Source organism: Amycolatopsis sp. NPDC049252 (assembly GCF_043197175.1).
In the GTDB taxonomy this organism is placed as follows: Bacteria; Actinomycetota; Actinomycetes; order Mycobacteriales; family Pseudonocardiaceae; genus Amycolatopsis.
Window position 1 is genome coordinate 206,135 of sequence record NZ_JBICSQ010000002.1, and the last position, 55,769, is coordinate 261,903.

Annotated in this window: 60 protein-coding genes and 1 pseudogene (2 of these 61 running past the window's edge); 46 read left to right on the top strand and 15 right to left on the bottom strand. The window is 71.5% G+C overall.

Features of this window, described 5'->3' with window-relative positions; all coding sequences use genetic code 11:
* Together ACGFMK_RS03865 and ACGFMK_RS03870 are read right to left on the bottom strand one after the other, a co-directional pair.
* Positions 1–748, bottom strand: the 5' portion of a protein-coding gene (locus ACGFMK_RS03865; protein ID WP_392758180.1) for a class I SAM-dependent methyltransferase. 41 nt of this gene lie to the left of the window's left edge; 748 of the gene's 789 nt are visible here — the first part of the coding sequence; its start codon is at positions 746–748; its stop codon lies off the left edge, out of view.
* Positions 749–777: 29 nt separating this feature from the next.
* Entirely contained in the window at positions 778–1,275 is a 498-nt protein-coding gene (locus ACGFMK_RS03870) for a MarR family winged helix-turn-helix transcriptional regulator (RefSeq protein WP_392758182.1), read from the bottom strand.
* Between the two features lie 65 nt (positions 1,276–1,340).
* Between ACGFMK_RS03870 and ACGFMK_RS03875 the strand changes: the two genes are divergently transcribed.
* The 5 genes and pseudogenes from ACGFMK_RS03875 (at position 1,341) to ACGFMK_RS03895 (ending at position 4,796) form a co-directional block, all read left to right on the top strand.
* Positions 1,341–1,790, top strand: coding sequence for an SDR family oxidoreductase (locus ACGFMK_RS03875; protein WP_392758183.1), 450 nt, complete (start codon positions 1,341–1,343; stop codon positions 1,788–1,790).
* Positions 1,711–2,196, top strand: coding sequence for a hypothetical protein (locus ACGFMK_RS03880; protein ID WP_392758185.1), 486 nt, complete (start codon positions 1,711–1,713; stop codon positions 2,194–2,196). The genes ACGFMK_RS03875 and ACGFMK_RS03880 overlap by 80 nt, the downstream gene beginning before the upstream one ends.
* Positions 2,197–2,783: 587 nt before the next feature.
* Positions 2,784–3,125: pseudogene (locus ACGFMK_RS03885) on the top strand (NAD(P)H-binding protein); the annotation flags it as partial.
* 121 nt (positions 3,126–3,246) lie between these two features.
* Positions 3,247–3,681 (top strand): SRPBCC family protein, encoded by a 435-nt coding sequence (locus ACGFMK_RS03890; protein ID WP_392758187.1) that lies wholly within the window; start codon positions 3,247–3,249, stop codon positions 3,679–3,681.
* A 98-nt stretch (positions 3,682–3,779) separates the two neighbouring features.
* On the top strand, positions 3,780–4,796 hold the full coding sequence (locus ACGFMK_RS03895; RefSeq protein ID WP_392758188.1) for an NADP-dependent oxidoreductase: 1,017 nt from the start codon (positions 3,780–3,782) through the stop codon (positions 4,794–4,796).
* A 13-nt stretch (positions 4,797–4,809) separates the two neighbouring features.
* Here the strand turns inward: ACGFMK_RS03895 and ACGFMK_RS03900 are convergent, their stop codons facing one another.
* Both ACGFMK_RS03900 and ACGFMK_RS03905 read right to left on the bottom strand, forming a co-directional pair.
* Positions 4,810–5,451, bottom strand: coding sequence for a haloacid dehalogenase type II (locus tag ACGFMK_RS03900; RefSeq protein ID WP_392758190.1), 642 nt, complete (start codon positions 5,449–5,451; stop codon positions 4,810–4,812).
* Between the two features lie 137 nt (positions 5,452–5,588).
* The gene (locus ACGFMK_RS03905; RefSeq protein ID WP_392758191.1) at positions 5,589–6,191 is read right to left on the bottom strand and encodes a TetR/AcrR family transcriptional regulator; all 603 of its coding nucleotides are present in this window, start codon (positions 6,189–6,191) and stop codon (positions 5,589–5,591) included.
* 91 nt (positions 6,192–6,282) lie between these two features.
* On the opposite strand from ACGFMK_RS03905, the gene ACGFMK_RS03910 reads away from it, so the two are divergent.
* Complete coding sequence (locus ACGFMK_RS03910; protein ID WP_392758192.1) at positions 6,283–7,332, top strand: NAD(P)-dependent alcohol dehydrogenase; 1,050 nt, start codon at positions 6,283–6,285, stop codon at positions 7,330–7,332.
* Between the two features lie 20 nt (positions 7,333–7,352).
* On the opposite strand, the gene purU is transcribed toward ACGFMK_RS03910, so the two are convergent.
* From purU to ACGFMK_RS03935, 5 genes are all read right to left on the bottom strand, one after another.
* Positions 7,353–8,219 (bottom strand): formyltetrahydrofolate deformylase, encoded by an 867-nt coding sequence (gene purU / locus ACGFMK_RS03915; protein WP_392758194.1) that lies wholly within the window; start codon positions 8,217–8,219, stop codon positions 7,353–7,355.
* 25 nt (positions 8,220–8,244) lie between these two features.
* Positions 8,245–8,862 (bottom strand): maleylpyruvate isomerase family mycothiol-dependent enzyme, encoded by a 618-nt coding sequence (locus ACGFMK_RS03920; RefSeq protein WP_392758195.1) that lies wholly within the window; start codon positions 8,860–8,862, stop codon positions 8,245–8,247.
* The gene (locus tag ACGFMK_RS03925) at positions 8,759–9,460 is read right to left on the bottom strand and encodes a DedA family protein (RefSeq protein ID WP_392758197.1); all 702 of its coding nucleotides are present in this window, start codon (positions 9,458–9,460) and stop codon (positions 8,759–8,761) included. Before ACGFMK_RS03925 ends, ACGFMK_RS03920 begins: the two co-directional genes overlap by 104 nt.
* A gap of 69 nt (positions 9,461–9,529) precedes the next feature.
* Positions 9,530–10,336: a class I SAM-dependent methyltransferase gene (locus ACGFMK_RS03930; protein WP_392758199.1), complete on the bottom strand. Its 807-nt coding sequence runs from the start codon at positions 10,334–10,336 to the stop codon at positions 9,530–9,532.
* Positions 10,315–10,815 carry a DUF2505 domain-containing protein gene (locus ACGFMK_RS03935; RefSeq protein WP_392758201.1) on the bottom strand — a complete coding sequence of 167 codons (501 nt, stop codon included), beginning with the start codon at positions 10,813–10,815 and terminating at the stop codon, positions 10,315–10,317. Before ACGFMK_RS03935 ends, ACGFMK_RS03930 begins: the two co-directional genes overlap by 22 nt.
* Positions 10,816–10,839: 24 nt before the next feature.
* On the opposite strand from ACGFMK_RS03935, the gene ACGFMK_RS03940 reads away from it, so the two are divergent.
* The 8 genes from ACGFMK_RS03940 (at position 10,840) to ACGFMK_RS03975 (ending at position 18,688) form a co-directional block, all read left to right on the top strand.
* Positions 10,840–11,895, top strand: a complete 1,056-nt coding sequence (locus ACGFMK_RS03940; RefSeq protein WP_392758202.1) for a UDP-N-acetylmuramate dehydrogenase — start codon at positions 10,840–10,842, stop codon at positions 11,893–11,895.
* A 161-nt stretch (positions 11,896–12,056) separates the two neighbouring features.
* Positions 12,057–13,238, top strand: coding sequence for an Ig-like domain-containing protein (locus ACGFMK_RS03945; RefSeq protein ID WP_392758203.1), 1,182 nt, complete (start codon positions 12,057–12,059; stop codon positions 13,236–13,238).
* Between the two features lie 3 nt (positions 13,239–13,241).
* Positions 13,242–14,057, top strand: a complete 816-nt coding sequence (locus ACGFMK_RS03950; RefSeq protein ID WP_392758205.1) for an alpha/beta fold hydrolase — start codon at positions 13,242–13,244, stop codon at positions 14,055–14,057.
* 21 nt (positions 14,058–14,078) lie between these two features.
* Entirely contained in the window at positions 14,079–15,383 is a 1,305-nt protein-coding gene (mshA, locus tag ACGFMK_RS03955; protein WP_392758206.1) for a D-inositol-3-phosphate glycosyltransferase, read from the top strand.
* Positions 15,380–15,892 carry a YbjN domain-containing protein gene (locus ACGFMK_RS03960; RefSeq protein ID WP_392758208.1) on the top strand — a complete coding sequence of 171 codons (513 nt, stop codon included), beginning with the start codon at positions 15,380–15,382 and terminating at the stop codon, positions 15,890–15,892. Before mshA ends, ACGFMK_RS03960 begins: the two co-directional genes overlap by 4 nt.
* Before the next feature lie 69 nt (positions 15,893–15,961).
* Positions 15,962–16,852 carry a DUF4349 domain-containing protein gene (locus ACGFMK_RS03965; protein ID WP_392758209.1) on the top strand — a complete coding sequence of 297 codons (891 nt, stop codon included), beginning with the start codon at positions 15,962–15,964 and terminating at the stop codon, positions 16,850–16,852.
* Between the two features lie 422 nt (positions 16,853–17,274).
* The gene (locus ACGFMK_RS03970) at positions 17,275–18,024 is read left to right on the top strand and encodes a phosphoglyceromutase (protein ID WP_392758210.1); all 750 of its coding nucleotides are present in this window, start codon (positions 17,275–17,277) and stop codon (positions 18,022–18,024) included.
* A 271-nt stretch (positions 18,025–18,295) separates the two neighbouring features.
* Positions 18,296–18,688 (top strand): hypothetical protein, encoded by a 393-nt coding sequence (locus ACGFMK_RS03975; RefSeq protein WP_392758212.1) that lies wholly within the window; start codon positions 18,296–18,298, stop codon positions 18,686–18,688.
* Between the two features lie 163 nt (positions 18,689–18,851).
* Here ACGFMK_RS03975 and ACGFMK_RS03980 read toward each other — a convergent pair whose 3' ends face one another.
* Positions 18,852–19,490: a DNA-binding response regulator gene (locus tag ACGFMK_RS03980; RefSeq protein ID WP_392758214.1), complete on the bottom strand. Its 639-nt coding sequence runs from the start codon at positions 19,488–19,490 to the stop codon at positions 18,852–18,854.
* A 66-nt stretch (positions 19,491–19,556) separates the two neighbouring features.
* Here ACGFMK_RS03980 and ACGFMK_RS03985 point away from each other — a divergent pair, with 66 nt between their 5' ends.
* From ACGFMK_RS03985 to ACGFMK_RS04040, 12 genes are all read left to right on the top strand, one after another.
* Positions 19,557–20,426 carry an oxidoreductase gene (locus ACGFMK_RS03985; RefSeq protein WP_392758216.1) on the top strand — a complete coding sequence of 290 codons (870 nt, stop codon included), beginning with the start codon at positions 19,557–19,559 and terminating at the stop codon, positions 20,424–20,426.
* A 145-nt stretch (positions 20,427–20,571) separates the two neighbouring features.
* Positions 20,572–21,813, top strand: coding sequence for a sensor histidine kinase (locus tag ACGFMK_RS03990; protein ID WP_392758218.1), 1,242 nt, complete (start codon positions 20,572–20,574; stop codon positions 21,811–21,813).
* Complete coding sequence (locus ACGFMK_RS03995; protein ID WP_285482158.1) at positions 21,810–22,499, top strand: response regulator transcription factor; 690 nt, start codon at positions 21,810–21,812, stop codon at positions 22,497–22,499. Before ACGFMK_RS03990 ends, ACGFMK_RS03995 begins: the two co-directional genes overlap by 4 nt.
* Positions 22,500–22,614: 115 nt before the next feature.
* Positions 22,615–23,598, top strand: coding sequence for a Ppx/GppA phosphatase family protein (locus ACGFMK_RS04000; protein WP_392758220.1), 984 nt, complete (start codon positions 22,615–22,617; stop codon positions 23,596–23,598).
* 178 nt (positions 23,599–23,776) lie between these two features.
* On the top strand, positions 23,777–25,435 hold the full coding sequence (locus ACGFMK_RS04005; protein WP_392758222.1) for a hypothetical protein: 1,659 nt from the start codon (positions 23,777–23,779) through the stop codon (positions 25,433–25,435).
* A 73-nt stretch (positions 25,436–25,508) separates the two neighbouring features.
* Positions 25,509–26,321, top strand: coding sequence for a sugar phosphate isomerase/epimerase family protein (locus ACGFMK_RS04010; RefSeq protein ID WP_392758223.1), 813 nt, complete (start codon positions 25,509–25,511; stop codon positions 26,319–26,321).
* A gap of 210 nt (positions 26,322–26,531) precedes the next feature.
* The gene (locus ACGFMK_RS04015; protein WP_392758618.1) at positions 26,532–27,302 is read left to right on the top strand and encodes a thioesterase family protein; all 771 of its coding nucleotides are present in this window, start codon (positions 26,532–26,534) and stop codon (positions 27,300–27,302) included.
* A 312-nt stretch (positions 27,303–27,614) separates the two neighbouring features.
* Entirely contained in the window at positions 27,615–28,424 is an 810-nt protein-coding gene (gene proC, locus ACGFMK_RS04020) for a pyrroline-5-carboxylate reductase (protein WP_392758225.1), read from the top strand.
* 240 nt (positions 28,425–28,664) lie between these two features.
* Complete coding sequence (locus tag ACGFMK_RS04025) at positions 28,665–28,880, top strand: helix-turn-helix domain-containing protein (RefSeq protein ID WP_013222402.1); 216 nt, start codon at positions 28,665–28,667, stop codon at positions 28,878–28,880.
* 166 nt (positions 28,881–29,046) lie between these two features.
* Positions 29,047–29,148, top strand: a complete 102-nt coding sequence (locus ACGFMK_RS04030; protein WP_007030867.1) for a 30S ribosomal protein bS22 — start codon at positions 29,047–29,049, stop codon at positions 29,146–29,148.
* 263 nt (positions 29,149–29,411) lie between these two features.
* A complete protein-coding gene (locus tag ACGFMK_RS04035; protein ID WP_392758227.1) occupies positions 29,412–30,455 on the top strand; it encodes an NAD-dependent epimerase/dehydratase family protein in 1,044 nt (347 codons plus the stop codon).
* Positions 30,452–31,507: a lysophospholipid acyltransferase family protein gene (locus tag ACGFMK_RS04040; RefSeq protein ID WP_392758229.1), complete on the top strand. Its 1,056-nt coding sequence runs from the start codon at positions 30,452–30,454 to the stop codon at positions 31,505–31,507. Before ACGFMK_RS04035 ends, ACGFMK_RS04040 begins: the two co-directional genes overlap by 4 nt.
* 414 nt (positions 31,508–31,921) lie before the next feature.
* On the opposite strand, the gene ACGFMK_RS04045 is transcribed toward ACGFMK_RS04040, so the two are convergent.
* The 3 genes from ACGFMK_RS04045 to ACGFMK_RS04055 form a co-directional block, all read right to left on the bottom strand.
* Entirely contained in the window at positions 31,922–32,824 is a 903-nt protein-coding gene (locus tag ACGFMK_RS04045; RefSeq protein WP_323329360.1) for an HAD-IB family hydrolase, read from the bottom strand.
* A 96-nt stretch (positions 32,825–32,920) separates the two neighbouring features.
* Positions 32,921–33,994: a DUF5667 domain-containing protein gene (locus ACGFMK_RS04050; protein WP_392758230.1), complete on the bottom strand. Its 1,074-nt coding sequence runs from the start codon at positions 33,992–33,994 to the stop codon at positions 32,921–32,923.
* Between the two features lie 114 nt (positions 33,995–34,108).
* Positions 34,109–34,825 (bottom strand): sigma-70 family RNA polymerase sigma factor, encoded by a 717-nt coding sequence (locus ACGFMK_RS04055; protein WP_392758232.1) that lies wholly within the window; start codon positions 34,823–34,825, stop codon positions 34,109–34,111.
* Between the two features lie 266 nt (positions 34,826–35,091).
* On the opposite strand from ACGFMK_RS04055, the gene ACGFMK_RS04060 reads away from it, so the two are divergent.
* The 15 genes from ACGFMK_RS04060 (at position 35,092) to ACGFMK_RS04130 (ending at position 49,922) form a co-directional block, all read left to right on the top strand.
* Positions 35,092–36,651, top strand: coding sequence for an AMP-binding protein (locus tag ACGFMK_RS04060; RefSeq protein ID WP_392758234.1), 1,560 nt, complete (start codon positions 35,092–35,094; stop codon positions 36,649–36,651).
* 10 nt (positions 36,652–36,661) lie between these two features.
* Entirely contained in the window at positions 36,662–36,901 is a 240-nt protein-coding gene (locus ACGFMK_RS04065; protein ID WP_247060279.1) for a glutaredoxin family protein, read from the top strand.
* Between the two features lie 82 nt (positions 36,902–36,983).
* Positions 36,984–38,549, top strand: a complete 1,566-nt coding sequence (locus tag ACGFMK_RS04070) for a molybdopterin-dependent oxidoreductase (protein ID WP_392758235.1) — start codon at positions 36,984–36,986, stop codon at positions 38,547–38,549.
* A gap of 240 nt (positions 38,550–38,789) precedes the next feature.
* Positions 38,790–39,707, top strand: coding sequence for a redox-sensing transcriptional repressor Rex (locus ACGFMK_RS04075; protein WP_392758236.1), 918 nt, complete (start codon positions 38,790–38,792; stop codon positions 39,705–39,707).
* Positions 39,704–41,011, top strand: a complete 1,308-nt coding sequence (locus ACGFMK_RS04080; RefSeq protein WP_392758238.1) for a glutamyl-tRNA reductase — start codon at positions 39,704–39,706, stop codon at positions 41,009–41,011. Before ACGFMK_RS04075 ends, ACGFMK_RS04080 begins: the two co-directional genes overlap by 4 nt.
* 20 nt (positions 41,012–41,031) lie before the next feature.
* On the top strand, positions 41,032–41,961 hold the full coding sequence (gene hemC, locus ACGFMK_RS04085; RefSeq protein ID WP_392758240.1) for a hydroxymethylbilane synthase: 930 nt from the start codon (positions 41,032–41,034) through the stop codon (positions 41,959–41,961).
* 83 nt (positions 41,962–42,044) lie between these two features.
* The gene (locus tag ACGFMK_RS04090) at positions 42,045–43,577 is read left to right on the top strand and encodes a uroporphyrinogen-III synthase (protein ID WP_392758242.1); all 1,533 of its coding nucleotides are present in this window, start codon (positions 42,045–42,047) and stop codon (positions 43,575–43,577) included.
* Between the two features lie 131 nt (positions 43,578–43,708).
* Complete coding sequence (gene hemB, locus ACGFMK_RS04095; protein WP_392758244.1) at positions 43,709–44,680, top strand: porphobilinogen synthase; 972 nt, start codon at positions 43,709–43,711, stop codon at positions 44,678–44,680.
* Between the two features lie 17 nt (positions 44,681–44,697).
* A complete protein-coding gene (locus ACGFMK_RS04100) occupies positions 44,698–45,240 on the top strand; it encodes a hypothetical protein (RefSeq protein WP_392758245.1) in 543 nt (180 codons plus the stop codon).
* A complete protein-coding gene (locus ACGFMK_RS04105; RefSeq protein WP_392758247.1) occupies positions 45,237–45,683 on the top strand; it encodes a hypothetical protein in 447 nt (148 codons plus the stop codon). Before ACGFMK_RS04100 ends, ACGFMK_RS04105 begins: the two co-directional genes overlap by 4 nt.
* A 13-nt stretch (positions 45,684–45,696) precedes the next feature.
* Positions 45,697–46,035 carry a hypothetical protein gene (locus tag ACGFMK_RS04110; RefSeq protein ID WP_392758249.1) on the top strand — a complete coding sequence of 113 codons (339 nt, stop codon included), beginning with the start codon at positions 45,697–45,699 and terminating at the stop codon, positions 46,033–46,035.
* 62 nt (positions 46,036–46,097) lie between these two features.
* Positions 46,098–47,408, top strand: coding sequence for an efflux RND transporter periplasmic adaptor subunit (locus ACGFMK_RS04115; protein WP_392758250.1), 1,311 nt, complete (start codon positions 46,098–46,100; stop codon positions 47,406–47,408).
* Positions 47,405–48,118: an ABC transporter ATP-binding protein gene (locus ACGFMK_RS04120; RefSeq protein WP_392758252.1), complete on the top strand. Its 714-nt coding sequence runs from the start codon at positions 47,405–47,407 to the stop codon at positions 48,116–48,118. Before ACGFMK_RS04115 ends, ACGFMK_RS04120 begins: the two co-directional genes overlap by 4 nt.
* Complete coding sequence (locus ACGFMK_RS04125; protein WP_392758254.1) at positions 48,115–49,320, top strand: ABC transporter permease; 1,206 nt, start codon at positions 48,115–48,117, stop codon at positions 49,318–49,320. Before ACGFMK_RS04120 ends, ACGFMK_RS04125 begins: the two co-directional genes overlap by 4 nt.
* A gap of 11 nt (positions 49,321–49,331) precedes the next feature.
* Complete coding sequence (locus ACGFMK_RS04130) at positions 49,332–49,922, top strand: hypothetical protein (protein ID WP_392758256.1); 591 nt, start codon at positions 49,332–49,334, stop codon at positions 49,920–49,922.
* On the opposite strand, the gene ACGFMK_RS04135 is transcribed toward ACGFMK_RS04130, so the two are convergent.
* Entirely contained in the window at positions 49,919–50,395 is a 477-nt protein-coding gene (locus tag ACGFMK_RS04135) for a TspO/MBR family protein (protein ID WP_392758257.1), read from the bottom strand. The genes ACGFMK_RS04130 and ACGFMK_RS04135 overlap by 4 nt on opposite strands.
* 117 nt (positions 50,396–50,512) lie before the next feature.
* Between ACGFMK_RS04135 and hemL the strand changes: the two genes are divergently transcribed.
* Genes hemL through ACGFMK_RS04150 form a run of 3 tightly spaced genes read left to right on the top strand, consistent with a single transcriptional unit; the run spans position 50,513 to position 53,006 of the window.
* Positions 50,513–51,814, top strand: a complete 1,302-nt coding sequence (gene hemL, locus ACGFMK_RS04140) for a glutamate-1-semialdehyde 2,1-aminomutase (RefSeq protein WP_392758260.1) — start codon at positions 50,513–50,515, stop codon at positions 51,812–51,814.
* Positions 51,811–52,437 (top strand): histidine phosphatase family protein, encoded by a 627-nt coding sequence (locus ACGFMK_RS04145; RefSeq protein WP_392758262.1) that lies wholly within the window; start codon positions 51,811–51,813, stop codon positions 52,435–52,437. The genes hemL and ACGFMK_RS04145 overlap by 4 nt, the downstream gene beginning before the upstream one ends.
* Positions 52,434–53,006, top strand: a complete 573-nt coding sequence (locus tag ACGFMK_RS04150; RefSeq protein ID WP_392758263.1) for a TlpA family protein disulfide reductase — start codon at positions 52,434–52,436, stop codon at positions 53,004–53,006. The genes ACGFMK_RS04145 and ACGFMK_RS04150 overlap by 4 nt, the downstream gene beginning before the upstream one ends.
* On the opposite strand, the gene ACGFMK_RS04155 is transcribed toward ACGFMK_RS04150, so the two are convergent.
* Positions 52,975–53,529 carry a TetR/AcrR family transcriptional regulator C-terminal domain-containing protein gene (locus ACGFMK_RS04155; protein WP_392758264.1) on the bottom strand — a complete coding sequence of 185 codons (555 nt, stop codon included), beginning with the start codon at positions 53,527–53,529 and terminating at the stop codon, positions 52,975–52,977. The genes ACGFMK_RS04150 and ACGFMK_RS04155 overlap by 32 nt on opposite strands.
* 162 nt (positions 53,530–53,691) lie before the next feature.
* On the opposite strand from ACGFMK_RS04155, the gene ACGFMK_RS04160 reads away from it, so the two are divergent.
* Together ACGFMK_RS04160 and ACGFMK_RS04165 are read left to right on the top strand one after the other, a co-directional pair.
* The gene (locus tag ACGFMK_RS04160; RefSeq protein WP_392758265.1) at positions 53,692–54,465 is read left to right on the top strand and encodes a cytochrome c biogenesis CcdA family protein; all 774 of its coding nucleotides are present in this window, start codon (positions 53,692–53,694) and stop codon (positions 54,463–54,465) included.
* Positions 54,462–55,769 carry the 5' portion of a cytochrome c biogenesis protein ResB gene (locus ACGFMK_RS04165; protein ID WP_392758267.1) on the top strand. The gene runs 288 nt beyond the window's last position, so 1,308 of the gene's 1,596 nt are visible here — the first part of the coding sequence; it begins with the start codon at positions 54,462–54,464; its stop codon lies beyond the right edge, outside the window. The genes ACGFMK_RS04160 and ACGFMK_RS04165 overlap by 4 nt, the downstream gene beginning before the upstream one ends.

Sequence of the window (55,769 nt, forward strand, 5' to 3'; positions counted from 1 at the left end):
ACAGCGGGATCGAGCCGTCCGGGCTGGTCGGCAGCCGGCTGCGCAGCAGCTCGCGTAGCTGCGAGCGGCGTGCTTCGGGGAGCGTCATGAGGTACGCCGGTGCCGGACCCTGGCCGCCGAGGAACGGCGTCCAGTAGTCGTCGAAGCCGGTGAACACCGTCGGGACCTTGATCTCCCTGACGGACACCCCTTCGAAGCCCGCCTGGGTCCACAGGCGGCCTAGCGGCTCCGGCCGGCACAGCGGGAACAGGCGGCCTTCGTCGGGCACCGCCGGGTCGAGCTCGCGGGCGGCGTCCCAGAAGTGCCGGATCAGCTGCATGCCTTCGGCGAGGTCCCAGACGTACGCGGCGGCCAGGCCGCCCGGGGCGGTCACTCGGGCGATCTCAGCGGCGGCTGATGCCGGGTCGGGGACGAAGTTGAGGACCAGGCCGGTCACGACGACGTCGAAGCGGTCGCCTTCGAACGGCAGCGAGCGCGCGTCCGCGACCTGGAACGTCACCCGCGGGTCGGCGACGCCGGCGCGGGCGGTCTTCAGGAACTGCTCGGACGGGTCCACGCCGACCACTTCCGCGGGATCGCCTGCGGCCAGCACCGCCGACGTCAGCGCGCCGGTGCCGCAGCCGACGTCCAGCCAGCGGCGGCTCGCCGGGGCGCCGAGCTGCCTGACGAACGTCTCCGCGACGCGCCGGCTCCACCGCCCGATGTAGGCCTCGTACGCGTCCCCGGCCACCCACATGTCTCCCGCCACGCTGCGAGTAGAACACACAAAAGCCCAGGTCAGCTGTTGGCCAGATCACCCGTCGCCACGTCGCCCGCCGTCCTCGCGCGGCGGAGGAAGTCGGCGATCAGGTCCAGTTCGGCTTCGCTGTACTCGTCGCAGATCTCGTCCAGCGCGGCGTTCATGCCCGAATACAGCCGGAACAGCTCGGCGTTGCGGCCACGGACCGCGCGCACGGCGATCGCGCGCCGGTCGGACGCCTCCGGGTCGCGCTCCCGGACGATCCAGCCGCCCTTCTGCAGCCGGTCGAGGATCCCGGTCATCGTCGCCGGGTGCAGACCCGCGCCGCGGGCGACCGCGCTCGGGCTCATCGGGCCGTACCGGGCGATCAGCTCGAGGCAGTCCAGGTCGACGTCCTTGAGCTTCAGGTGGGAGCTGACCTGGTGGTTCAGCAGCGAAAGCTGGTTCCGCAGTTCACGCAGCGACTCCTTGACGGTCACGGTCGCCCGCCGATGACGGCGCGCGGCATCCGCCCCGTCCTCTGCTACGGAACTCATATGATATGCTCCTCGTATCATCTGAACTTCAGGCACAAGCGTAACCCAGGGGAAGGGGTTCCCTCATGATCGCGCTCACCGGGGCGACCGGCTTGGTCGGTCGTCTGCTTGTCGCCGAACTGAAGGGTCGCGAAGTCCGCGTCGTCACGCGCTCGCCCGAGGACGCGGGCTTCCCGGCGGACGTCGAGGTCGTCGAAGGTGACCCGCAACGGCCGGAAACCCTCGAGAACGCGCTTCGCGGCGCGGACGCGCTGTTCCTTCACTCGCGCCGTCGGCGACGCCGCGTACGACGTCGTCGCGCTGGCGCGGGACCTCGGTGTCCGCCGGGTGGTCGCGCTCGCCGCGGCCAATGTGGACGACCGGCTCGACGCACAGCCGTCGCGGTTCCGCGGCGACCGCAACAAGGAGGCCGACGACGCGGCCGCCACGAGCGGCTTGGAGTGGGTCAGCCTGCGGCCCAGCTCGTTCGCACTGAACGCCCTCACCGCGTGGGGTGGGCAGATCCTGGCCGGTGACGAGGTGCGGTACGTGTACGCGGACTTCGAGGAGTCGCCGCTCCACGAACGTGACCTGGCCGAGGTGCTGGTCAAAGCGCTCCTCGACGGCGACCTGCTCGGCCGGCGCCTCGATCTCACCGGTCCGGAGTCGTTGTCCCACCGGGAAATGGTGCAGCAGATCGGCACCGCGCTCGGGAGGCCCCTGCGGTTCCACGAGATCCCGGCGCCGATCGCGGCGAAGGGCATGCTGGCCGGCGGACTCCCGGAACCGTTCGTCACCGCGATGATGGCCCGCTACGCCGCGCACCTCGCGCGGCCACAGTTCCCGCCGACAGCCGAGGTGGAGAAGATCCTCGGCCGCCCGGCGCGCACCTTCGCCGAGTGGGCCGCCGACCACGCCGCCGACTTCGGCGGGGCGCGGTGACCGGCTGGCTGCCAAGTACATCGCCGATTTCGGTGGGGCAGGATGACCGGATGGCTGCTGAGCACGTCGCCGGTTTCGGTGGGGCGTGGTGACCGGCTGGCTGCCGGCCACGCCGCCGATTTCAGTGCGCGTCCACCGAGTGGGTGGCCGAGCGCGCTGCGCGCTCGGGTGGTCGCGGTGAATGGGTGGGTCGCCGGCCAGGCCGCCTGGTTCGGGGTGTGGCAGTGAGCGAGCGGCGGTCGACGACGTTGCGGGTTTCGACGGGTGTGGTTAACGAAGGGGTGTCGAGCACGCCGCGGACTTTGGGGCGTGGTGGTTGATGGACGGCCGTCGACGACGTTGCGGGCTTCGGTGGGGCGTGTGAACGAAGGGGGTGTCGAGCACGCCGCGGACTTTGGGGCGTGGTGGTTGATGGACGGCCGTCGACGGCGCTGCGGGCTTCGGTATGTCGTGGTGAACGGGGGTGGGTCGCCGACCAAGCGGCTCGCTTCGGTGTGCGGCGGTGAACGAACAGCCGACCACTTCGGTGCGCGGCGGTGACCGAGCGGGCCGCCGCTCGCGGTGGCGCGTCGCCGTGACCGGGTGGGCTGCCGACCACGCCACTCACCTCGGGGTGCGGCGGTGAAACTGACCCTTTCGCCGCGACCGGGCGGACCGGTGCCCATGTGCTCGACCAGGCTCTCGCCGCTGGGCACGAAGTTACCGTCGTGGTGCGGAATCCGGACGCTGTCACGGTGCCGGTTGGCGTCGTGCGTGCGGACCTGACCGCGGCCGATCCGGCGGTGCTCAAGTCTGCAGTGGACGGTTGCGACGCCGTGATTTCCGCACTGGGGCCGCCGGTCGCGCACTACCGGATCGCGTACGAGCAGAGCGTCCGCGGTGGCTTTCGGATCGTGCGGGCGGGTACCGCTCGTGCTGTCCTCCGAGCGGTCGGCACGTCCGAAACCGGGATGGCCGCCGCCGGGGTGTCGGAGTGGCTGACCTTTCCGCCGCCCGGGGGCTCGCGGTCTAGGGTCGACGCTGATCGGGTACCTCGGGAGAAGGAGTGCAATGGGAAAGGTCACGGCCACCGCGGAGCGGACGATCGACGCCCCGGCCGACAAGGTTCGCGCGCTGGTCGCGGACTACGCCGAAACGCGCCCGAAGCTGCTCACCGAGCACTATCGCGACTACGAGGTGACCGAGGGCGGCGTCGGCGCCGGGACCAAGGCCGGCTGGAAGCTGCAGGCGACCTCGAAGCGCGTCCGCGACGTCAAGGCCACCGTCAGCGAGCCGAAGCCCGGCACCCTGGTCGAGACCGATGCGAACTCCAGCATGGTCACCACCTGGACCGTCGACGAGGCCGGCGAGAAGAGCCTGGTCCGGATCGAGACGACCTGGGACGGTGCCGGCGGCATCGGTGGCTTCTTCGAGAAGACCTTCGCGCCCGGCGGGCTCAAGAAGATCTACGACGGCGTTCTGGGAAAACTTGCGGAGATCGTGTAGCCCGTCACAATCGGAATGCGCGCCCCGGTTACCCGGTTGTACCGGGAGAAATCCGGGGCGCCTGCCCCGCTTGACGTCTCGACCTTAGGAGTTCGACGGTGAACGCACCCGCCCAGGCGACCGAGATCCGGCTCGCTTCCCGTCCGCACGGTGTCCCCACGGACGAGAACTTCGCCATCGTGGACACCGAGATCCCCAGCCCGGGCGAGGGCCAGATCCTGGTGCGCAACCTGATCATGAGCGTCGACCCCGCGATGCGCGGGCGCATGCGCGACGTGAAGTCGTACGCGCCGCCCTTCGAGGTCGGCGAAGTGATGTCCGGCGGCGCGGTCGGTGAGGTCGTCGAGTCGAACGTCGACGACGTGAAGCCCGGTGACCACGTGCTGCACCAGGCCGGCTGGCGGACCCACGCCGTGCTCGACGCCAAGCGCTTCGTGAAGGTGGACGCCTCCGCCGCGCCGCTGTCGACCTACCTCGGTGTGCTCGGCATGCCGGGCCTGACCGCGTACGCGGGGCTGCTGGAGTCCGCCGAGTTCAAGCCGGGTGACACGGTGTTCGTCTCCGGTGCGGCCGGCGCGGTCGGCTCGCTGGTCGGGCAGCTCGCGAAGCTCAAGGGCGCCAAGCGCGTCATCGGCTCGGCGGGGTCGGCGGAGAAGGTCCGGCACCTGGTCGAGGACCTCGGCTTCGACGCCGCGTTCAACTACAAGGACGGGCCGGTCGCCGAGCAGCTGCACGAGGCGGCGCCGGAGGGCATCGACGTCTACTTCGACAACGTCGGCGGTGAGCACCTCGAAGCCGCGATCGACGCGATCACCCTGCACGGCCGGATTGCGGTGTGCGGGATGATCTCCCAGTACAACGCCACCGAGCCGACGCCGGCCCCGCGCAACCTTTCGCAGATCATCGCCAAGCGGCTCACCATCCGCGGCCTGCTCGTGCTCGACCACTGGGGCCTGCAGCAGCAGTTCGTCAGCGAGATCGCGCCGCTGGTCAACTCCGGCGAGATCAAGTACTCGGAGACCTTCGTCGACGGGATCCGCAACGCGCCGGAGGCCTTCCTGGGCCTGCTGTCCGGGGCGAACACCGGCAAGATGCTGGTCCGGATCGCCGAGTAAACCAGCCGGGTAACTAACCCAGCAGGTCGGCCAGCTCCGGCAGGGTCGACGCGGTGTAGGTGGGCGCGGGCGAGCCGGGCAGCGGGCGGACGCCGGGGCGGGTCAGCAACGCCGTCCGCAGGCCCGCTGCCTGCGCGCCCGCGATGTCCCAGTCGTGCGCGGCGACCATCACCGCGTCGCCCGGCTGGAGTGCGTACGCGTCGAGGACCTGCCGGTACGGCTCCGGCGCGGGCTTGAGCCGGCCGGCCTGCTCGGCCGAGAAGATCCGGTCGAGCAGCGGGGCCAGCCCGGAGTTCTGCAGCTGCGCCTCGGCCGTGGCGAGCGGCGAGTTCGTCAGGGCGACGACGTCGTGGCCGGCTTCGCGCAGCTTCGTCAGGCCCGCCACGACGTCCGGGTGGGCCGGGAGCGAGCGCAGGCCGTCGCCGATCGCGGTGAGCTCGTCCGGGGTCAGCTCCCGGCCGTGGCGGGCGGCGACCTCGACGGCGGCCTGGCCGGCGATGCCCGCGAAGTCGCGGTAGCCACCGGACGCCGTCACGGTCAGGACCGTGTGGATGGCCAGCCCGAACCACTCGCGCCGCAGCGCGGGGCTGCCGATGGTCTCGTCGAGCGCGGCGAGGTCGAGCAGGGTCTCGTTGACGTCGAAGACGCACAGCATGGGTTCAGTATTGCTTGGTCCCGGGATCCCTCGTTGAGCCGCGCGTCCTGACGGCAGCGTCGAGCGGCTGGCTCCCATAGCGAAGACCGCAGGAACGCCTTTTGTTGCCCGGCCGATCCGCGAGCACCAGCACCGAGCTAGCCCAGAGCCCGGCCCGCGATCGCGATTCGCGCGGCCTCCGTGGACTTCGCCACGACCTGGTCCACCGAATAGCCCTGCTTCGAGAAGATGCCGTCGAGCTGGAACGTGCCGTACCCGTGCGCCTGGGTGAACAGCTGCTCCATCAGCTCCAGCCCGGTCGGCGGGTCGGGCGCGACGGTCAGGCACAGCACCAGGAACTGGTCGGTCAGCCGGCGCGTCTGCTCGTGCAGCTCCGCGTGGTCCGGACCCTGGAGGCCGTCGGCGTAGATGACGTTCATCCCGGCGCGCCGCTCGATCAGGTACCGCGTGTAGGCGCCGGCCGCCGCGGCCAGGGCGTCGGCGGGGTCGTCGTGGGCGGTGGTCGCTTCCGAGACGCGGTCGGCGAGCTGGCAGGCGACGTGGCACGCGACCTCGGCGAGCAGGCTCTCCCGCGTCGCGAAGTGGCGGTACGGCGCGCCCGGGCTGACCTGCGCCCGCTTCGCCACCTGCGCCACGGAGAACCCGGCGAGCCCCTGCTCGGCGATCAGGTCGAGGGAGACGCGCACGAGCTCGGCCCGGAGATCACCGTGGTGGTACTTGCCGCCCATGACCTGGATCACATCTCTCGCTCGAAATATGTAAGACCCCTCTTACGTAGACCATGTAAGAGACCTCTTACGAGGACAACGGTACTTGAACTTGGAGGGTTCCATGAGCACGACCACGCACGCCATCGCCGCACCGGCGCCGGGTGCGCCGCTCGCGCCGACCACGATCGAGCGCCGTGACCTGCGCGCCAACGACGTACTGATCGACATCGCCTTCGCCGGCATCTGCCACAGCGACATCCACCAGGCCAAGGAGGACTGGGGCCAGGCCATCTTCCCGATGGTCCCCGGTCACGAGATCGCCGGCGTGGTCGCCGCGGTCGGCTCGGACGTCACGAAGTACCAGGTCGGCGACCGCGTCGGTGTCGGCTGCATGGTCGACTCCTGCGGTGAGTGCGAGTACTGCCAGGCCGGCACCGAGCAGTTCTGCGTCAAGGGCAACGTCCAGACGTACAACGGCGTCGGCTTCGACGGCGAGAACACCTACGGCGGCTACAGCAACCAGATCGTCGTGAAGGACGCCTTCGTCTGCGGCATCCCGGAAGGCATCGACCTCGACGTGGCCGCGCCGCTGCTGTGCGCGGGCATCACCACCTACTCGCCCCTGCACCACTGGGGTGCCGGCCCCGGCAAGAAGGTCGCCGTGATCGGCCTCGGCGGGCTCGGGCACATGGGTGTCAAGATCGCCGCCGCGATGGGCGCCGAGGTGACGGTGCTGAGCCAGAGCCTCAAGAAGCAGGAGGACGGCCTCAAGCTCGGCGCGACCGACTACTACGCGACCAGTGACGAGTCGACGTTCGACGTCCTCAAGGGCAAGTTCGACGTCATCCTCAACACCGTGTCGGCCAAGCTGCCGATCGACGCCTACCTCGGCCTGCTGAAGGTCGGCGGCGCGATGGTGAACGTCGGCGCGCCCGGCGAGCCGCTGAACTACAACGCCTTCTCGCTGCTGGGCGGCAACAAGGTGCTGGCCGGGTCGATGATCGGCGGCATCGCCGAGACCCAGGAGATGCTCGAGTTCTGCGCCGAGCACGGCATCGGCGCCGAGATCGAGACCATCTCGGCCGACAAGGTCAACGAGGCCTACGAGCGCGTCGAGAACTCCGACGTGCGCTACCGGTTCGTCATCGACGCCTCGACCATCGGGGCGTGACGGCCGAGCACGGCAACCGGTCAGAACACCACGGTCCGGTTGCCGTGCACCAGCACCCGGTTCTCCAGGTGCCACCGCAGGCCGCGCGCGAGGGTGACCTTCTCGATGTCGCGGCCCTTGCGGACCATGTCCTCGACCGAGTCGCCGTGGTCCACGCGGATCACGTCCTGGTCGATGATCGGCCCCGCGTCCAGGTCCGCGGTGACGTAGTGGCAGGTCGCGCCGACCAGCTTCACACCGCGGGTGTGCGCCTGGTGGTACGGCTTCGCGCCGACGAACGACGGCAGGAAGCTGTGGTGGATGTTGATCGCCCGGCCGGCCCAGTCGCGGCACAGTTCGGCGGGCAGGATCTGCATGAACCGGGCGAGGACGACCGCGTGCGGGTCGTGCTCGTCGACCAGCTTGCGCACCTGCTCGAACGCCGTGGCCTTGTCGCCGGCCGGGAACGGCACGTGGTGGAACGGGATGCCGTGCGCGCGGGTGATGTCGGCGAGCGACTCGTGGTTGCCGATCACCGCCGCGATGTCGACGTCGAGCTCGCCGGACGCGACCCGGCCGAGCAGGTCGTACAGGCAGTGCCCGGCCTTCGAGACCAGCACGACCGCGCGGCGCCGCTCACCGGTGTCGCTGACCTGCCAGCTCGAGTCCGCGGACAGGTCCGCGGCCACCTCGGCGAACCGGGCGCGCAGCCCGGCGGCGTCGAACGGCAGCGAGTCCGCGCGGACGACCTGGCGGGTGAAGAACCAGCCGGTGTCCGGGTCGGTGTGGTAGGCCGCCTCGACGATCCAGCCGCCGTGCTCGGCGAGGAACCCGGAGATCCGGGCGATGATGCCGGTGCGGTCGGGGCAGCCGAAGGTGATGACGAAGCGGCGTTCGGGAGCGGTCACGCCGGATATTGTCCCCCGCCGTTCTTCAGGGTGCCGCCAGTGGTTCGAGGTCACCGGTGACGGACGCCTGGTGCGGACGGCCCCACAGCGCCCGGTAGACGTCGTCGGCGGCGCCGGAGACCTCGGCGTTCGGCTCGCCGAACGCCCACGTGCGCTCCGGCGTGGTGACGCGCACGTCGGCCGTGATGCCCCGGCGCGGGGTGAGGAACGTCAGGAACTCGTCGATACCGTCGTTCGCGAACTCCGGCGAGAACCGCGTCGGCGGGACGTCGTCCAGCGCGGATTCGGCGTCGAGGCGGTGGATCGCCGTCTCGTGGGCCATCCGCCGCGTCCAGTCGCCGACCGTCACCTCGAAGCCCGGGTACGGCGAGAACGCCGGGGTTTCCGGGGCCTGGCCGAAGGCTTCGCGCATGGCCAGGCGCTGGCCGTCCCACCAACCCAGCAGATCGGCCCAGTCGTCGGGCGGCACCGGCTTCACCGGCCGGTTCACGGCCAGGCTGACCGCGAGGCCGTGCACGAACCCGATGTGCGCGACCAGGTCACTTACTGTCCACTTCGGACAGTTCCGGACCGGCGCCGTCGGCCCGGCTTTCAGCGCCGCCCGTTTCAGCGCGTCCGCGTGGATGTCGATCGCTTCCCGCATGGGCCGACCGTAGCCGCCGCCCGGCCTCGATCGCGACCACCAGTCCGAGGCCGAGGGTGAACGACAGCAACAGGCCCTTCACCGGGTCGTCGGCGAACGTGACGCCGCCGGCGAGGCCGATCAGCACGCTGTAGACCGCCCAGATCGACGCGCCCGCGGCGTCCAGCAGCACGAACCGCAGCGGCGGGTAACCGAGGCTGCCGTTGGCGAGGGCGCTGGCGACACGTCCGCCGGGCAGGTAGCGGGCGGCGATGATCAGCAGGCCGCCGTTGCGCCGCACCTGCTCGCGCGCCCACTCGTACCGGCGCCGCCCGTTCTCCCCGCGCTGCAGCCGCTCGACGGCCCGCGGCCCGGCGGTGCGCCCGACGGCGTACCCGAGGCAGTCGCCGGCCCACGCCCCGCCGGCCGCGACGGCGGCGAGCAGCCCCAGCTGCGCCGGATCCGGCCCGAGCAGCACGGCGACGGTGACCACGGTCGTCTCGCTCGGCATGAACGGCAGCAGCGCGTCCAACCCGGACACGGCGAAGACGAGCACCCACAGCCACGGCGAGCCCAGCGCGCCGCGCAGCAGCTCGGTGACGTGCCCCAGGAGTTCCACGGCTCAATGGTGATCACCGCAGGTCACCTACGGGTGACGCAGCGGGGTGCGGCCGGTGAACAAGCAGTTCTAGGGGGCGATCGGGGCGACGGCGGCCCACGGCACGCTCAGCTCGCCGAGCCGGACACGCCCGGGCGGGCCCAGCACCGGCCAGCCGCGGGAACCCAGCAGCCGCACCGTCTCCAGCCAGCGGGAGCGGGCGCCGAACGCCTGGTGCGGGGCCGCGGCCGCCCAGCAGGCGTCCAGCGTGGACAGCAGCTCGTGGACGCGCTCACCCGGGACGTTCCGGTGGATCAGCGCCTTCGGCAGCCGCTCGGCCACCGTCGACGGCCGGTCCAGACCGGCGAGCCGCACCGACAGGGTCAGCGAGACCGGGCCGTCGCGGGACACCAGGACCCACGTCGACAGGCGGCCGATCTCGTCGCACGTGCCCTCGACCAAGAGCCCTTCAGGGGGCATCGACTCCAGCATCAGCTGCCACGCGCCCGCGACCTCGTGCTCCGCGTACTGGCGCAGCACGTTGAACGCCCGGACGAGCACCGGGCGCGTGCCGGCCAGCTCGAAGCCGCCGCGGCGGAAGTCCAGGAGCGGCGGCGACGCGGCGGGCTGCGCGGCGGCGACCCGCGCAGCGTCCAGCTCCAGGCCCAGCACCCGGACGTCGGGGCGGACCCGGCGCAGCCAGCGGGCCAGCTCCACCGTGGTCACCGGGGACGCGCCGTAACCGAGGTCGACGACCAGGGGATCCGCGGCCGCGCGCAGCAAGCGGGTCGTCGGGGGCGCGGTGGCGATCCACCGGTCGACCCGGCGCAGGCGGTTGGGGTTGGTCGTTCCTCTGGTCGGCGCGCCGACCGGGCTCAGGCGGCGTCGGCCAGCCACTTCGCGGAGAATTCGGCTTCGCGGTCCAGCAGTTTGGTGACTTGTTCGGCGATCACGCTCTCCAGCTTCGCGCCGAACAACGGGATCCGCACGACCACCTCGCCGCTCGTCCGCAGCACCGTCTTGCCGCCGTCGGCCAGCAGGGCCGTCCGCGCGGTGATCTCACCCGGGACGCCGCCGACCTCGACCGACGCCTTGCCCTGGTACTCCGCGCCGGAGGGCTGCCAGATCTGCGTGCGGGTCACCATCAGGTCGCCCTTGTGCAGCGTCCGGACCGCCTGCGGCAGCTTGTCGGCGCTGATGCCCTGCCGCAGCTGGTAGCGCAGGCCCTTCTCGGAGACCTCGTACGCGAGCAGCGCCGCGCCGTGGCCGCCGAGCTCGTCCAGGCGTGCCCGCAGTGCTTCTTCACCGGCCACCGCGGGGTACACGGCGGCGACATCGGCGGCGAAGTCAGCACGGTGCTCGATCCGGGATCCCATGAGCCGGACAGTACCGTCAGACGCGTGAACTCCGCCCGTACTCCCGCACTCCCGAAGCTCTCGGCGTACACCACGCTGCGCCTCGGCGGCCCGGCTCGCCGGTTCGTCAGCGCCGTGACCAGCGAAGACCTCGTCGCGGCAGTCCGCGAGGCCGACGCGGCGGGCGAGCCGGTGCTGCTGCTCGGCGGCGGCTCCAACCTGGTGGTCGGCGACGCGGGCTTCGACGGCACGCTGGTCGAGGTGGCGAACACCGGCTGGCGGCGTGACGGGAACGTCGTGGAGGTCGAGGCCGGCCAGAACTGGGACGCCTTCGTCGCCGGTCTGGTCGACGCCGGCCTGGGCGGGCTCGAATGCCTCTCCGGCATCCCGGGCAGCGTCGGCGCGACGCCGATCCAGAACGTCGGCGCGTACGGCTGCGAGGTCGCCGAGTCGATCGTCTCCCTGGAGCTGTACGACCGCGTGACGCGCGAAGTGCGCACGCTCAAGGCCGACGACCTCGGCTTCGCCTACCGCACCAGCATCCTCAAGGGCACCGACACCGGCGTGGTGCTCTCGGTCCGCTTCGAGATCCGCGAAGACGGCCTCTCCGCGCCGATCCGCTACGCCGAACTCGCGCGCACGCTCGGTGTCGAGATCGGCGAGCGCGTCCCGGCGGCCGACGCGCGCGACGCCGTGCTCGGGCTGCGTCGCGGCAAGGGCATGGTGCTCGACCCCGACGACCACGACACGTGGAGCGCGGGCTCGTTCTTCACCAACCCGATCGTCCCGGCCGCCGACGCCGAAGCGGTCCTGAAGCGGATCACGGACCGCGTCGAGGGGACCGTCCCGCAGTACCCGGCCGACGGCGGCGTCAAGCTGTCCGCGGCCTGGCTGATCGAGCGCGCCGGCTTCGCCAAGGGTTACCCCGGGCCGGGGAACCGCGTCTCGCTGTCGACGAAGCACACGCTCGCGCTGACCAACCGCGGCGAGGCGACGACGGCGGACCTGCTCGCGCTGGCCCGCGAGGTCCGCGACGGCGTGTACGAGCGGTTCGGCGTCCGGCTGCACCCCGAGCCGCTCCTGATCAACTGCGTCATTTGAGCCGAAACGGGCAACCTGGACGTGTCACGGACGTCTTTGTCGACAACGGTGATATCCACCTGATCGGATGGTCTTTACCTTTCGACAGGTAACGTCGGGCCCGTAACCAGCGCTAAGGGTGCGTTGAGCCGCTGGTCAGTGGGGGAACTCGGGAGGAATACGTGATCGAACGGCGCTTGGTCTTCAAGGCGGCTCTCGCGGCCGGGGCCGCGGTGGTCGTCGCGGCGTGTTCGGGCACGAACGACGGCACCGCGCTGCCCACCGGCGCCGCGAACGCCGACGGCGAGGGTGGCGGCGCGCAGCCGGTGGCGAAGATCACGGCCGAGCCGGCCGTCGACGCCAAGGACGCCTCCGTGCTCAAGCCGGTCGTGATCAAGGTCGCGGACGGCAAGCTCACCGAGTGCAAGGTCACCGCCGACGGCGGCAAGGACGTCAAGGGCGACACCGCGCCCGACGGCCTCAGCTGGACCAGTTCCGAGCCGCTCGGTTACGGCAAGAAGTACACCTATGCGGCCAAGGCCACCGGCAGCGACGGCAAGCCGGTCGAGTTCACCGGCACGTTCAGCACGGTCAGCCCGGCCAAGCAGGTCCGCGCCACGCTGAACCCGGCCGACAACCAGCAGGTCGGCGTGGCCATGCCGATCAGCGTCAAGTTCGCTTCGCCGGTCAAGGACCGCGCGGCCGTCGAGAAGGCCCTGTCCGTGAAGACGGACAAGAACGTCGAAGGCGCCTGGGGCTGGCTGTCCGACAGCCAGGTCGACTACCGGCCGAAGGAGTACTGGCCGCAGAACATCACGGTGAGCGTCGAGGCGAAGCTGTACGGCGTCGAGCTGGGCGGCGGCGCGTACGGCAAGGCCGACGTCACCACGAAGTTCAAGATCGGCCGCAATCAGGTGGTCAAGGTCAACACCCCGGACCACCAGATGCGCGTCTACCGCGGCGGTTCCCAGGTCAAGAGCTACCCGTGCGCGAACGGGCTGGACGCCGAGGTCGACCGCAACACCCCGAACGGCACCTACATCGTGATGAGCAAGGAGCCGACGGCGGTCTTCGACAACGCCCGCTACGGCTACACGAACGTCAACAAGAAGTGGGCCTGCCGGTTCTCCAACCACGGCGAGTACATCCACGAGAACCAGGACAACGCGGCCAACATCGGGAAGACCAACAACTCCCACGGCTGTGTCAACCTGCTCGAGGCCGACGCCAAGGACTACTTCGACTCGGCGCTGGTCGGCGACCCGGTCGAGATCACCGGCTCCAAGCTGGGCGCGCCGATGGCCTCGGACGTCAAGGACTGGAACTACTCCTGGTCGGCGTGGCAGGCGCTGGGCGCGAAGTAGCCGATGCGGACCGAAGTCGTCGGGCACGGCGGGACGCGGCTCGGCCTGCGGGTCGAGGGTGCCGGGAACAGCAGGCCGATCGTGTTCGTGCACGGCTGGGCGCAGTCGTCCGGCTGCTGGGCGGCGCAGCTGGCCGACCCGGCGCTGACCGAACGGTTCCGCCTGGTCGCGATGGACCTGCGCGGGCACGGCGCGTCCGACGTCCCCGCTGCCGGGTACGACGACCCGCTGGTCTGGGCCGACGACCTCGCCGCGGTGCTCGACTTCGCCGGCCCCGGCGCGATCGTCGTCGCCTGGTCGTACGGCGGCCTGGTGCTGGCCGACCACATCCGGATGCACGGCACCGCACGGCTGCGCGGCATCGTGCTCGTGGGCGCGATCACCGAGATCGGCCGCGACCGGCCGGGCGGGCGCGTCGGCCCGCTGATGCGCGAGCACATGCGGGCGATGCTTTCGGACGATCCGGACATCGCGGTCCCGGCCCTCACCGCTTTCAGCCGCGACATGGCTGGCGGCCCGGTGCCCGGAGCGCAGGTCCAGGCCCTGCTCGGGGCTTCTCTGAGCGTGCCCCCTTCGGTCCGCGCGGCCCTGTTCCGCCGGGACATCGGCGGTGACGAAGTGCTGGCCGCGATCGACAAACCCACCCTCGTCGTGCACGGTTCCCAGGACCGCGTGATCGACCCTTCGACGGCGGAGCACACGATCGGGAAGATTCCGGGTGCCACCGGGCGTTGGTTCCTTGACGGGGGGCATGCGCCCTTCGCCGAGACCGCGGACGAGTTCGACGCGGTGCTCCGCCAGTTCGCCGAGGAATGCTGACGTAACGCAGGAGACGACCAGGTGACCAGCTCCATCCGGGGGTTCCGTGCTGCGCCGCGCCGGGTAGCAGTGCTGTCCGTGCACACTTCGCCGCTCGAGCAGCCGGGGACCGGCGACGCGGGCGGGATGAACGTCTACGTCAGCCAGACGGCGGTCGAGATGGCCCGCCGCGGCGTCGAGGTCGAGGTGTTCACCCGCGCGACGGCGTCGGACCAGCCGCCGAAGGCCGAGCTGGCGCCGGGCGTGACCGTCCGGCACGTGCAGGCGGGCCCGTTCGAGCCGCTGAGCCGAGACGAGCTGCCCGCGCAGCTGTGCGCGTTCACCTCCGGCGTGCTGCGCATCGAGGCCTTCCACGAGCCCGGGTACTACGACCTCATCCACTCGCACTACTGGCTCTCGGGCCAGGTCGGCTGGCTCGCCCGCGACCGCTGGTCCGTGCCGCTGGTGCACACCGCGCACACCCTGGCCAAGGTGAAGAACGCCGCGCTCGCCGAGGGGGACAAGCCCGAGCCGCGTGTCCGCGTGATCGGCGAGGAGCAGGTGGTCGCGGAGGCGGACAGGCTGGTCGCCAACACCGCGGTCGAAGCGCGGCAGCTCATCGACCTCTACGGCGCCGCGCCGCACGCGGTGCACGCCGTGCCGCCGGGGGTCGACCTCGAACGCTTCACGCCGGGCTCGAAGGACGTCGCGCGCGCCGAGCTTGGCCTGCCCGGCGACGCCGTCGTGCTGGCCTTCGCCGGCCGGATCCAGCCGCTGAAGGCGCCGGACGTGCTGCTGTACGCGGCCGAGGCGCTGCTGCGACGGCGTCCCGAACTCGCGTCGAAGCTGGTCGTGCTGATCGTCGGCGGGCCGTCCGGCAGCGGCCTGGAGCAGCCGCAGGCGCTGCGCGAACTGGCCGTGTCGCTCGGCATCGAGGCGCAGGTGCGGTTCCTGCCGCCGCAGCCGGGACCGGCGCTGGCCCGGGTGTTCCGCGCGGCCGACGTCGTCGCGGTGCCCAGCTACAACGAGTCGTTCGGGCTGGTCGCGCTGGAGGCGCAGGCCTGCGGCACGCCGGTGGTCGCCGCCGAGGTCGGCGGACTGCCGGTCGCGGTGCCGCACGGCGTCTCCGGCCTCCTGGTGCCGGGGCACGGTGCCGAGGAGTGGGCGGACGCGCTCGCCGCGGTCGCGCTGCGCCCGGACCGGCTCGCGGAGCTCGGGGCCAACGCCGTCCTGCACGCGCGGCACTTCTCCTGGCGTCGTACGACGGACGCGCTGCTCGACATCTATGCTCAGGCCACCAGCGCGTTCCGGCACGCCCTGGATCTGCGCGAGGAGGTGGCGGTGTGAGTCTCGACGAGCTGATCAAGTCCACTTTGGACGACGCGGAGCTGAGCTACGACCGGCGTGGCCCGGGAAAGTACTTCGTCACCTTGCCCGGCACCAAGAAGCTGCAGACCAACGCGTGGCTCGTCGACGGCGACCACGCGTTCTCCGTCGAGGCGTTCGTCTGCCGGCGCCCCGACGAGTCCCATGAGGACGTTTACCGATTCCTGTTGCGGCGCAACGCGAAGCTCTACGGCGTGCACTACACAGTGGACAGTCTCGGGGACATCTACCTGGTCGGCCGGTTCGGCAAGGAAACGCTGAGCGCCGAGGAGCTCGACAAGGTGCTCGGCCAGGTCCTCGAGGCCGCCGACGGCGACTTCAACACGCTGCTGGAGATCGGCTTCGCGACGTCGATCAAGCGCGAGTGGGACTGGCGCGTCTCCCGCGGCGAGTCCCTGGCCAACCTCCAGGCGTTCAAGCACCTCGTCGAACCCTCGAAGCCGCACGAACCGGGCTTGACCGAGTCGTGACCCGGCCCGTGCAACGGGGCTGAACCGGACATCCGTCTCACCGCCAGTCGAACTGGAGGGAGACGCAGGATGCGGACTCGATGGAGAACCCTGCTCGCGGTCGCGGGGGTGGCGTTCGTGCTGGCCGGCTGCTCGGCGGAGAGCTCGTCGGCACCGTCCTCGGCGGACAGGGCCGGTGTCGGCCCCGCGCCGGCCGTTCCGCAGCAGGGCACCGGCGGCAACGGCAAGGTCGAGCAGAACAAGGGGCAGGTCCCCGCGCCGCAGGCCGGGGCGAGCGACCGCAAGCTGTCCCGCAGCGCGCGGCTCGACCTGACCGCCACGAAGGTCACCGACGTCGTCGCCCAGGCCCGCGGGATCGCGCAGGGCGCCGGCGGGTACACCGGGCAGGAGAGCACCGGCGAGGACTCCGCGACGCTCAGCCTGGCCGTGCCCGCCGACAAGCTGGACGGGGTGCTCGACCAGCTCTCGCACCTGGGTACCAGCCTGGTGAAGCGCGAGATGAACACCCAGGACGTCACCGAGCAGGTCGTCGACGTCGAAGCGCGGCTGGCGACCCAGCGGGCGTCCGTGGAGCGGATCCGCGCGCTGCTCGCGAAGGCGACTTCGGTGTCGGAGATCGCTTCGGTGGAAAGCGAGCTGACGAGTCGCGAAGCGACCCTCGAATCCCTCGAACAGCAACGGAATTCGCTCGCGGGCAGTGTCGCCATGTCGACCGTCTCGATGAGCATCCGGAGCGTGGCCGCGCCGCCGCCGGCCGCGGAAGACCACAGTGGATTCCTGGGTGGGCTGGCCGGCGGCTGGGACGCGTTCCTCGTCTTCGGCGGCGGCCTGCTGACCGTGCTGGGCGCGATCGCGCCGTTCCTGCTCGTCGTCGGCCCGCTCGCGTGGCTGGGCTGGTGGCTGAACCGGCGTCGCCGCGGTGCGCGTCCGGAGCCGGCGCCGGTGACGCCCGAGGCGTGAAGCGGGCAGGCGGGACGGCTCGAGGGAGGGGGGAGTCGCGATCTCGAGCCGCCCCGCTGAAGTTCCCGCCGATCAGGACCCGGTGACGAGGGGGGTGCCAACGGGGCCGGCGGGCCGCGGCTCGGCAGGGGGGAGACGAGCCGCGGTCAAAGCCCGAAACCGGCCGGGGAGTGCGTGGAATCCGGCCGCTCGGGACGTAGTCAACCTGTCAGAACTCGACCTGTAATCACAAGACTACACACTAGTCCGTTCGGGTGAAGTTTGCGCGGACCGATAACGCAGTGCAGCAAGTTGCACTGTTTTCACGCCTTGTTGGCACGCTGTCTCGTCATGGAGTGAAGGTGTTACTCGCAGGTAACACACTCTCTGTAGGGCGGCGGGTCACCAGTCGGCCCGCTGGTCCGTTCTGGCAGGCTAACGGCATGGCGGAACTTGGGACGTTGGTGCTGCTGCGTCACGGGCAGAGCACGTGGAACGCGGAAAACCTGTTCACCGGCTGGGTCGACGTACCGCTTTCGGAGCAGGGTGAAGGTGAAGCCCGCAGGGGCGGCCGGCTCCTGTCCGAGGCCGCGCTGCTGCCCGACGTGGTGCACACCTCGCTGCTGCGGCGCGCGATCTCGACCGCGAACATCGCGCTGGACGCCGCGGACCGGCACTGGATCCCGGTCAAGCGCGACTGGCGGCTCAACGAGCGCCACTACGGCGCGCTGCAGGGCAAGAACAAGAAGCAGACGCTGGACGAGTTCGGCGAGGAGCAGTTCATGCTCTGGCGCCGCTCGTACGACACCCCGCCGCCGGCGATCGACCCGAAGGACGAGTGGAGCCAGGCGGGCGACCCGCGGTACGCGAACCTCGGCGACAACGCGCCGCTGACCGAGTGCCTCAAGGACGTCGTCGCGCGGCTGCTGCCGTACTGGGAGTCCGAGATCGTGCCGGACCTGCGCGCGGGCAAGACCGTGCTGGTCGCCGCGCACGGCAACTCGCTGCGCGCGCTCGTCAAGCACCTCGACGGCATCTCGGACGCGGACATCGCCGGCCTGAACATCCCGACCGGCATCCCGCTGCGCTACGACCTCACCGACGACCTGAAGCCGGTGAAGGCGGGCGGCGAGTACCTCGACCCCGACGCCGCCAAGGAAGCCGCGGCCGCGGTCGCCAACCAGGGGCGCTGACCCACACTTCCGAAAAGCCGTGAAGGGCCGGTCGGCCGGCTTGCCGTCCGCGCCGGTCACCTTGAGCGTCGTGAAGAACAGCACGCCGGCCGTGCCACCGGTCAGAGCGGTGACCCCGGCCACCGGGTCCGGCCCGAGCGCGACCTTCGTGCCGCTCTTGCGGATCGCGTCGACGTAGGCCGCCTTCTTCGCGCGGTAGTCGCTCAGCAGCGGCCCGGCCGCGACCGCTTCGGCCCGGGCGTACGAGCCGTCCGGGTCGCCGCTGTCGGTCGTGAACAGCGCGCCCGTGACCGTGCGCGCCCCGGCCAGCGCCGCATCCCGCACGCCGGCGGGGCTGCCGTCGTCCGGGTGCGGGACCGGCGGCGGCTTCGCCGGGTTCACGGCCAGGTCGGAGAGCAGCCAGCGATGGTCGGTCTTCACCGCGGTGAGGGCGGCCGTGGCCAGGCCCTTCGAGGTCCCGTTGACCTGCTCCAGCACGGCCAGTTCCCGGATCCGGTCGCCGGTCAGCTCGATCGCCGCGTTCCGCACGACGCGCGTGGTCAGGTGGACCGGCTGCGGGCTCTTCCTGACCGCGTCGAACAGCGTCGCGAGCTGCTGCTTCGCGGCTCCGGCCACGTTCGCCGCGACGGACTGGTCGAACGCGGCCGGGTTCGCCGAGTCGTAGCTGAAGACCGCCTCGGCCGCCGTCTTCACCGCGTCGAGCGCGGCGGCCGTCCCGGGTCCGTCGACGACCGCGAGGTTGCCGTCGAGCGGCTTGGCCGTGCCGGAAACCGCCGTGGAGCACGCCGACGTGAGCAGGACCAGTACCAGCGCCGGCAGCGCTCGCCTCACAGAAGCCCGGCTTCGCGGGCCCGCGCTCCGGCCTGGAACCGCGACGACGCGCCGAGGAGCTCCATCAGCTCCGCCACCCGCCGCCGGTAGGTCCGCACGCCCACGCCGAGGGCCCGCGCCGCCGTCTCGTCCTTGCAGCCGGACGCCAGCTGCACGAGGATCTCGCGCGCGCCCAGCTCGGCGAACCGGGCCTGGTAGGACTCGAGGTCGGTGCCGCCGGCCCAGGCCGCCTCGAACAACGACTGGATGCCCTGGACCAGCTCCGGGCTGCTGACGACGGTGTAGCTGCGGACGCCGCCGACGTTGTCGCCGGCCACGATCGCGATCCGGCGGTCCAGCAGGATCGTCTCGTTGACCTCGCGCTCGGTGATCCGGATGCGGGCGCCCTGCGTGGCCATGAACCGCAGGTGCTCGGCCAGCTTCGGGTCGAACAGCACGCCGGGCAGGTACATCTTGCGGACGTTCATGTCACGCACCGCCCGCTCCCGCTCGGGCATGCTCGGGTGCGCCACCGACCAGGTGTGCAGGTCGCGGGCCGCGCACGAAACCTCCGTCGCGGCCGCGAACAGGTGGGCCGTCCGCTCGAACAGCTCGGCCTCACCGCGCACCACGACGACGTCACTGACTCTCTCCACGCATTCCAGTCTGGCAGCAAATTGCCAAAACCGGTGGTGGCGAGTCCGCCCGGCGAAGCTGGAGCCATGACCACGAACACCCTTCCCGCCGCCGCGGCGGGCACCTGGAAGCTCGGCTCCTTCGAAGTCAACCGGCTCGGCTACGGCGCGATGCGCCTGATGTCCACTTCGGACGGCGGCGTCCGCGACCGCGAGACGTCCATCGCGGTCCTCCGCCGCGCCGTCGAGCTCGGCGTCAACCACATCGACACCGCGGTGTTCTACTTCGCCGGCCCGCGTTCGGCGAACGAGCTCATCAACAGCGCCCTGTGGCCGTACGACGACCTGACGATCACCACCAAGGTCGGCCCGGGCCGCGATTTCACCGGCGCGTTCTACACCGCGCGTCCGGAGCAGCTGCGGGCCCAGGTCGAGGAGAACCTCCGCGAGCTGGGTCTGGACCACCTCGACGTCGCGAACTACCGGATCGGCCAAGGCCTCGACCGCGGCGACGGCTCCCTCGCCGACGGGTTCGGCGCGCTCGCCGAACTGCGCGAGGAGGGGTTGATCCGCGAACTCGGCATCTCCAACGTCGGCCCGGAACACCTCGCCGAAGCACTGGCGATCGCGCCGGTCGTCTGCGTCCAGAACCAGTACGGCCTCACCGCGCGCCGGGAGGACGACGAGATCGTCCGGATGTGCGGCGAGCGCGGCATCGCCTTCGTGCCGTTCTTCGCCGTCGCCAGCGGAACGGGTGAGGACGCGCGGGTCGCGGAGGTCGCGAAGCGCCACGACGCCACCCCGGCGCAGATCCGGCTCGCGTGGACGCTGCACCAGGGCCCGCACGTGCTCGCCATCCCGGGCACGGGTGATCTCGCGCACCTCGAGCAGAACGTCGCCGCGGCGGCGCTGGTGCTCACGGAAGACGATCTGGCGACACTCGAACGAGAGCACTGATTCACCCGGAATGTCTCGCTCGGGAATCGGCCGGGTGAACGCGGGCTGACACCGCGGCGAACAAGTCGTCGCCAGGTGTCGCGGTGCTCACGACAAGGCGGACAACGCTAGGCCGAAGGGCCACATCACAGCTTACGATCGGCCTGTGACCACGCCTGTTTCACTCGCACTGGCCATCGGAACCCTGGTGGCCGGTGTGGTGGTCGGCTACTTCGTCGCGCGGGCGCGGATCCGCCGCGAGGAGACCCGGCCGCCGGGCCCGACCGTCGCGGAGCTGCTGGAGCGATTGGTCCGGTCCTCGCACAACGGCGTCGTCGTGCTCAACAAGTTCGGCGACATGGTGCTGCACAACCCGCGCGCCTACGAGCTCGGCCTCGTCCGGGTGAACCAGGCCGACCCGCGGGCCCGCAAGGCCGCCGAACAGGTCGTCGAAACCGACGAGCCGATGGAGATCGACCTCTCGCCGCTGGAAGCGCGCGGCCGCCAGCCGGAGGCGGTGCTCGGCCAGGTCCGGCCCCTCGGCGACGGCTTCACCGTCGTCGAGGCGGTCGACCACTCCGAGGCCATCCGGCTGGAGGCCGTGCGGCGCGACTTCGTCGCCAACGTCAGCCACGAGCTCAAGACCCCGGTCGGCGCGATCGCGCTGCTCACCGAGGCCGTGCTCGACGCCGCCGAGGACGTCGAGGAGGTCCGCCGCTTCGGCGGCAAGATCCTGCGCGAGTCCACCCGGCTCGGCCAGCTCGTCACCGAGCTGATCGCGCTGTCCCGGCTGCAGGGGGCCGAGCGGCTGCCCGACCTCAACGTCGTCGAGGTCGACGCGGTCGTGCGCGAAGCACTCGGCCGCACGACGCTCTCGGCGGAGTCCGCCGACATCAGCATCACCACCGACCCGGCCAGCGGCCTGCTCATCGAGGGCGACCGGACGCTGCTGGTCACCGCGCTGTCGAACCTGCTGGAGAACGCCGTCGCGTACTCGCCGGCCGGCAGCCCGGTGTCGATCAGCCGGCGGCTCGCCGACGGGATGGTCGAGATCGCCGTCACCGACCGCGGCATCGGCATCGCCGAGGACGAGCAGCAGCGCGTGTTCGAGCGCTTCTACCGCGCCGACAAGGCCCGGTCGCGGGCCACCGGCGGTACCGGCCTCGGCCTGGCCATCGTCAAGCACGTCGCGGCCAACCACGGTGGCTCGGTCGGGCTGTGGAGCCGTCCCGGCACCGGCTCGACGTTCACCCTCCGCATCCCCGCGCACGTCCGGCCCGAACCGGCGATCGAGCCGGCGCGGGCCGCCAAGACCTCGCCGGCACCACGGCAGGAGAAGACCCCCGAGCGCACCCAGAGGCTCGTGGTTACCGGGCAGGAAAGCCCAGATCATGGAGGAAACCTGTGACCAGGGTTCTCATCGTCGAAGACGAGGAGTCGTTCGCCGACCCGCTCGCCTTCCTGCTGCGGAAGGAAGGGTTCACCGCGGCGGTGGCCGGCACCGGCCAGGCGGCGCTCGAGGAGTTCGACCGCAACGGGGCCGACATCGTCCTGCTCGACCTGATGCTGCCGGGCATGAGCGGCACCGACGTCTGCAAGCAGCTGCGCCAGCGCTCCGCCGTGCCGGTGATCATGGTGACCGCGCGGGACAGCGAGATCGACAAGGTCGTCGGCCTGGAACTGGGCGCGGACGACTACGTCACCAAGCCGTACTCGGCGCGTGAGCTGATCGCCCGGGTCCGCGCGGTGCTGCGCCGCGGCGGGGAGCCCGGCTCCGAAGGCGAGTTGGCCCCGCTGGTGCTCTCGGCGGGTCCGGTGCGGATGGACGTCGAACGGCACGTCGTGACCGTCGACGGCGGGGAGGTGTCGCTCCCGCTCAAGGAGTTCGACCTGCTCGAGTACCTGCTCCGCAACGTCGGCCGGGTGCTGACCCGCGGCCAGCTCATCGACCGGGTGTGGGGTGCGGACTACGTCGGCGACACCAAGACCCTCGACGTCCACGTGAAGCGCCTGCGCTCCAAGATCGAGCCGGACCCGGGTTCGCCGCGTCACCTCGTGACGGTGCGCGGCCTGGGCTACAAGTTCGAGACGTAGAAGTCCACTTTGGGCGGTATCGCCCCGGTGTGGAGGCGCGCCGGGGCGGTACCGCACCGAGTGTTGTTGGTTACATGTTCGAGACCTGACGCTCGGGCCGGTACGCTGGACCCCCGTGCGCCTAGGGGTACTCGACGTCGGTTCCAACACCGTCCACCTTCTCGTGGTCGACGCCCACCGTGGCGCCCACCCGACGCCGATGCATTCCGAGAAGTCCGTGCTCCGGCTGGCCGAGCGGATCACCCGCACCGGAGACCTCAGCAGGACCGGTGCGGACGAGCTCGTGACCGCCGTCGAATCCGCCAAGGCCGCCGCCGTCCGGCTCGGCTGCGAAGAGGTCATGGCGTTCGCCACGTCCGCGGTCCGCGAGGCGAAGAACTCGGCGAAGGTGCTGGCCCGCGTGGCCGACGAAACCGGCGTCGAGCTGCGGGTCCTCTCCGGCATCGACGAAGCCCGCCTGACCTTCCTCGCCGTCCGCCGGTGGTACGGCTGGTCGGCGGGCCAGCTGCTGGTGCTCGACATCGGCGGCGGCTCGCTGGAGGTCGCGATGGGCCGCGACGAAGAGCCCGTGCTGGCCGAATCCCTGCCGCTGGGCGCCGGCCGCACCACCCGCACCCGGTTCCGGCACGACCCGCCGACGCGCTCGGAGCTCGTCGCCACCTCGGCGTGGCTCGACGACCAGCTCACCGAACTGGCGCGGAAAGTCACCAAATGGGGTGAACCCGACCGCGTCGTCGCGACGTCGAAGACGTTCCGGTCACTCGCCCGGTTGACCGGTGCCGCCCCCTCGGCGGCGGGCCCACGAGTGCGACGTACGCTCTCCGACACCGCATTGCGCCAGCTCCTGGCCTTCATCTCGCGGATGCCCTCGGCCGATCTGGCCCAGCTCGAGGGGGTCAGTTCGAGTCGATCGCACCAGCTGGTGGCGGGCGCGCTCGTCGCGCAGGCCACGATGCGGGCGCTCGGATTGCCGGAACTCGAGATCTGCCCGTGGGCTCTGCGAGAAGGTGTCATCCTGCGGCGGCTGGACCATTCCACCGGCGCGGATGAAACTGGAGCCGCCCTCGCGGCGCGTTTCGGCGCACAGGAGGACCGGTGAAAGCAGACGACTGGACTTCACCCAAGACAGTGTTTTGCTGGAAGCACGGGCACGATGGAGAGGTGACGGACATGCAGAGGACGACGTACAGCGCGCGCTGCGCCGCCGGCGTGCCGTCGGGAACCTCTTCCCGAGGTGCCGGCCGTGACAACTCGGGGCGCGCGGGGGATTACCAGGTATGACGGACCAGACCGGAGGCGACCAGCCGCAGAAGACCGTGGCTGAGCTGCTCGCCCAGCACGGTGCGCAGGTCGACGGCGGACGCCGTCGCCGTCGGCGCGCGGCCGATGACGACGACGAGCCCGGCACCCCCGAGGCGCCGCCCGCACCCCCGACGACCGGGTCGCACCGGCGTCCGGGCGTGAGCGACACCGGCCCGCAGGCCATCATCGACCGGGTCGCCAACGAGGGCGGGGGCCCGCCGCCGCCCGCACCGCCCGCCCGGCCCACCGGACGGCGCCGCTCCGAGCCGCCGGCCCCGCCGCCGGCCCCGCCGCCGTCCGCGCCTCGCGCCGTCCCGCAGGACTCGCAGCAGATGCCGCGTCCGCCGCAGCCCCCGGCCCGGCCCGCCCCCGGCGGCGCCGAGTCCGGTCAGTACGCGCGTCCGGTCCCGCCGGACTCGGGCCAGTACGCCCGGCCGCCGCAGGAGTCCGGGCAGTTCACCCGCCCGGCGCCCCAGGAACCGCCGCCGCCGGCCCCGCCGCGGCCGCAGGAGTCGGCCCAGCTGCCGGTGCCTCCTCGCGCCGCACCGCGCCGTCAGCCGCCTCCCCCACAGCCGTCCCAGCAGCTGCCGACACCGCCGCCCCCGGCGGCCGAGGAGACCCGCGCCGCCGTGCCGCCGGTCCGGCGTCGCCCGCCGCCACCGCAGCCCTCGCAGCAGCTGCCGACCCCGCCGCCCGGCGGCCCGCTGTCGGCCCGTCTCGACGGGCTGAACGGCACCCCGGACGCCGACATCGACGGGCCGCCCCCGCCGCCGATGCCCAGTGGCACGTTCGCGCCGCCGCCGCCGCCCGGCCCGCCGCGCCGGGGTCCGGCCCGCCGTCCGCAGCCGAAGCAGGAGGCGTACACCGAGCAGTTCTCGGCCGTCCCCGACGAGGAGCCGCCGCCCCCGCCGCGGAAGGGGAAGCCGGCCGAGATCCCGGACATCTCCACGCCCGCGGGTCTCGCCAACTGGCGCAAGCGCCGCCAGAAGGAGCAGATGGAGGACACCGAGATCGGCGTCATGCCGGTGGTGCCCACCGACACCCCGGACGACGGTTACCCCGACGACGACTTCGAGCCCGACGACGGCTTCGCCCCGGAAGGCAGCGGCTACCAGGCCGCCTACGACGCGGGCCCGCCGACCGGCACGTACCCGCCGCCGATGCCGTTCGCGCCCGGCGGCGACCGGGCCTCGCGGGCACCGATCCCGGACGACCTGGAGCCGTACGAGCGCGAGTTCGCCGAGCCCGGCTACCCGCCCGGCGGCCCGGACTTCGAGCAGGACGACTACGGCTACGAGCAGGCCGACGGCTACGAGGACGACGAGTACGACGACGAGCCGGAGCCGGCCGTGGAGCCGGAGCCGGCGGGCTCGCCGGGCAAGCAGTGGCTGGGCCTGGCCGGCCAGCTCGCGCTGGGTGTCGTCGGCGGCGCGGCCGTCTGGCTCGGCTTCAACTGGCTGTGGGTGAACCTCCCGGCCGCCGCGCTGGTCGCGGCGCTGCTGGTGGTCGTCGCGCTGGTCTGGATCGTGCGGAAGATCCGCCGCGCCGAAGACCTCCAGACGACGGTGCTCGCCGTGTTGGTCGGCCTGGTCGTGACCGTTTCACCGGCGGCGTTGTTGCTGGTAGGACGCTGATCGCGGGTAGGGGATGAGACCTGCGTCCCCTTCCCGGCCCGGCGGTGCGGCCCACCCTCGGTGACGAGGCAGGATGTCCGGCGTGACAGACGAGAAGCCGGTGCCCGTCGGGCTCAGCACGGCGTCGGTGTGGCCGCTCAAGGCCGGCTCGGCGTTCGAGCTGGCCGCCGAGCTCGGTTACGACGGCGTCGAGGTGATGGTCTGGGCCGACGCCGTCAGCCAGGACGTCACGGCCCTGCGCCGCTGGTCGCGCCGCACCGGCGTGCCCGTGCTGTCGATCCACTCGCCGTCGCTGCTGATCACCCAGCGGATCTGGTCGCCGGACCCGGTGGTGCGGCTGCGGATGTCGGTCGACGCCGCCGTGGAGCTCGGCGCGCGGACCGTGGTGGTGCACCCGCCGTTCCGCTGGCAGCGCCGCTACGGCGACGCGTTCGGTGACCTCGTCGACGAGCTGGAGGCGTCCAGCGGCGTCGAGATCGCCGTCGAGAACATGTTCAAGGTCCGGCCGCCGGGCGGGTCGAAGAACGCTCGCGTCTCGGCGTTCCGGCCGTCGATCGACCCCACCGACGTGGGGTTCCGGCACTACACGCTCGACCTGTCGCACACCGCGGCGGCGCGGATGGACGCGCTGGCGCTGGCGCAGCGGATGGGGGAGGGCCTCACGCACGTCCACCTCGCCGACGGCACCGGGATCCCCAAGGACGAGCACATGGTGCCGGGCCGCGGCGGCCAGCCGTGCGCCGCGCTGCTGGAGAAGCTGGTCAGCAACGGTTTCGCCGGCCAGATCGTGCTGGAGATCAACACCCGGCACGCCCTGACTCAGGCCCAGCGCGTCCGCGACCTCGCCGAGGCGCTGCTGTTCGCCCGCTTCCACCTCGGGCAGTAACTGAGCACGCACCACGACGCCCGCCTCCAAAACGGGCAGGCGAACACGTAAAGTTCCGACTGTGAACCCGTTGCTGTCGTTGATCTCCACCGCCCCCGGTCAGGACCCGTTTTCCCCGCTCGGGACGGTGGCCACGGACGGGGCCGCGCGTTCGTGAGCGCAACGGACGGCATCGCCGTGTCCTTCGACACGGCGACCGCGACGCGGTCGATGGGGGACGGCACCTTCACCGCGGTGCTGCGCGCGGAGTGGGCCATCGGGACCCATCCGCACGGGGGGTTCCTCCTGGCCCTGCTGGCCAAGGCGGGGATCGCCGCGCTCCAGGAACGTGGTGAGCCGCACGCCGAGCCGCTGGTCGTCAGCGCGGAGTTCCTGCACGCGCCCGCGCTCGGCCCGGTGCTGCTGCGCACGGACGTCCGGAAGGTCGGCCGGCGCGCCACGGTCGTCGAGGTCCGGCTGGAACAGCGCGGCCGCAGTTGCGTCGAGGCGCGCGTGACCACCGGGCGGCTGCCGATGCGGCGCCCGGAGTGGACCGACGTGCCGTCGATGCCCGCCGAGCCCGCTCCGGGGGCGCTGACGATGCCGGAGAGCCCCGAAGGCCCGTTCAACCTGGCCAAGGGCTGCGACGTCCGGCTCGACCCGGCGACCGCGGGCTACCTGTCCGGGCGCACCGGCGAGCCGCCGCGGATGCGGCTGTGGGTCCGGCCGCGCCACGGCCTGGTCGACCCGTACTTCACCCTGCTGGCCTCGGACGTCAACCCGCCGGTGGTGATGAACCTGGGCCGGATCGGCTGGGCGCCGACGGTGCAGCTGACGGCGCTGCTGCGCACCCGCCCGGCCCCGGGCTGGCTGCGGGTGATCGTCGAGTCGAGGTCGGTGCACGAGTCGTGGTTCGACTCGGACGCGACGGTGATCGACGCGCAGGGCCGGCTGGTGTGCCAGGCGCGGCAGCTGGGTCTCGCCCCGGCCTCGGGCGGCTGAGCCGGGGTCGTCTTGTCCCGTCGGGTGCGCGAGTGGTGGTTCGACCTGGACACGACGGTGGTCGGCTCGGAAAGCCGGTTGGTCGCCAGGCGCGGCAGGTGGGTCTTGCTCCGGCGTCGGGCGGCTGAGCGGGGTCGTGGGGTCCTGGTCGGCGCGCGAGTGGTGGTTCGACCCAGACGCGACGGTGATCGACGCGCAGGGCCGGCTGGTGTGCCAGGCGCGGCAGCTGGGTCTAGCCCCGGCCCCGGGCGGCTGAGCGATCGTCTAGGCCCGGCACCGGGCCGCTGAGGGGCGTTTGGCACGCTTGACGCCATGACGGTCATCGCGGTGCTGGGTGCGGGCAAGATCGGCGAGGCGTTGCTCTCGGGGCTGCTGCACGGCGGTCACGAGCCGGGCGACCTCCTGTTCACCGAGCGGTACCCGGCGCGCGTCGAGGAGCTGACGGCGCGCTACGGCGTCCGCGGTGTCGAGGTCGAGGACGCCGCGAAGCGCGCCGACGTGCTCGTCGTGGCCGTCAAGCCGCAGGACATCGACCCGGTGCTCGACGAGCTGGCGCCGCTGCTCGGGCCGTCGTCGCTGGTCGTGTCGCTCTGCGCGGGGCTGCCGACGTCGCTGTACGAGCGCCGGCTGGCCGAGGGCGTGCCCGTGGTGCGGGTGATGCCGAACACGCCGATGCTGGTGGGCGAGGCCATGAGCGCCATGTCCGCGGGCCGCCACGCGACCGCCGAGCACCTGGCCGTGGTCCGGGACCTGCTCTCGCACGTCGGCCAGGTCGTCGAGGTGCCGGAGGGGCAGCAGGACGCCGTCACGGCGCTGTCCGGGTCCGGTCCGGCCTACTTCTTCTACCTGGTCGAGGCCATGATCGACGCCGGCATCCTGCTGGGCCTGCCGCGCGCGCTGGCCGGGCAGCTGATCATCCAGTCGGCGGTCGGCGCGGCGAAGATGCTCGCCGAGTCGGAGGAGCACCCGGTGCTGCTGCGCGAGGCCGTGACGTCCCCGGCCGGCACGACCATCAACGCCATCCGCGAGCTGGAGAAGCACGGCGTCCGCGCGGCGCTGCTGGACGCCATCGAGGCGGCCAAAGACCGCTCGGAAGCGCTGGGGAAGGCCCACGAGGGTTAGTCCCGGCGCCGGGCAGGCCCCCTGGGTGTGCCCGGATTCGCCCGGATGGGGGGTTTCGTTCTCCGTGGGGCTGGAGTTGCACGCGCGAGTGCTTGTGCGTTAGCGCTGGTAGGAGCCCATCTCGGTGACAGGCGTCGCATTAGTCCCACCAGTCCCGCTACTCTCGATAGAGCACGTGCGTGTCGATACCACAGGTGGGGAAGCCTCGTGGCGCGACACGTGTCTAAGGACGCGGTAAAAATGTCGCCGAACAAGAAGGAGGATCTGCCGGCAGTCGGGCAGGTCCAGTTCCTGACGGTCGCCGAGGTGGCCACGCTGATGCGGGTCTCCAAGATGACCGTCTACCGTCTCGTGCACTCGGGTGAGCTGCCCGCCGTAAGGGTCGGGAAGTCCTTCCGGGTGCCGGAGAAAGCAGTGCACGAGTACCTCCAGGGTGCGTATTACGACGTGGGCTGATCAGGTCGGCAGGCACGCCGCCGCCAGCGGCGCGCGGGGCTTGGACGTGCCCGCCGACCGGCCCGCGCAACGTGGCGGGTAACCTGGAAAACCGCTCGTGCCTGTGCGCTCCACCCGTTGGACGCTGCGCCGGGCAGCGTGACCGACGACGAACTAAGGAGCGCCCATGGGCTCTGTGATCAAGAAGCGCCGTAAGCGCATGTCGAAGAAGAAGCACCGCAAGCTGCTTCGCCGCACGCGAGTGCAGCGTCGTAAGGCCGGCAAGTAGTAACCCGGCTCAGCCGAGCGTAGCCGTGGCCCGTCCAGTCTCTGGGCGGGCCACGTCCATGTGGTGGGCGTGCCTCCCCTGTTCGAGTGAGGCGTTCATCGCTTTTCGGGGCGTAGCGGTTAATAGCATGTAAGACACCCTGGGACTACCACTGAAGAGCGGTAACATCTCAATGTCCCGCGCGCGATGCTTCCAGTGAGTGCAGGTTCGCGCACCTCGGGTGATCGCACGTCCCCCACTCGCCCTACGCCACAGGGAGCCGTATGCCGTCGAACATCGTGCTCGTCACCGGGGTCGCCGGGGAACTGGGCGGGAAACTGCTCGCCCGGCTCGGCAACAACCCCGACTTCGAGCGGGTCATCGGCGTCGACACGGTTCCGCCGGACAAGACGGTGCTGCAGCGCATGGGCCACGCGGAGTTCGTCCGCGCGGACATCCGGAACCCGTTGATCGCCAAGGTGATCAGCACGGCCGAAGTGGACACTGTGGTGCACGCGTCGTGCACCGCGCACCCCGCCGGGCCCGGCCGTCGCACGGCCATCAAGGAAGTCAACGTCATCGGCACCATGCGGCTGCTCGCGGCCTGCCAGCGTTCGCCGCTGGTGCGCAAGCTGGTCGTCAAGTCGACCGCCGCGGTGTACGGCGCGGGCGCGCGCTCGCAGGCGGTGTTCACCGAGGACTCCGAGCTCATCCCGACGTCGACCAGCGGGTACGCGAAGGACGCCGTCGAGATGGAGGGTTACGTGCGCGGCCTGACGCGGCGCCGCCCGGACATCACGACCACTTTGTTCCGCTTCGCCAACATCATCGGACCTTCGACCGACACGGTCCTTTCGCGCTATTTCGCCCTGCCGGTGGTCCCGACCGTTTTCGGTTACGACGCGCGGATCCAGTTGCTGCACTCTTCGGACGCGTTGTCCGTTTTGGAGCGTGCGACGGTCGAGGACAAGCCCGGCGTGTTCAACGTCGGCTCGGACGGGGTACTCACGCTCTCACAGGCGATCCGGCGAGCGGGCCGGGTCGAGCTGCCGATGCCGCGGAGCGTGGTCCCGTCGGTCGGGAAGGTGCTGCGCGGCGCTCGTGTCGTCGACTTCTCCGCCGACCAGGTGCGGCTGCTGAACTTCGGCCGGGTGGTCGACATCACCAAGCTGAAGCAGGATTTCGGCTACACCCCGCGGTGGACGACGCGTGAGGCGTTCGACGACTACATCGTCGGACGCGGCCTGCGCCCGGTGCTCGACGGTGGCCGGTTGGCGGGCCTGGCCGGCAAGGTGCTCGTCGCTGCGGCGACCGGGCAGAGCCGATGAGCAGACCGCACGACTTGAACGACTTCGAAAGCGAGGCGGAGACGGTGGGCGGTGCCGAGGCACAGGTCATCCCCCTGCACGGACCGGGCCGGGAGAAGCCGGCGGCGCAGGCCGCGGCGGCGGCCGCGGAAGACCTGCGGGAGGCCGATGCCGCGCGGGAAGACGCCCCGGTCGTCGCGTTCCCCGGCGCCGAGCAGCCGGCCCCGCCACCCGACGTGCTCTCCGCCGCGGCGAGGTCCGCGCTCGGCTTCATCCGCGACCGGCTGACCGGCGACTACACGGTCGACGAGTTCGGTTTCGACGCCGAACTGACCGACGCGGTGTTCCTCCCGCCGCTGCGCGCCCTGTACCGGAACTGGTTCCGCGTCGACACGCACGGCGTCGAGAACCTCCCGGCCGAGGGCGGCGCGCTGCTGGTGTCGAACCACTCGGGCACGTTGCCGCTGGACTCCCTGATGACGGCGGTCGCGGTGCACGACGAGACCGGTGGACGGCACCTGCGCGGCCTTGGCGCCGACCTGGTGTTCCAGGTGCCGCTGGTGGGCTCGTTCGCCCGCAAGTCCGGCCAGACGCTGGCCTGCAACGCGGACGCGGAACGTCTGCTGCGCCAGGGTGAGCTGGTCGGCGTGTGGCCGGAGGGCTTCAAGGGCGTCGGCAAGCCGTTCTCGTCCCGCTACAAGCTGCAGCGCTTCGGCCGTGGCGGTTTCGTGTCGGCCGCGCTGCGCGCGGGCGTCCCGATCATCCCGGTGTCGGTGATCGGCGCCGAGGAGATCTACCCGAAGCTGGGCGACATCAAGCTGCTGGCCCGCATGCTGGGCCTGCCGTACTTCCCGGTGACGCCGTTCTTCCCGCTGCTGGGCCCGCTGGGCGCGATCCCGCTCCCGACGAAGTGGAGCATCGAGTTCGGCGAGCCGATCCGCACGGACGCCTTCGAGCCGGACGCCATGGACGACCCGATGCTGGTCTTCCAGCTGACGGACCAGGTGCGCGAGTCGATCCAGCAGACGCTGTACCAGCGGCTTTCGCAGCGCAAGTCAGTCTTCCGCGGCTGAGCCGGTGGACGAGTTGTCCACAACGGGGCCAGTCATCCACAGATTTCCGCGACGCCCGTTTTGAGCCGCCGGTGCCGATAGACTGGACCAGGGGACGCCCCCCGGGATAGGGCGGGGGCTGCTTTCTGGCGAGTGAGGCGCGGCTCAGGGGCAGCGGAAGCCGATTTGGCGTCTCGACTTCGTGTCGTCCGCCTAGGTACGCGAGTCGTCCGCGCAGGTACGCGTGTCGTCCCTTCGGGTACGCGAGAGCGCGGTCGGCGAGGTGATCAGAACGCCGACACGTGTGATCGAAGAGTCGACTCGCGTGATTGAACGGACGACACGCGTATCCGGATGGACGACACGCGTACCTGCGCGGACGACACGCGTACCTGGCTGGACGACACGCGTACCGGGATGGACGACACGACGGGCTCAGCGGCGGCGGTAAGCCATCCCCGCGGCCACCGCCCCCGCCAAAGCTCCGGCCCCCAGTACCGAAGGCACGCCGATCTTCGCCGCTTTGCGGCCCGTGCGGAAGTCGCGGATCTCCCAGCCTCGGGCGCGGGCCACGTCACGCAGGCCGCCGTCCGGGTTGACCGCCACCGCGGTGCCCACCGCCGACAGCATCGGGATGTCGTTGGCCGAGTCCGAATACGCCGTGCAGCGCTTGAGGTTCAGGCCTTCGCGGGACGCCAGTGCGCGGACCGCGTGGGCCTTCGCGCGGCCGTGCAGGAGGTCGCCGACCAGGCGGCCGGTGTAGACGCCGTCGCGGGTTTCGGCCACGGTGCCCAGTGCGCCCGTGAGGCCGAGGCGGCGCGAGATGATCGCCGCCAGCTCGATCGGGGTCGCCGTCACCAGCCAGACGCGCTGGCCGGCGTCCAGGTGCATCTGGGCCAGGGCCCGCGTGCCGGACCAGATCTTGTCGGCCATCAGCTCGTCGTAGATCTCTTCGCTGATCGACGTCAGCTCGTCCACCGTGCGGCCGGCCACAAAGGACAGTGCGCGCTCGCGGTGGGACTTGATGTCTTCCTTGTTCTCACGGCCGCCGAGGCGGAACTTGATCTGGCCCCAGACGAACCCGGCCAGATCGGACGAGGTGAAGAACTTCCGCGCCGCGAGCCCGCGGGCGAAGTAGAAGATCGACGCGCCCATCATCATCGTGTTGTCGACGTCGAAGAACGCGGCCGCGGTGAGGTCCGGTGGCGCGGGCGGGGTGGGCGGCTCGGCGGCTTCGGAGACCACACGGGCGTGGGCGGCCTCGGCCGAGGCCTCACCCGCGAGCGTGGCGAGCCGCTCGAGCTCCTGACTCTTGTCCCTGCCACGCCAAGCTGACACGCAACACCGCCTCCACGCTCTGCCCACGTCCCAGCGAACGTCCTTCGCACAGGGTAGCGAGCCCCCCACCACTGTGTCGCAGGTGTGGCCCGGACCTCAGCCGATGATGATCGGCGGCAGGCCCGGCAGCAGCGGCGGGAGGGAAACCAGGGGCGGCGCCTTGGACGTCGAGGTCGCCGGCGGCCGGCTCGTGGTCGGCGGCTGGCCGAACACCGGCGGCGGGGTGAGCCCGCCGGTCGGCGCCGGGGTGCCCGCGGTCGCCGTCGCGTCCGACGGCGGCAGCTGCGTGCCGGTCGGCGCCGGCGTGGTCGTCGCCGTGTCCGACGACGGTGCCGTCGGCACCGAGGACGGGTCCCCACCCGACGACGGCGCCGGGCGCTGGGTGCACTCGCCGGTCGCCGGGAGCAGCCCGAGGTCGTCGGCCTTGCCGGTGGTGATCTGGTAGCAGTTCAGCCGCGCCACCAGGCCGCTCGTGCGCTCCTGGACCTTGCCGAGCAGGGTCTGCGCCTCGCCGAACACCGAGGCCGCCTCGGCCGGCAGCGCACCCTGCTGCGCCGCCAGCCGCGCCGCCTGGTTCCGCGCCCACAGCCGGACGTCGGAGAGCTGCTGCGCGCCGCTGCCGTCGCTGGTCGCGACGGCGGTCAGCTGGGTGACGCCGGCGCGCAGGTCGCTGGCGAAGTCGTCGTACGCGGTCCGGTAGTCGGCGTCGCTCGCGCCTTCGGCGGCCAGCTCGCCGAGCTCGGTGACGCGGTTGGTCGCGAACTCGAGGTGCTTCTTGGCCTTCTCCTGGTCGCCGAAGGTCAGATTCAGCGTCGTCGTCTCGCCGGCGCGCTTCACGGCGTACAGGGCGTCACCGGGCAACGCGTTCCGGGACAGCACCAGGGTCAGGCCGGAGAGGAGGAGGACCAGGAAGAGCGCGGCGGCCACCAGGTCGGCGGTCCGCGGCCGCCACCTCCGTACCGGGGTGGCCGCCGCCGTCTCCAGCCGGCCCGCGATCTCCGCGCGGATCCGCTGCCGGGTTTCCAGGTCCGGGGCCCCGGCCGCGCCGAGCTCGCGCAGTGCGCCGACGACGACCAGCTCGTCGGCGAACTCGCCGTCCCGGCGTACCGGGGACGGCTCCAAAGCACGCGCGAACCGATCTGCGTCGGCTCGCTCACGCGCAAACCTCACTGCGCCAGCTCCATCTCGGGCCTTGGCCGGTCCTGACACCGGTCTGGCAGGAGTAACGATCCAGAAGCCGCGATGGTTACCGGTTTCGGTCGACTAGCCGAAAAGTTCGCGGGTTCAGCGCAACCCGGTGGGCAGCAGTTGTGCCAAACGGCGTACCGCCCGGTGCTGCAACGCCTTGATCGCGCCTTCGTTGCGGTTCATGATCTCGGCCGTCTCCGCCACGGAGAGTCCCTGCAGGAACCGCAGGATGATGCATTCCCGCTGGTCGTCGCCCAGTTCCGCGACGCAGCGCAACAACTCGGTGCGGGTCGCGCGGCTGATGGCCTCCTGCTCGGGGCCGGCCTGCGCGGTCGCGCCGACGCTGAACGGCGCCGAACCGGGTTCGGTCACCTCGTCGGTGACGACCTCGAGGCGGAACCGGCTCGACTTCACGTGGTCGAGCACGAGGTTGCGGGCGATGGTGACGAACCAGGCCCCGACGTCACGTCCCTGGTAGCTCACGGACGTGATCCGGCGCAGCGCCCGCAGGAACGTCTCGCTCGTGACGTCCTCGGCGAGGTCGCGGTCACCCAGGCGGAACAGGACGTAGCGGTAGACGACGTCGACGTAGCGGTCGTAGAGGCGGCCGAACGCGGACGAGTCGCCGTCCTGCGCCGCGCGCACCAGGTCCCACGCCTCGGCCTTGGCGGCTTCGGCGCGCTCTTCGTCGGAGGCCGAAGCGGACGCCGACGTGGCGGCCTGCCGGCTGACGGGCACGGCCGAAGATCGTCCGAAGACGCGATCGGCGAACATGAAAACGGGTCCGCGGCTCACGGCGGTCGGCACGGTCATCGGGCGGCACCTCCGGCGGCGGCTCGGACCCAGTGGGTCACGGTACCCCCGATCAGCGGGCGAGCAGGGGCCTGCCGGCTCGCATGCCCCACGGCCTCGTGGGCAGGCAAGTTCGTCACGGCGACTCCCTCTCTCCGGTCGCGGTAGTGATCATCACCACGCCCCGCGACGCAGTGCAGCATACGTGTAGTTACCGCGAAGTAGGTAGTGGCTCGGGTGTTGCGAAGATGCGACGCTCGCGGTGTGCCCCCATGACGTCGCGCGAGATGACAGACTTGCAACGCTTTGCTGGGCGAGAGGAAGGCGGGCCTCGGGTGAGTGCCGGTGCGGAGACGTTGTCCGGGGTCGGCGAGCTGCTCGCGCGGGCCGCCTCGACGTGGCCGGAGCACCCGGCCGTGCGGGAGACCGGCGGCGGCCGGACGCTGACCTACGGTGAGCTCGCCGCGGCCGTGGAAGCCCAGGCCAAGACACTTGTGGGTGCAGGTGTCACACCCGGCGACCGGGTCGCGCTGCGGCTGCCGACGTCGGCCGATTTCGTGGTCGCGTTCTACGGCGCGCTGCGCGCCGGCGCGGTCGCCGTGCCGGTGTCGCCGCAGGCGCCGGGCCCCGAGCTCGAGAAGCTGCTCCAGCACAGTGGTGCCAAGGTCGTCGTTCATCGCGACACGGATACGGCGCTGCCGGCCGGGGTGATCGGTCTCACTCCCGAAGCTGACCCGGATGGAGCAGTCGAACTCGTCGACGCCGGCCGGGGCGGCGAGGACATAGCGGTCGTTTCGTACACCTCCGGCACCACCGGGCCGCCGCGCGGCGTGATGCTCTCGCACCGCGCGCTGCTGGCGAACCTGGCCCAGCTCAGCCGCGTCGAGGGCGTCCTCGAACACGACGACAACGTGCTGATCACCATCCCGCTCTTCCACGTCTACGGCCTCGGGCCCGGCCTGCTGCAGGCGACGGCCGTCGGCGCGACCGCGATCCTCTCGGAGCGCTTCGAGGCCCAGCGCACGTTGGCGGACTGCGCCGAGTTCGGCGTCACCACGATCACCGGCGTCCCGACGATGTACGCCGAGTTCGCCGCGCTGGGCGCCGAGGAGCTCGGGCGCGGGCTGGCCACCGTCCGGCGGATGACCTCGGGCGCGGCGCCGCTGCACCCGAAGGTGCTCGGCGCGATCCGGGAGGCCACGGGCCTGGACGTCTTCGAGGGGTACGGCCTCACCGAGTGCGCGCCGGTGGTGACCTCGACGCTGGTCACGGGCTATCCGAAGCCCGGTTCGGTCGGCAGCCCGCTGCCCGGCGTCGAGCTGCGGCTCGTCGACAGCGACGGCACCGACCAGGCCGTGCCGCTCGACCCGGACGACGTCGACGACGTCTTCGAGGCCGAGGGCGAGACCGGGCTGGTCTCGATCCGCGGCGCGAACCTGTTCTCCGGCTACTGGCCCGACGGCGACCACGGCCCGGACGACGAGGGCTGGTTCCGCACCGGCGACGTCGGCTACCTGGACGTCGACGGCGACCTGCACCTGGTCGACCGGGCCAACGACCTGATCATCGTCAACGGCTTCAACGTCTTCCCGAACGAGGTCGAAGCGGTCATCTCCCGGCTGCCGGAGGTCGCCGAAGCCGCGGTGGTCGGCGTCGTCGACGAGCGCAGCGGCGAGGCCGTGAAGGCGTTCGTGGTGCCGGTGGCCGGCGCGTCGCTGTCCGAGCAGCAGGTCGTCGACCAGTGCGCGGCCCACCTGGCCGGGTACAAGGTGCCGCACGCGGTGGAGTTCGCCGAGTCGCTGCCGCACTCGGCCACCGGCAAGCTGCGCCGCGTCCGGCTGCGGTAGTAATGGCGGCATGGCACAGGAAGTGACGGTGATGGGCCGGGTCGGCTGCCACCTCTGCGAGGTGGCGGAGGCCGACGTCGCCCGCATCTGCGGTGAGCTGGGCGTCGCGTGGAAGTCCGAAGACGTCGACACGGACCCGGAGTGGCGCGCGGAGTACGGCGACCGCGTCCCGGTGATCCTGGTCGACGGCGCCGAGCACGGTTACTGGCGCGTCGAAGAGGACCGGCTGCGCAAGGCGCTTTCGTCCTGAACGTCCCGGCCTGGTGAAGCCGTAACACGTCCGTAAGCACCGCGGACCCACCCGATCGGCCCACTGCTCCGAAGATGGAGTGGTGAGCACCTTGCAGGACGCACCAGCCCCGCCCGAGGCGCCCCGGCGGCTTTCGCTGCCGGTCGCGACGCTGATCGGGCTTCTCGCCCTGGCCGCCGCCCTCGGGGTCGGGCACCTGGTCGCGGGCTTCGTCGGGTACACGGCCTCGCCGTTCATCGCGGTGGCCAACTACGTCATCGACCACAGCCCGACCGGCATCGTGAAGTGGGCCGAGCGGACGCTGGGCACCTGGGACAAGCCGATCCTCAAGATCGGCCTCGCCGTCGTGCTGGTCCTGCTCGCGGTGCTCGCCGGGCAGCTCTCGCGCCGCAAGCCACTGGCCGGGCAGGTGCTGGTCGGGCTGCTCGGCGCGGCCGGGATCGCCGCCGTGTTCGTGCGCACCGACCTCGGGCAGGTCTCCCTGCTCGCCCCGGTCGCCGCGCTCGTCGCCGGGCTGACCGTGTTCACGATGCTGCACCGCCTCGCCCTGCCGCCCGACCTCGTCCGGGACGACCGGGGCTTCGACCGGCGGAAGTTCATGCGTGCCGGCGTCGGCATCGCGGCCGGGGCCGGCGTCGCCGCCGTGGTCGGCGAGGTGGCCGGGACCAGCACGAACGCCGAGGAGTCGCGGACCGCCGTCGGGCCGCTCGTGCCCGCGCGCACCGCGCCGCCGCTGCCCGCCGACGCCGATTTCGCGAAGCTCGGCTCACCGCCGTTCATCACACCCAACGCGGACTTCTACCGGATCGACACCGCGCTGGTCGTGCCCCAGATCCGCACCGAGGACTGGGGCCTGAAGATCCACGGGATGGTCGACCGCGAGGTGAACTTCACCTACGCCGACATCCGCAACCGGCCGCTCGTCGAGCGCCGGGTGACGCTGACCTGCGTGTCCAACGAGGTCGGCGGCCCGCTGATCTCGAACGCGTCCTTCATCGGCGTCGACCTCGTCGACCTGCTCGACGAAGCCGGCGTGCAGACCGGCGCCGAGCAGATGTTCGCGACCAGCGTCGACGGCTGGACCTGCGGCACCCCGGCGAACGTCGCGCTCGACCCGCAGCGCGGCGCGATGCTCGCGATCGGGATGAACGGCGAGCCGCTCCCGGTCGAGCACGGCTTCCCGGCGCGGATCGTCATCCCCGGCCTGTACGGCTACGTCTCCGCCACCAAATGGGTCAAGGACCTCGAATTCACCAAGTGGGACGCCCGGCAGGCGTACTGGCTCAACCGCGGCTGGGCCGAGCAGGCGCCGATCAAGACCGAGTCCCGGATCGACACCCCGAGCGGGTTCGCCGGGGTCACCGCGGGCAAGGTCCGGCTGGCCGGCACGGCGTGGGCACAACACACCGGCATCGCGAAGGTGGAGGTCCGGCTCGACCAGGGCGCGTGGCGCGAAGCCACCCTTTCGGCCGAGGTGAGCAAGGACACCTGGCGGCTGTGGTGGATCGAGCTCGACGTGCCCGCGGGCACGCACCAGGCGTTCGTCCGGGCCACCGACCAGGACGGCTACACCCAGACGGAGAACCGCGCCGACCCGGTGCCCGACGGCGCCACCGGCTGGCACTCCGTCACCCTCGACGCGCGCTGACGCCGGAAGTGCCTGGCGGGCAAGGATTCTGACGCGGTGTCATGATCCCCGCCGCCGCCTGCGCCCTCGGGAACCGCCTCCGACCAGTGACTTTGTGCGCGCGTTCACAAGTGGACTACCGTAGGACCATCGCCTCCCGGCGGTCCGGCATCAAACCGGACACCGGGCCCTGGGTCAAGACACAGTTCCGAACGGTCGTGGCGATGGCCGCCAGGTGCGCAGCGGCAGGGAGACAACGGCGTGGTGACACAGCGGGGGAGACGCGACGGAGCGGACTCCGCCGGCCGGCCGCCACGACGGACCCGCCGACCGGACACGCCGGACGCCGACAACGCGCCGACGGCCGAAATGCCCGCGGTGCCCGCCGCCGCGGCGAACGGCCGCGCCGGGGATGCCCCCGAGGCCGTCCGGGCGAAACAGATCCCCGAAGCGGCGGTCGCCCGCCTCGCCGTTTATCTCCGGGTACTGTCCGGAATGTCGGAACAGGGCGCGACGACCGTTTCGAGCGAAGAGCTTTCGCAGGCAGCCGGCGTCAATTCCGCGAAATTGCGCAAAGACCTTTCGTACCTGGGCTCGTACGGCACCCGTGGCGTCGGCTACGAGGTGAGCGTCCTCGTCAGCCAGATCGAGCGGATCCTGGGCCTGACCCGGCAGCACAAGGTGGCCGTGGTCGGCATCGGCAACCTCGGCCACGCGCTGGCCAACTACGGCGGCTTCCCGGGGCGCGGGTTCCCGGTCGAGGCCCTGTTCGACCTGGACGCGGACCTGATCGGCGTGCCGGTCGGCGGCCTGCCCGTCTCCCACATGGACGACATCCCGCGGGTCTGCGCCGAGCGCGGCATCTCCATCGGCGTGATCGCCACTCCGCCGACCGCGGCGCAGTCGGTCTGCGACCGCCTGGTCGCCGGCGGTGTCCAGTGCATTCTCAACTTTGCTCCGGTCGTGCTGCAGGTTCCTGCTCACATCGAGGTCCGCAAAGTGGATTTGGCCGTCGAGCTGCAGATACTCTCGTTCCATGTGGCCCGCCGGGCGGACGATGCCGCGAGTAATCAGGGCGGTTCCGGATTACCCGGCACGGGCCTGCCGTCCGACAATGGCAAGGGCAGCGGACGGAACGGCACAGGTCCGGACGGACGGGAAATGGTGGTGCGCTCATGAGCGTGTTGGCGGTCGGCCTCTCGCATCGCAGTGCGGAGCTGAGCACGCTGGAGCGCGTCGCGGTACCGGCGCCCGAGATCGGCAAGGTGCTCGACGAGCTGCAGCAGGCCGAGCACATCAGTGAGGTCATGCTCGTCTCGACGTGCAACCGCATCGAGGTCTACGCGGTCGTCGAGACCTTCCACGGCGGCCTGAACGACGTCTCGGACGTCCTCGCCCGCCAGGCCGGGATGACCCCCGCCGACCTCTACGACAGCCTGTACGTGCACTACGCCGGGGCCGCGGTCGAGCACCTGTTCTCGGTCACCTCCGGCCTCGACTCGATGGTCGTCGGCGAGACGCAGATCCTCGGCCAGATCCGCTCGTCCTACGCCACCGCGCGCGAGGCCGGCACGGTCGGCCGCACGCTCCACGAGCTCATCCAGACCACGCTGCGCGTCGGCAAGCGCGTGCACACCGAAACCGGCCTCGACCAGCTGGGCGCGTCGGTCGTCTCCGAGGCGCTCGCCGCGGCCGGTGACGTCACCGGCAAGCACGCCGTCATCGTCGGCGCCGGCTCGATGGGCGCGCTGAGCGCGTCCCAGCTGCGCAAGGCCGGCATCGGCGAGATCACCGTCGCCAACCGCACCGACGCCCGCGCCCGGCGGCTCGCCGCGAACGTCAGCGAGCAGGGTGTACCCGCCCGCGCGATCCCGCTGTCGCTGGTCGCGGACGCCGTCCGCGACGCCGACGTCGTGATCTGCTGCACGGGCGCGCAGGACGCCGTCTTCGGCCCCTCGCAGGTGCTGCCCCGCGGCGGCCGCGCCCTGGTCGTCTGCGACCTCGGCCTGCCCCGTGACGTCGACCCGGCGGTCAATGAGCTCGACGGCGTGCGCGTCGTCGACCTGGCCACCGTCCAGCGCCGGATGCGCGAGGCCGGCACCCCGACCACCGACCGGCAGACCGCGAAGGCCACCGGCATCGTGCTCGACGAGGTGCGCGACTACCTCGCCGGCCAGCGCAGCGCCGAGGTCACCCCGACCGTGACGGCGCTGCGGAAGCGCGCCGCCGAGGTCGTCGACGCCGAGCTGCTGCGGCTGGACCACCGGCTGCCCGACCTCGAGGCGGGCGTCCGGGAAGAGGTCGGCCGCACGGTTCGCCGCGTGGTCGACAAGCTGCTGCACGCGCCGACGGTGCGGGTCAAGCAGCTGGCCGCCGAGACGGCCGACACCGACTACGCGAACGCGTTGCGCGAACTGTTCTGCCTCGACCCGCAGGCACCCGCCGCGGTGGCGAGCCCGACGCCCCCACCGGAGAAGAAGTAGCAGTGACCAGAGTCATTCGTATGGGTACGCGTGGATCGAAGCTCGCGCTCGCCCAGACCGGGCACGTCGCCGACGCCCTGCGCGCCACCGGCGCCGAGGTCGAGATCGTCACGGTGACCACGCCCGGGGACAAGTCCATGGCGCCGATCCCGACGATCGGGGTCGGCGTGTTCACCTCCGCGCTGCGGGAAGCGTTGCTGCGCAACGAGGTCGACGTCATCGTCCACTCGTACAAGGACCTGCCGACCGCGCCGGAGGCGGGCATCACGCTCGCCGCCGTGCCGCCGCGCGAGGACCCGCGGGACGCCCTGATCGCGCGCGACGGGCTGACTCTCGGCGAGCTGCCGCCGGGTGCGACGGTGGGCACGGGCTCGCTGCGGCGCACCGCGCAGCTGCGCGCGCTGGGTCTCGGTTTGGAAATCGTGCCGATTCGCGGCAATATCGACACCCGCATGCGCAAAGTCACCGACGGCGAGCTGGATGCCGTGGTGCTCGCGCGTGCCGGACTGGCCAGGGTCGGACTGGTCGAGGTGATCACCGAGACCCTCGACCCGATCCAGATGCTGCCCGCGCCCGCACAGGGCGCGCTGGCGGTGGAGTGCCGGGCCGACGACGTGGACCTCGAGCACCTGCTCACGGCCACGTTGGACGACGAGGGCACGCGGGCCGCGGTGACGGCCGAGCGTGCTCTGCTGGCCGCGCTCGAGGCGGGGTGCAGCTCGCCCGTGGGCGCGCTCGCCGAGATCGTCGAAGATCTCGACGCCGAGGGCAAGGTCGTGGAACGGATCTCGCTGCGCGGCACCGCCGCGGTCGAGGGCGAGGAAGGTGCGGTGGACATGGTCCGGGCCATCGCACTGGCCGACAAGGACCAGGCCGCCCAGCTGGGCAAGGACCTGGCCGCCGAGCTGCTGGACCTCGGAGCCGGAGCCCTCTCCGGACCCGCGCAGTAGCGCTTTCACGAGCGCTTCTCAAGACGTAGGAGACCTGCGTCCGTGCCATCCCGCACGGCCGCCGCAAGAGGAGAAACGCACAGATGACCCCCGCGCGAAAGACCACCGGGCGCGTAGCGTTCGTGGGCTCCGGGCCCGGCGACGCCGGCCTGCTCACGGTCCGTGCCCAGGAACTGCTGGCCAAGGCCGAGGTCGTGGTGACCGACCCGGACGTGCCCCAGGCCGTCCTGGCGATGACCGCCGAAGGCGCCGAGGTCCGCCCCGCCGTCGGCGAGGCCACCGAGGTCGCCAAGGACCTGACCAACGAGGCCAAGGCCGGCCGGCTGGTGCTGCGCCTGATCGCCGGTGACCCGCTGACCACCCCGGCCGTCGTGGCCGAGGTCCAGGCGGTCGCCCGCACGAGCGCCGTGTTCGACGTCGTCCCGGGTGTCTCCCCGGGCGCGGCCGTCCCGGCGTACGCCGGCGTCGCGCTCGGCGGCACGCACACCGAGGTCGACGTCCGCGGCGACGTCGACTGGGCGGCACTGGCCGCGGCCCCCGGCCCGCTGGTGCTGCACGCGTCGTCGGCGCACCTGGCCGAGGCCGCTTCGGCGCTGACCGGGCACGGCCTGCCCGCCTCGACCCCGGTCGCGGTGACGGCGAACGGCACCATCAACACCCAGCGCACCCTCGACACCACGCTCGAGAAGGTCGCCAACGAAGCCGGTGAGCTCGTCGGGCCGCTGATCGTCACGATCGGCCAGGCCGCCGGGCAGCGCTCGAAGCTGTCGTGGTGGGAGTCGCGCGCGCTGTACGGCTGGAAGGTCCTGGTGCCGCGCACCAAGGAGCAGGCCGGCGAGATGGCCGAGCGCCTGCGCGGCCACGGCGCGACGTCCCACGAGGTGCCGACCATCTCGGTCGAGCCGCCCCGCAGCCCGGCGCAGATGGAGCGTTCGGTCAAGGGCCTGGTCGACGGCCGTTACCAGTGGATCGTCTTCACCTCCACCAACGCGGTGCGCGCGGTGTGGGAGAAGTTCGAGGAGTTCGGCCTGGACGCCCGCGCGTTCTCCGGCGTGAAGATCGCCTGCGTCGGCGCGGCCACCGCGGAGAAGGTGCGCTCGTTCGGCATCATCCCCGAGCTGGTCCCCACGGGTGAGCAGTCCTCGGAAGGCCTGCTGGCCGAGTTCCCGCCGTACGACGACGTGCTCGACCCGGTCGACCGCGTGCTGCTGCCGCGGGCGGACATCGCCACCGAGACCCTGTCGGCCGGCCTGCGCGAACGCGGCTGGGAGATCGACGACGTGACGGCCTACCGGACCGTCCGGGCGGCGCCGCCGCCAGCCGAGACCCGCGAGATGATCAAGACCGGCGGCTTCGACGCGGTCTGCTTCACCTCGTCCTCGACCGTGCGCAACCTGGTCGGCATCGCCGGCAAGCCGCACACCCGCACGCTGGTCGCGTGCATCGGCCCGAAGACGGCCGAGACGGCCGTGGAGTTCGGCCTCCGCGTCGACGTCCAGCCGGAGAAGGCCGACGTCCCGCACCTGGTGGACGCCCTGGCCGAGCACGCCGCCCGGCTCCGCGCGGAGGGCGCCCTGCCGCCGCCCCGCAAGGCGAAGCGGGCCCGCCGCTCCTGAGGTTCGTTGGTCCGTGAAGGCCACCTTGAGGACTCTGATGTCCCTCGAGGTGGCCTTCACGGCTTCCGGGGCAAATGCGCTGGGCCCCCCTTGCGGAACCCCGGCGAAAGCGCGCGGAGTAACTTGGAGGGGTGTTTCCCGAGCATCGTCCCCGCAGGCTCCGCACCACGCCCGCTATGCGCCGGCTGGTCGGTGAAACGACGCTGCGGCCACGCCAGCTGATCCTCCCGATGTTCGTCGCCGAAGGCCTTGATCAGCCGCGGGCGATTTCGAGCATGCCGGGCGTCGTGCAGCACACCCGGGACACCCTGCGGAAGGCCGCCGTCGACGCGGTCAACGCCGGGGTCGGCGGGCTGATGCTGTTCGGCATTCCCGAGACCCGTGACGCCGAGGGCTCCGGCGCCGTCGACGAGCGCGGCATCCTCAACGTCGCCCTGCGCGACCTGCGGGCCGAGCTCGGCGACGCCACCGTGCTGATGGCCGACACCTGCCTCGACGAGTTCACCGACCACGGCCACTGCGGCGTCCTCGACGCCGACGGCGGGGTCGACAACGACGCCACGCTGCGCGTCTACGCCGAGATGGCCGTCGCGCAGGCCGAAGCCGGGGCGCACGTGCTCGGGCCGTCCGGGATGATGGACGGCCAGATCGGCGTCATCCGCCGCGCGCTCGACGAGGTCGGCCACAGCGACAAGGCCATCCTCGCGTACGCCGCTAAGTACGCCAGCGCGTTCTACGGCCCGTTCCGCGAGGCCGTCGATTCGCAGCTCAAGGGCGACCGCAAGACCTACCAGCAGGACCCGGGCAACGCCCGCGAGGCGCTGCGCGAGATCGAGCTGGACCTCGCCGAGGGCGCGGACATGATCATGGTCAAGCCCGCGCTGTCCTATTTGGACGTCCTCAAGGCGGCCGCGGACATCTCGCCGGTGCCGGTGGCGGCGTACAACATCTCGGGCGAGTACGCGATGGTCGAGGCCGCCGCGGCGAACGGCTGGCTGGACCGCGAGCGGACCGTCCTCGAAGTACTGACGTCGATCCGCCGGGCGGGTGCCGACATGATCCTGACGTACTGGGCAGCCGAAGCCGCTGCCTGGCTGGACTGACCGGTTAGAGTCCTCGCGTGGCCGACAAGGAAACCGAAGACCTCAGCGGTCTCACCGACGACGAACGCCGCAAGCTGGGCCGCGCGCCGGATCCGGTCCTGCCGGGACAGGCCGCGCCCAAGGCCGACCCGCCGCGGCCGGTGTGGTGGTCGTTCTGGCTGTGGCTCGCCGGTGGCGTGCTGCTGATCCTCGGTTACGTCCAGCTGCTCAGCAGCAAGTCCGCGGTCATCGCGCAGTTCGTCGAGGGCACCAAGGACTCGAAGTACTCGCCGCAGATGATCGCGGACGGCGTCACGACGCTGCTGTGGTACCTGCTCGGCGGCTCGGTCGTGTTCGTCCTGCTGTTCCTGCTCTTCGCCTACAAGGCGCGCGAAGGCACCCGCTCGGCGCGGACGGTGCTCACCATCCTGCCGATCGTGATGCTGGTCCTGATCATGCTGATCGCGCCGATCATCAACTTCCTGACGCTGGCGGCGGTGCTGGTGTTCGTCATCGCGCTGGTGCTGCTCTACCTGCCGTCGGTGGCGGGCTACTTCCCGAAGGTCGGCAAGCGCTCGTGAGCGACCGGCTCTACGCCGAGTCCGGCGTGAGCTGGGTCGCCATCGTGTGGGGCCCGGTGTTCGCGCTGGCCGGGGCCCTGGCGGAGCTCGTCACGGGCGGCCCGGTGCACGTCGTGGGCTGGCTGATGGTCGGGTTCGGCCTGTGCGTCATCACGATCCCGTGGGTGTACGCGCGGCGCCGGTTCCTCTCGCTGGAAGTCACGACGAAACAGCTGCGGCAGGGCCGCGAGAAGGTGCCGGCGGACCAGTTGGCCGACGTCACGGACGTCGGCACCCCGGTCGGCGCGCGGGTGCTGGGCGGCGGCTGGTCGGTGCCGCGCAAGTACGACTCCCTGCCGGTGAAGCTCACGGACGGCTCGGTGGTGCTGGCGTGGGCCAAGGACGTCGAGGCCCTGCAGGACGCGCTGGACCGCCTCGTCCGGGCGACGCCGCGGGAGACGTGAGAAAATCGCTTCCGTGATCGACCTTCCGCAGCCCACCGGGGCCGAGCTCTGGCCGCCGGACGAATCCGGGTCCGCCGCGCGGCTGCACAAGCCGTGGCGGATGCTGGTCGCCGTCCTGGAGGTCGTGCTCGCCGTGGCGGCCGGCTGGGGGGTATACGCCTTCTGGCACAGCGGCATGGCCACGGTCGTGACGCGCACCGACGACGGCGCCGTCCTCGAGTCGCACCGGTACTTCGGGGGCCACCTCGCGGCGGCCATCGGACTCGGTGTCGTGGCCGCGATCCTGCTGGTGGACGCGGTGCGTCAGCTCTCTCTCGCGCTGCGTACGCGCCCCCGCAAGCCGAAGGACTGATACACAGCTCTTCCACAGGGAACCAACAGTCAATTGCTAAGCGGCGGTTCCAAAGTTGCCGCATGACGCGGGTGCGTGCCTCCAGGGCATGGGTGATCAACGGTGCTCTGATCGTGCTACTGGCCGGGGCGGGATTCGGGATATACCAAGCCTTTACCCCGGCTTCGAACACGGCTCAGGCCCAGACCCGCAGCACGCCGGTGCGCCGGGCGACGGTCTCCGAGACGATTTCCGCCGCCGGGACGCTCGCCAGCAGCTACACGGGCGCGGCGAACTTCACGACGGCCGGCAAGGTGACGTCGATCGACGTCAAGGTCGGCGACGTCGTGAGCGCCGGCCAGAAGCTCGCGACCATCGACAGCACGCAGGCGGCGAAGCAGCTTCAGGTCGCGAAGGCGAACCTCTCGGTGGCGCAGGACAGCCTCGACGCCGCCGAGACCGCCGAGAACACCCCGGCCACGGGACAGAACGGCCAGAACAGCAGCCAGAGCAGCTCGCAGTCCGCCGCGAACAGCGTCACCTCGGCGCAGGCGAAGCTGGACCAGGCCGAGCTGGACGTCCAGACCGCGCAGACCGCGCTGGACAACACCTCGCTCTACGCGCCCGGCGCCGGCACGGTCACCGCCGTCAACGGCACGGTCGGGCAGCAGTCCTCCAGCGGCGGCTCGGCGAGCAGCTCGCAGACCTCGACCACGGGCAGCGGCCAAGGCGGGCAGGGTTCGTCGAACTCCAGCTCGGCGTCGTCGTCCGGCAGCTCCAGCGGCAGCACCGGCTTCATCACCATCACGAACATGACCGGCCTGGTCGTGAACACCTCGGTCGCCGAGATCGACGTCAGCAAGGTGAAGGCGGGCCAGAAGGCCACAGTGACGCTCAACGCGCTGCCGGACAAGCCGATCCAGGCGAGTGTCTCCAGCATCAACCTGACCCCGACGACCAGCGGCAGCGTCGTCTCCTACGGCGCCCAGCTGGCGCTGACCAGCCCGCCGGACGGGCTGCGGCCCGGCCAGTCGGCGAGCGTGGTGATCACCGTCGCCGAGGCGCAGAACGCGCTGAGCGTGCCGGCCGCGGCCGTGACGACCGCGGGCAACACGAACATCGTCACCGTGCAGGAGAACGGCCAGAACGTCCCGCGCCAGGTGCAGGTCGGCATCCGCGGCGAGTCGACGGTGCAGATCACCTCCGGCCTGACCGAGGGTGAGAACGTCGTGCTCACCGCGACGGCGGCGACCGGCACCGGGGGCACCGGCCGCGCCGGGACCGGCGGCACCGGCGGGTTCCCGGGCGGCGGGACCGGTGGTTTCCCCGGCGGCGGCACCGGCACCCGCACGGGCGGTACCGGCGGCACCGGCGGTTTCGGCGGCCGCGGGTGAACCCGGTGATCGCGGTCTCCGGACTGCGCAAGACCTACGGCGCGGGGGAGACGGCGGTGCACGCGCTGCGCGGGGTGAACCTCACCGTGTGGCCCGGCGAGTACGTCGCGATCATGGGCGCCTCCGGCTCGGGCAAGTCGACGCTGCTGAACATGCTGGGCTGCCTCGACGTCCCGACGTCCGGCCAGTACCTGCTGGACGGCTTCGGCGTCGGCAAGCTCAACGAGCGCCAATTGGCCTTGCTGCGCAACCGCAAGATCGGCTTCATCTTCCAGTCGTTCAACCTCGTGCCCCGGACGTCCGCGTTGTCCAATGTGGAGCTTCCGCTGGTCTACAGTGGACTTCGCCGATCGGAACGGCGGCGCCGCGCCCTCGCCGCGCTGGACATGGTCGGGTTGTCCGACCGGGCCAAGCACCTGCCGAGCGAGCTGTCCGGCGGCCAGATCCAGCGCGTCGCCGTGGCGCGGGCGCTGGTCACCGGGCCGGCGATGCTGCTGGCCGACGAGCCGACCGGCAACCTGGACCGCCGCAGCACCGAGGACGTCCTCGGCGTGTTCGACCGGCTCAACCAGCTCGGCCGCACCATCGTCGTGATCACGCACGAGGACGAGGTCGCCGCGCACGCGCGCCGGGTCGTCCGGGTCGACGACGGCCTGATCGTCCAGGACGACGTCACCCGGGTGTCCGGGGTCGTGGGGGCCGCGTCGTGAACCTCTTCGAGATCCTGCGCTTCGCCGTGCGCGGGCTCACCGCGAACAAGCTGCGCTCGTCGCTCACCACGCTCGGCATCACCATCGGCGTCGCCGCCGTGATCCTGCTCGTCGCGGTCGGCAACGGCGCGTCGGCGGCCATCGCGGCCAGCATCCAGGGCCTCGGCACCAACGTCGTCAACGTCTCCCCGGCGCGCGGCGGCGGCCAGGGCGCGTCGGCGCGGCCGTTGACCGTGCAGGACGCGCACGCGCTGGTCGACCCGATCGGCGCGCCCGACGTCAAGGCCGCGTCGCCGGTGGTCAACACCACGGCGACCGCGACCTACGGGCAGACGTCGTACGACATCCCGACCGTCGCGGGCACCGAGCCGGCGTACTTCACCACCACGAACCGCGACCTCGCCGAAGGCGCGCTGTTCACCACCGAGGACGTCACGACGGCGCGGAAGGTCGTCGTGCTCGGCCCGACGACCGCGGAGTCGATCTTCGGCAGCACCACCGCCGCCGTCGGCAAGAACGTGCTGCTCAACAGCATCCAGTTCACCGTGGTCGGGGTGCTGCAGGCCAAGGGCAGCACCGGGCTGCAGAACGCCGACGACGTCGCGATCGCGCCGATCTCGGCCGTGCAGAACTCGCTGGCCGGGTACGGCAGCCTCAACCAGATCGCCGTCCAGGCCACCAGCGCGGACGCCGTCACGCTGGCGCAGTCCGAGATCACCGCGATCCTCAACGCGCGCCACGGCATCCGGCTCGGCGGCACCGCCGACTACCAGATCCAGAACTCCGAGCAGCTGCTCGCGACCCGGACGTCGGCGACCGAGACGTTCACCGTGCTGCTGGCGGCGGTCGCGGCGATCTCGCTGCTGGTGGGCGGCATCGGCGTCACGAACATCATGCTCGTCACGGTCACCGAGCGGATCCGCGAGATCGGCATCCGCAAGGCCATCGGCGCCCCGCGCTCGGCCATCCTGGGCCAGTTCCTCGCCGAAGCGACCATGCTCAGCCTGTTCGGCGGCCTGCTCGGCGTCGCGATCGGGCTGATCGGCAGCCGGTTCACCATCTCCGGGATCAAGCCGGTCGTGGTGCCCTCGTCGATCCTGCTCGCCTTCGCGGTGTCGGCCCTGATCGGGCTGTTCTTCGGCAGTTTCCCGGCGAACCGGGCCGCCAAGCTGCGGCCGATCGACGCCCTGCGTCACGAATAAGGAGTTCTTCGATGTCTTCGTCCACGACGACCCCGCCGCCCGTCCCCGGGGACGAGCCGACGGCGGTGCTCCCGGCCGTCGAGCCGACGGCGGAGCAGATCGTCGCCAGCCCGGCGGTCGAGGGCGACCTGAACGCCGAGATGCGCCGCGCGGCCCAGCCGTTCTCCCGCGCCACGATGGTGCTGGCCGGGCTGGTCGTGCTCGCGGCCGTGTTCGCCGGCGGCGCCTGGACGCACGCCGCGTTCGGCTCGTCGTCGGGTTCGTCCGGCACGCCGGCCGGGCGCCAGGGCGGCACGCCGGGCGGGACCGGCCAGACCGGCGGCACCGGGACGGGCACCGGGCAGCAGGGCGGCGGCTTCCGCGGGGGCGGCGGGCGCGGCACCACCGGCACGGTCGACCGCGTCGACGGCACCACGGTCTACGTGAAGACCGCGCAGGGCACCGACGTCAAGGTGTCCACATCGGACTCGACAACGGTCGGCGTGACCCAGCCGGGCAAGCTCGCCGACCTCAAGCCGGGCTCGACGGTCGTCGTCCAGGGCCAGGCCGGCGACGACGGGACGGTCGCCGCGCAGGCGATCACCCAGCAGGCCGGGCGCTAGTTCAAGACGATGATCGCGGCGTTGAGCGCGGTCGCGAACAGGATCCAGGCCAGGTAGGGCACCTGCAGCGCGGCCGCGAGCTTCGACCGGCGGGCGAACAGGACGATCGTCACGACCACGACGACGTCCAGCAGCACGATGTCGAACAGGGCGAGCACGGCCGCGGCGCCCTCGAAGAACAGCGGGGGCCAGAGCAGGTTGGCCAGCAGGCCGATGCCGTACGCGGCGAACCCGCGGGTCTCGCCGTCGGTGCGCCAGTAGCACCAGCCGGACACCGCGATCGTGACGTACAGCACCGTCCACACCGGACCGAACAGGGACACCGGTGGCGCCCACGCCGGCAGGTCCAAGCGCTCGTAGATCTCCTTCGACGACGTCGCGGCCAGTGCGCCGACCGCCGCGACCACGGCGACGACGCCGAGGAAGCCGGACAGCACCAGCCACGGGTTGCGCTGTGCCACACGTTCGGTCACCGGTTGTTCCCCTCCTGGGCGGCGTCCGGCCATCTTAGGGCCGTGACGTTCGCGCGCACCCCGAGTTGCGGGTGACGGGGTCGGCGGTGCGTGGCCCGGGTTTGCGAGACTGGGGAGGTGAGCACTGGAACCGAGCAGTCCAAGGCATGGTTCGACCGCGCGAAGGCGGCCATCCCGGGCGGGGTGAACTCGCCGGTCCGGGCATTCAACTCGGTCGGCGGCACCCCGCGGTTCATGGTCCGCGGCGAGGGCCCCCACCTGTGGGACGCCGACGGGAACCGCTATGTCGACCTGGTCTCGTCCTGGGGCCCGATGATCCTGGGACACGCGCACCCGCTGGTCGTCGAGGCGGCGCGCGAGGCGGCGACGTCCGGGCTGTCGTTCGGCACGCCGACGATCGGCGAGGTCGAACTGGCCGAGGAGATCATCGGCCGGGTCGAGCCCGTCGAGCAGGTGCGGCTGGTCAACTCGGGCACCGAAGCCACGATGAGCGCGATCCGGCTGGCCCGCGGGTTCACCGGCCGCGCCAAGATCATCAAGTTCGCCGGGTGTTACCACGGCCACGTCGACGCGCTGCTCGCCCAGGCGGGCTCCGGCGTCGCGACGCTCGGGCTGCCGACGTCGCCGGGGGTCACCGGCGCCCAGGCCGCGGACACGATCGTGCTGCCCTACAACGACCTCGACGCCGTCCGGAAGTCCTTTGTGGACAACCCGGACACGGTCGCCGCGGTGATCACCGAGGCCGCGGCGGGCAACATGGGCGCGGTCGCGCCGGACGAGGGCTTCAACGCGGCCCTGCTGGAGATCGCCCACGAGCACGGCGCGCTGCTGGTCATGGACGAGGTGATGACCGGTTTCCGCGTCTCGCGCGCGGGCTGGTTCGGCCTCGAGGGCGTGGCCGGCGACCTCTACACGTTCGGCAAGGTGATGTCCGGCGGCCTGCCGGCGGCGGCGTTCGGCGGCCGCGCCGACATCATGGCCAAGCTCGCCCCGGGCGGCCCGGTCTACCAGGCCGGGACGCTGTCCGGGAACCCCGTCGCGGTGGCCACGGGCCTCGCGACGCTGCGCGCGGCCGACCAGAGCGTGTACGCGGCGCTGGACGCCAACGCCAAGCGCCTCGGCAACCTCTTCCGCCTCGCGCTGAGCGAAGCCGGCGTCGCCAACAGCGTCCAGTACGCGGGCAACCTGGTGAGCGTGTTCTTCGGCGAGGCGCCGGTCCGCGACTACGCGGGGGCGCAGGCGTCCGAGACGTGGCGCTTCCCGCCGTTCTTCCACGCGCTGCTCGACGGCGGCGTGTACGCGCCCCCGAGCGCGTACGAGGCCTGGTTCGTGAACGCGGCCATGGACGACGAAGCGTTCTCGGTGATCGAAGCCGCGCTGCCCGCGGCGGCGCAGGCGGCGGCCGGAGCGGTCCGGTGACCACCGTCGTCCACATGCTTCGCCACGGCGAAGTCCACAACCCCGAGAAGATCCTCTACGGCCGGCTCCCCGGCTACCGGCTCTCCGAGCGCGGGCAGCGCCAGGCGCTGACGGTCGCCGAGGCCGTCGCGGGCCACGACCTCGTGCACGTCGTCGCGTCGCCGCTGCAGCGGGCGCAGGAGACGGCGGCGCCGATCGCGGCCGCGCATCGCCTCGACATCGCGACCGACGCGGAGCTGATCGAGGCCGGCAACCAGTTCGAGGGCCTGCACGTCGCGGTCGGCGACGGCGCGCTGCGGGAGCCGAAGCACTGGTCGAAGCTGGTCAACCCGTTCAAGCCGTCGTGGGGCGAGCCGTACCTGGAAATCGCGCACCGGATGCTCGGCGCGGTCCACCGGGCGCGGGAGGTGGCGGAGGGCCACGAGGCGCTCTGCGTGTCGCACCAGCTGCCGATCTGGACGCTCCGGCGGTTCCTCGAGGGCAAGAAGCTGTGGCACGACCCGCGGCGCCGCCAGTGCTCGCTGGCCTCGCTGACCAGCCTGGTCTTCGACGGTGACGAGCTGCGCGAGATCGTCTACAGCGAGCCCGCGGGGTCCACCGACCCGAAGGTGACCGGGGCATGAAACGGCTCGTCGTCGCGGTGGCCGCGCTGGGCCTGATCGCCGGGTGCAGCGCGGGCAAGGACGCGGTGGTCCAGGGGAGCAGCTTCAGCTTCGTCTCCCCGGGCGGCCAGGTCGACATCAGCTACGACGTCGCCCAGCGCCAGACCGCGCCGGTGCTCGCGGGCGACGACCTGATGAACGAGGGCAAGCAGCTGTCGCTGGCGGACTTCCCCGGCAAGGTCGTCGTGCTGAACCTGTGGGGCCAGTGGTGCGGGCCGTGCCGCACGGAGGCGCCCGAGATGGAGAGCCTGGCCAAGCAGGCGCCGGGGGTGCAGGTCGTCGGGATCGACGTCCGCGACCCGGCGCGCGACGTGGCGCAGGACTTCGTCCGCGACCGCAAGCTGACGTACCCGTCGATCTACGACCCGGACGGCCGGGTCCTGCTCAAGCTGAGCGGCTACCCGCGCAACATCATCCCGTCGACGATCGTGCTGGACAAACAGCACCGCGTCGCGGCGGTCTTCCTGCGCCAGGTGCTGGCCCAGGACCTGCTGCCGGTCACCCAGCGCCTGGCGGCGGAGCAGGCCTGACCCGGGCGGCCAGGCCGTCGAGGACCACGGACAGGCCCGTCGCGAAGGCCTCGTCCCGCTCCGGGCGGGGCACGGCCGTCCGGCGGGCCTGTTCTTCGACCGTGAAGCCGTTCACGTAGCTCGTGACGACGTCCGCGCAGGCCTCCGTCTCCGGGATGCCCGCGTTGTCGAGCGTCCTGAGCAGGTGGCCCAGGAACTCCGTGGCCGCCGGTCCGGGTTTGCTCGTCGTGGCGATCAGGCGGGCGCCGTCCGGGTGGGCGAGCATCGTGTCGCGGTGGGCGTTCGCGAACGCCATAACGCGGTCCCGCCAGGTTCCGGACGTGCGCAGCCCGCGGGTGGCCACCGCCAGCATGTGCTCGGCGATCGCGTCCAGCAGCGCCTGCTTGTTCGCGTAGTGCCAATAGAGCGCGCCGACGCGCACGCCGAGGCGGCCGGCGAGCCTGCGCGTGGTCAGCTCGTCCAGCCCGGTCTCGTCGAGCAGCTCGATCGCGGCGTCCAGCACCACCGCCTGGTTGAGGGCCATCAGGGACCAGTGCACCACGCCTGTCGGGCCCGAGCGGTGTTCAAGCACGCGAAAGCACCAACGGGTGACGAGCGGGACCAAGGTCCTGAACTGCTGTGAGGTAGGTCCTCCTGAACCGGCCCCGGAGTTCTCACCGGGACCTCACTGCCTACCCTCAATCCCGTGAACTCCGTTACCGAGCTGGCGATCTCCGGACCGCTGCTGCTCGCCGCGGGCGTCGCGCTGCTGGCCGGAACGATCTCCTTCGCCTCGCCGTGCGTGGTGCCGCTGGTGCCGGGGTACCTCGCGTACCTCGCCGCGCTCGTCGGCGCGGACGCCCCCGCGGTCAAAGCCGACGAGGAGCGCAAGCAGGGCCGCTGGGCCGTCATGGGCGCCGCGCTGCTGTTCGTGCTCGGGTTCACCGTCGTGTTCGTCGCCACCCTGGGCACCCTGGTCTGGCTGGCCGACACGCTCACCCTCAACCAGGACCTGCTTCAGCGCGTCGGCGGTGTCCTCACCATCGCGATGGCGCTGGTGTTCCTCGGCTGGATCCCCGGCCTGCAGCGCGAGTTCCGCTCGCACCGCGTGCCCGGCGGCGGCGTCTGGGGCGCCCCGCTGCTCGGCGCGGTCTTCGGCCTCGGCTGGACGCCGTGCATCGGCCCGACGCTCTCGGCCGTCACGACGCTGGCCAGCGCGACCGGCGGCGCGGAGGCCCGCGGGTACCTGCTGATCGCCGTCTACTGCCTCGGCCTCGGGCTGCCGTTCCTGCTCATCGCGCTCGGCGCCCGCTGGGCCGTGCGCGCCACCGACTGGCTGCGCCGCCACGGCCGCCAGGTCCAGGTCTTCGGCGGCGCGCTGCTGATGATCGTCGGCATCCTGCTGGTCACCGGCGTCTGGGGAGATCTGATGGGCTTCCTCCGCAACGAGCTCGCGGGCGACTTGAGGCTGCCGCTGTGACGACCACTGAAGCGCCTCCCGCGGCACCGAAGGGGCCCACTCCCGCCAAGCGCACCTTCGCCTTCGTGCGCAACACCTGGCGGGGCCTGACGTCGATGCGCACCGCGCTCGTCCTGCTGTTCCTGCTGGCGCTGGCCGCCCTGCCCGGCGCGCTCCTGCCGCAGCGGAAGCTCAACGCGCCCAAGGTCGACGCCTACATCAGCGCGCACGGCTGGTGGGGCACGCTGCTCGACAAGCTCGAGTTCTACGACGTCTACTCCAGCATCTGGTTCTCGGCCATCTACCTGCTGCTGATGATCTCGCTGGTCGGCTGCCTCACCCCGCGCAGCTTCGAGTACGTCAAGGCGATGCGCGCCAAGCCGGTGCTGACCCCGCGCAACCTGGCGCGGATGCCGCACTACCGGCTCGGCCGCGGCAAGCAGGACGTCTCCGCCGAGATCGCCGCCGTCCACAAGCAGCTGCCCGGCTGGCGGCGCGTCGAACGCGAAGAGGCCGGCGGCGTCCGCACGATCTCCGCCGAACGCGGGTTCCTGCGCGAGACCGGCAACCTGATCTTCCACTTCAGCATGCTGGGCCTGATCGTGTTCTTCGCGCTGGGCAAGCTGTACGGCTACGAAGGCCAGGTCATCGTCCAGGCCGACGGCAGCACGTTCTGCAACTCCGGCATCTACAACTACGACTCCTTCAACGCGGGCCTGCGCGTCGACGGCACCGACCTCGACCCGTTCTGCGTGAAGATCAACGACTTCACCGTGCGCTACACCGACGCCGGCGAGCCGGAGTACTACCACTCGAACATCGAGTACCAGTCCGGCGCGGACCTCGACACGAACACCTGGCGCCCCTACGGCCTCGAGGTCAACTCGCCGCTGCGCACCGCCGGCGACCGCGTCTACCTGCTCGGCCAGGGCTACTCGCCGAAGTTCACGGTGACCTTCCCCGACGGCACCCAGCGCACCCAGAACACGCAGTGGCGCACGGTCGACCCCACCACGATGCTCGCCGAGGGCGCGACGAAGTTCGACCAGCCCGGCGTCACCGACGAGGTGCAGCGGCGGACGCGCCAGCTGGCCATCACCGGCCTGTTCGCGCCGACGTCGTTCGTGCACGGCGGTGTCCTGACGTCGTCGGCGCCGCAGCTGAGCGACCCCGCCGTCGCCGTCGACATCATGCGCGGCGACCTCGGCCTGGACTCCGGGCGCGGCCAGTCGGTGTTCGAGATCGACCAGTCGCTGGTCGACGACGGGCGGCTGAAGAAAGTCGCCCGCGAGAACCTGAAGGTCGGCCAGGAGATCAAGCTCGAC

What these genes read in the sequence shown, in the direction of transcription:
- ACGFMK_RS03890 (WP_392758187.1), top strand. Translation starts at nt 3,247, where the DNA reads ATGGGAAAGGTCACGGCCACCGCGGAGCGGACGATCGACGCCCCGGCC.
- ACGFMK_RS04035 (WP_392758227.1), top strand. Translation starts at nt 29,412, where the DNA reads ATGCCGTCGAACATCGTGCTCGTCACCGGGGTCGCCGGGGAACTGGGC.
- ACGFMK_RS03985 (WP_392758216.1), top strand. Translation starts at nt 19,557, where the DNA reads ATGACCACGAACACCCTTCCCGCCGCCGCGGCGGGCACCTGGAAGCTC.
- ACGFMK_RS04130 (WP_392758256.1), top strand. Translation starts at nt 49,332, where the DNA reads ATGTCTTCGTCCACGACGACCCCGCCGCCCGTCCCCGGGGACGAGCCG.
- ACGFMK_RS03875 (WP_392758183.1), top strand. Translation starts at nt 1,341, where the DNA reads ATGATCGCGCTCACCGGGGCGACCGGCTTGGTCGGTCGTCTGCTTGTC.
- ACGFMK_RS04010 (WP_392758223.1), top strand. Translation starts at nt 25,509, where the DNA reads ATGTCCGGCGTGACAGACGAGAAGCCGGTGCCCGTCGGGCTCAGCACG.
- ACGFMK_RS04005 (WP_392758222.1), top strand. Translation starts at nt 23,777, where the DNA reads ATGACGGACCAGACCGGAGGCGACCAGCCGCAGAAGACCGTGGCTGAG.
- ACGFMK_RS04040 (WP_392758229.1), top strand. Translation starts at nt 30,452, where the DNA reads ATGAGCAGACCGCACGACTTGAACGACTTCGAAAGCGAGGCGGAGACG.
- ACGFMK_RS03965 (WP_392758209.1), top strand. Translation starts at nt 15,962, where the DNA reads ATGCGGACTCGATGGAGAACCCTGCTCGCGGTCGCGGGGGTGGCGTTC.
- ACGFMK_RS03950 (WP_392758205.1), top strand. Translation starts at nt 13,242, where the DNA reads ATGCGGACCGAAGTCGTCGGGCACGGCGGGACGCGGCTCGGCCTGCGG.
- ACGFMK_RS04025 (WP_013222402.1), top strand. Translation starts at nt 28,665, where the DNA reads ATGTCGCCGAACAAGAAGGAGGATCTGCCGGCAGTCGGGCAGGTCCAG.
- ACGFMK_RS04080 (WP_392758238.1), top strand. Translation starts at nt 39,704, where the DNA reads ATGAGCGTGTTGGCGGTCGGCCTCTCGCATCGCAGTGCGGAGCTGAGC.
- ACGFMK_RS03920 (WP_392758195.1), bottom strand. Translation starts at nt 8,862, where the DNA reads ATGCGGGAAGCGATCGACATCCACGCGGACGCGCTGAAACGGGCGGCG.
- ACGFMK_RS04150 (WP_392758263.1), top strand. Translation starts at nt 52,434, where the DNA reads ATGAAACGGCTCGTCGTCGCGGTGGCCGCGCTGGGCCTGATCGCCGGG.
- ACGFMK_RS04060 (WP_392758234.1), top strand. Translation starts at nt 35,092, where the DNA reads ATGACAGACTTGCAACGCTTTGCTGGGCGAGAGGAAGGCGGGCCTCGG.
- ACGFMK_RS04065 (WP_247060279.1), top strand. Translation starts at nt 36,662, where the DNA reads ATGGCACAGGAAGTGACGGTGATGGGCCGGGTCGGCTGCCACCTCTGC.
- ACGFMK_RS03870 (WP_392758182.1), bottom strand. Translation starts at nt 1,275, where the DNA reads ATGAGTTCCGTAGCAGAGGACGGGGCGGATGCCGCGCGCCGTCATCGG.
- ACGFMK_RS03935 (WP_392758201.1), bottom strand. Translation starts at nt 10,815, where the DNA reads ATGGGATCCCGGATCGAGCACCGTGCTGACTTCGCCGCCGATGTCGCC.
- ACGFMK_RS04015 (WP_392758618.1), top strand. Translation starts at nt 26,532, where the DNA reads ATGGGGGACGGCACCTTCACCGCGGTGCTGCGCGCGGAGTGGGCCATC.
- ACGFMK_RS04090 (WP_392758242.1), top strand. Translation starts at nt 42,045, where the DNA reads ATGACCCCCGCGCGAAAGACCACCGGGCGCGTAGCGTTCGTGGGCTCC.
- ACGFMK_RS03900 (WP_392758190.1), bottom strand. Translation starts at nt 5,451, where the DNA reads ATGCTGTGCGTCTTCGACGTCAACGAGACCCTGCTCGACCTCGCCGCG.
- proC (WP_392758225.1), top strand. Translation starts at nt 27,615, where the DNA reads ATGACGGTCATCGCGGTGCTGGGTGCGGGCAAGATCGGCGAGGCGTTG.
- ACGFMK_RS04115 (WP_392758250.1), top strand. Translation starts at nt 46,098, where the DNA reads ATGACGCGGGTGCGTGCCTCCAGGGCATGGGTGATCAACGGTGCTCTG.
- ACGFMK_RS04030 (WP_007030867.1), top strand. Translation starts at nt 29,047, where the DNA reads ATGGGCTCTGTGATCAAGAAGCGCCGTAAGCGCATGTCGAAGAAGAAG.
- ACGFMK_RS04055 (WP_392758232.1), bottom strand. Translation starts at nt 34,825, where the DNA reads ATGACCGTGCCGACCGCCGTGAGCCGCGGACCCGTTTTCATGTTCGCC.
- hemC (WP_392758240.1), top strand. Translation starts at nt 41,032, where the DNA reads ATGGGTACGCGTGGATCGAAGCTCGCGCTCGCCCAGACCGGGCACGTC.
- ACGFMK_RS04155 (WP_392758264.1), bottom strand. Translation starts at nt 53,529, where the DNA reads ATGGCCCTCAACCAGGCGGTGGTGCTGGACGCCGCGATCGAGCTGCTC.
- ACGFMK_RS03970 (WP_392758210.1), top strand. Translation starts at nt 17,275, where the DNA reads ATGGCGGAACTTGGGACGTTGGTGCTGCTGCGTCACGGGCAGAGCACG.
- ACGFMK_RS03910 (WP_392758192.1), top strand. Translation starts at nt 6,283, where the DNA reads ATGAGCACGACCACGCACGCCATCGCCGCACCGGCGCCGGGTGCGCCG.